General features: G+C 71.2%; 37 protein-coding genes, 3 tRNA genes and 1 pseudogene (1 of these 41 cut by a window edge). 19 read left to right on the top strand and 22 right to left on the bottom strand.

Annotation, left to right across the window (positions count from 1 at the left end; genetic code table 11):
- From WMF12_RS19160 to WMF12_RS19150, 3 genes are all read right to left on the bottom strand, one after another.
- Positions 1-707: the 5' portion of a hypothetical protein gene (locus WMF12_RS19160; RefSeq protein ID WP_231864919.1), read on the bottom strand. It extends 97 nt beyond the left edge of the window; only the first 707 of its 804 coding nucleotides appear in the window; the start codon lies at positions 705-707; its stop codon lies off the left edge, out of view.
- Positions 708-909: 202 nt separating this feature from the next.
- Positions 910-2,037 (bottom strand): carboxylate-amine ligase, encoded by a 1,128-nt coding sequence (locus WMF12_RS19155; RefSeq protein ID WP_437873004.1) that lies wholly within the window; start codon positions 2,035-2,037, stop codon positions 910-912.
- The gene (locus tag WMF12_RS19150; RefSeq protein WP_437873003.1) at positions 2,034-3,017 is read right to left on the bottom strand and encodes an ATP-grasp domain-containing protein; all 984 of its coding nucleotides are present in this window, start codon (positions 3,015-3,017) and stop codon (positions 2,034-2,036) included. Before WMF12_RS19150 ends, WMF12_RS19155 begins: the two co-directional genes overlap by 4 nt.
- 384 nt (positions 3,018-3,401) lie before the next feature.
- Here WMF12_RS19150 and WMF12_RS19145 point away from each other — a divergent pair.
- From WMF12_RS19145 to WMF12_RS19135, 3 genes are all read left to right on the top strand, one after another.
- Positions 3,402-3,473: transfer RNA gene (locus WMF12_RS19145), tRNA-Val, on the top strand.
- A 45-nt stretch (positions 3,474-3,518) separates the two neighbouring features.
- Positions 3,519-3,595: transfer RNA gene (locus tag WMF12_RS19140), tRNA-Asp, on the top strand.
- Between the two features lie 166 nt (positions 3,596-3,761).
- Positions 3,762-3,838 (top strand) — tRNA-Asp (locus WMF12_RS19135).
- Between the two features lie 98 nt (positions 3,839-3,936).
- Here the strand turns inward: WMF12_RS19135 and WMF12_RS19130 are convergent.
- From WMF12_RS19130 to WMF12_RS19120, 3 genes are all read right to left on the bottom strand, one after another.
- A complete protein-coding gene (locus WMF12_RS19130; RefSeq protein WP_437873002.1) occupies positions 3,937-5,475 on the bottom strand; it encodes a hypothetical protein in 1,539 nt (512 codons plus the stop codon).
- Between the two features lie 117 nt (positions 5,476-5,592).
- Complete coding sequence (locus WMF12_RS19125; RefSeq protein ID WP_437747084.1) at positions 5,593-6,954, bottom strand: sugar transferase; 1,362 nt, start codon at positions 6,952-6,954, stop codon at positions 5,593-5,595.
- Positions 6,955-7,402: 448 nt separating this feature from the next.
- Entirely contained in the window at positions 7,403-8,854 is a 1,452-nt protein-coding gene (locus tag WMF12_RS19120) for a hypothetical protein (protein WP_437873001.1), read from the bottom strand.
- Positions 8,855-9,180: 326 nt separating this feature from the next.
- Between WMF12_RS19120 and WMF12_RS19115 the strand changes: the two genes are divergently transcribed.
- Positions 9,181-10,473, top strand: coding sequence for a glycosyltransferase family 4 protein (locus WMF12_RS19115; RefSeq protein ID WP_437873000.1), 1,293 nt, complete (start codon positions 9,181-9,183; stop codon positions 10,471-10,473).
- A 102-nt stretch (positions 10,474-10,575) separates the two neighbouring features.
- On the opposite strand, the gene WMF12_RS19110 is transcribed toward WMF12_RS19115, so the two are convergent.
- Positions 10,576-11,184, bottom strand: coding sequence for a hypothetical protein (locus tag WMF12_RS19110; RefSeq protein WP_437872999.1), 609 nt, complete (start codon positions 11,182-11,184; stop codon positions 10,576-10,578).
- 733 nt (positions 11,185-11,917) lie between these two features.
- Between WMF12_RS19110 and WMF12_RS19105 the strand changes: the two genes are divergently transcribed.
- The gene (locus tag WMF12_RS19105; protein ID WP_437872998.1) at positions 11,918-14,266 is read left to right on the top strand and encodes a hypothetical protein; all 2,349 of its coding nucleotides are present in this window, start codon (positions 11,918-11,920) and stop codon (positions 14,264-14,266) included.
- 59 nt (positions 14,267-14,325) lie between these two features.
- On the opposite strand, the gene WMF12_RS19100 is transcribed toward WMF12_RS19105, so the two are convergent.
- Complete coding sequence (locus WMF12_RS19100) at positions 14,326-14,634, bottom strand: YciI family protein (RefSeq protein WP_437747079.1); 309 nt, start codon at positions 14,632-14,634, stop codon at positions 14,326-14,328.
- A 170-nt stretch (positions 14,635-14,804) separates the two neighbouring features.
- Between WMF12_RS19100 and WMF12_RS19095 the strand changes: the two genes are divergently transcribed.
- Positions 14,805-15,722, top strand: a complete 918-nt coding sequence (locus tag WMF12_RS19095; RefSeq protein WP_437747078.1) for a hypothetical protein — start codon at positions 14,805-14,807, stop codon at positions 15,720-15,722.
- A 151-nt stretch (positions 15,723-15,873) separates the two neighbouring features.
- Here WMF12_RS19095 and gloA read toward each other — a convergent pair whose 3' ends face one another.
- Both gloA and greB read right to left on the bottom strand, forming a co-directional pair.
- Positions 15,874-16,269, bottom strand: coding sequence for a lactoylglutathione lyase (gene gloA / locus WMF12_RS19090; protein WP_437718537.1), 396 nt, complete (start codon positions 16,267-16,269; stop codon positions 15,874-15,876).
- Positions 16,270-16,313: 44 nt separating this feature from the next.
- Entirely contained in the window at positions 16,314-16,787 is a 474-nt protein-coding gene (gene greB, locus WMF12_RS19085) for a transcription elongation factor GreB (RefSeq protein WP_437747077.1), read from the bottom strand.
- Positions 16,788-17,046: 259 nt separating this feature from the next.
- On the opposite strand from greB, the gene WMF12_RS19080 reads away from it, so the two are divergent.
- Positions 17,047-18,906, top strand: a complete 1,860-nt coding sequence (locus tag WMF12_RS19080) for an acyl-CoA dehydrogenase (RefSeq protein ID WP_437747076.1) — start codon at positions 17,047-17,049, stop codon at positions 18,904-18,906.
- Positions 18,907-18,955: 49 nt separating this feature from the next.
- Here the strand turns inward: WMF12_RS19080 and WMF12_RS19075 are convergent, their stop codons facing one another.
- Positions 18,956-19,441: a hypothetical protein gene (locus WMF12_RS19075; protein WP_437872997.1), complete on the bottom strand. Its 486-nt coding sequence runs from the start codon at positions 19,439-19,441 to the stop codon at positions 18,956-18,958.
- A 281-nt stretch (positions 19,442-19,722) separates the two neighbouring features.
- Here WMF12_RS19075 and WMF12_RS19070 point away from each other — a divergent pair, with 281 nt between their 5' ends.
- The gene (locus WMF12_RS19070; RefSeq protein ID WP_437872996.1) at positions 19,723-21,264 is read left to right on the top strand and encodes a PGRS family protein; all 1,542 of its coding nucleotides are present in this window, start codon (positions 19,723-19,725) and stop codon (positions 21,262-21,264) included.
- Positions 21,265-21,300: 36 nt separating this feature from the next.
- Here WMF12_RS19070 and WMF12_RS19065 read toward each other — a convergent pair whose 3' ends face one another.
- A complete protein-coding gene (locus WMF12_RS19065) occupies positions 21,301-22,086 on the bottom strand; it encodes a hypothetical protein (protein ID WP_437767675.1) in 786 nt (261 codons plus the stop codon).
- Between the two features lie 182 nt (positions 22,087-22,268).
- Here WMF12_RS19065 and WMF12_RS19060 point away from each other — a divergent pair, with 182 nt between their 5' ends.
- Together WMF12_RS19060 and WMF12_RS19055 are read left to right on the top strand one after the other, a co-directional pair.
- Complete coding sequence (locus WMF12_RS19060) at positions 22,269-23,501, top strand: di-heme oxidoredictase family protein (protein WP_437872995.1); 1,233 nt, start codon at positions 22,269-22,271, stop codon at positions 23,499-23,501.
- Positions 23,502-23,581: 80 nt separating this feature from the next.
- The gene (locus tag WMF12_RS19055) at positions 23,582-24,643 is read left to right on the top strand and encodes an EfeM/EfeO family lipoprotein (RefSeq protein ID WP_437872994.1); all 1,062 of its coding nucleotides are present in this window, start codon (positions 23,582-23,584) and stop codon (positions 24,641-24,643) included.
- 100 nt (positions 24,644-24,743) lie between these two features.
- Here WMF12_RS19055 and WMF12_RS19050 read toward each other — a convergent pair whose 3' ends face one another.
- The 5 genes from WMF12_RS19050 to WMF12_RS19030 form a co-directional block, all read right to left on the bottom strand.
- A complete protein-coding gene (locus WMF12_RS19050; RefSeq protein ID WP_437872993.1) occupies positions 24,744-25,517 on the bottom strand; it encodes a PP2C family protein-serine/threonine phosphatase in 774 nt (257 codons plus the stop codon).
- Between the two features lie 138 nt (positions 25,518-25,655).
- Positions 25,656-27,155, bottom strand: coding sequence for a hypothetical protein (locus WMF12_RS19045; RefSeq protein WP_437872992.1), 1,500 nt, complete (start codon positions 27,153-27,155; stop codon positions 25,656-25,658).
- A gap of 251 nt (positions 27,156-27,406) precedes the next feature.
- Entirely contained in the window at positions 27,407-29,245 is a 1,839-nt protein-coding gene (locus WMF12_RS19040) for an OmpA family protein (RefSeq protein ID WP_437872991.1), read from the bottom strand.
- A gap of 212 nt (positions 29,246-29,457) precedes the next feature.
- Complete coding sequence (locus WMF12_RS19035) at positions 29,458-30,123, bottom strand: hypothetical protein (RefSeq protein ID WP_437872990.1); 666 nt, start codon at positions 30,121-30,123, stop codon at positions 29,458-29,460.
- A 255-nt stretch (positions 30,124-30,378) separates the two neighbouring features.
- A complete protein-coding gene (locus WMF12_RS19030; RefSeq protein ID WP_437872989.1) occupies positions 30,379-33,849 on the bottom strand; it encodes a thrombospondin type 3 repeat-containing protein in 3,471 nt (1,156 codons plus the stop codon).
- A gap of 271 nt (positions 33,850-34,120) precedes the next feature.
- Here WMF12_RS19030 and WMF12_RS19025 point away from each other — a divergent pair, with 271 nt between their 5' ends.
- Positions 34,121-37,828 (top strand): Kelch repeat-containing protein, encoded by a 3,708-nt coding sequence (locus tag WMF12_RS19025; protein ID WP_437872988.1) that lies wholly within the window; start codon positions 34,121-34,123, stop codon positions 37,826-37,828.
- Positions 37,829-38,066: 238 nt separating this feature from the next.
- Here WMF12_RS19025 and WMF12_RS19020 read toward each other — a convergent pair whose 3' ends face one another.
- From WMF12_RS19020 to WMF12_RS19005, 4 genes are all read right to left on the bottom strand, one after another.
- Positions 38,067-39,959, bottom strand: coding sequence for a PEGA domain-containing protein (locus WMF12_RS19020; protein ID WP_437872987.1), 1,893 nt, complete (start codon positions 39,957-39,959; stop codon positions 38,067-38,069).
- Between the two features lie 36 nt (positions 39,960-39,995).
- Positions 39,996-41,795 carry a serine/threonine protein kinase gene (locus WMF12_RS19015; protein WP_437872986.1) on the bottom strand — a complete coding sequence of 600 codons (1,800 nt, stop codon included), beginning with the start codon at positions 41,793-41,795 and terminating at the stop codon, positions 39,996-39,998.
- A 536-nt stretch (positions 41,796-42,331) separates the two neighbouring features.
- Positions 42,332-43,105 (bottom strand): hypothetical protein, encoded by a 774-nt coding sequence (locus tag WMF12_RS19010; RefSeq protein WP_437747062.1) that lies wholly within the window; start codon positions 43,103-43,105, stop codon positions 42,332-42,334.
- A gap of 864 nt (positions 43,106-43,969) precedes the next feature.
- Positions 43,970-45,253, bottom strand: coding sequence for an SUMF1/EgtB/PvdO family nonheme iron enzyme (locus WMF12_RS19005; protein WP_437872985.1), 1,284 nt, complete (start codon positions 45,251-45,253; stop codon positions 43,970-43,972).
- A gap of 115 nt (positions 45,254-45,368) precedes the next feature.
- On the opposite strand from WMF12_RS19005, the gene WMF12_RS19000 reads away from it, so the two are divergent.
- The 8 genes and pseudogenes from WMF12_RS19000 to WMF12_RS18965 all read left to right on the top strand — a co-directional run bounded on the left by WMF12_RS19000 (position 45,369) and on the right by WMF12_RS18965 (position 55,836).
- The gene (locus WMF12_RS19000; RefSeq protein ID WP_437872984.1) at positions 45,369-46,979 is read left to right on the top strand and encodes a metallophosphoesterase family protein; all 1,611 of its coding nucleotides are present in this window, start codon (positions 45,369-45,371) and stop codon (positions 46,977-46,979) included.
- A 1,140-nt stretch (positions 46,980-48,119) separates the two neighbouring features.
- Positions 48,120-48,662, top strand: coding sequence for a hypothetical protein (locus tag WMF12_RS18995; RefSeq protein ID WP_437872983.1), 543 nt, complete (start codon positions 48,120-48,122; stop codon positions 48,660-48,662).
- Positions 48,663-49,367: 705 nt separating this feature from the next.
- The gene (locus WMF12_RS18990; protein WP_437872982.1) at positions 49,368-50,588 is read left to right on the top strand and encodes a vWA domain-containing protein; all 1,221 of its coding nucleotides are present in this window, start codon (positions 49,368-49,370) and stop codon (positions 50,586-50,588) included.
- 90 nt (positions 50,589-50,678) lie between these two features.
- The gene (locus tag WMF12_RS18985) at positions 50,679-51,971 is read left to right on the top strand and encodes a BMP family lipoprotein (protein WP_437872981.1); all 1,293 of its coding nucleotides are present in this window, start codon (positions 50,679-50,681) and stop codon (positions 51,969-51,971) included.
- Between the two features lie 83 nt (positions 51,972-52,054).
- Positions 52,055-52,531: pseudogene (locus WMF12_RS18980) on the top strand (ATP-binding cassette domain-containing protein); the annotation flags it as partial.
- Between the two features lie 174 nt (positions 52,532-52,705).
- Positions 52,706-53,641, top strand: coding sequence for an ATP-binding cassette domain-containing protein (locus tag WMF12_RS18975; protein ID WP_437873871.1), 936 nt, complete (start codon positions 52,706-52,708; stop codon positions 53,639-53,641).
- The gene (locus WMF12_RS18970) at positions 53,638-54,723 is read left to right on the top strand and encodes an ABC transporter permease (protein WP_437872980.1); all 1,086 of its coding nucleotides are present in this window, start codon (positions 53,638-53,640) and stop codon (positions 54,721-54,723) included. The genes WMF12_RS18975 and WMF12_RS18970 overlap by 4 nt, the downstream gene beginning before the upstream one ends.
- Positions 54,724-54,783: 60 nt before the next feature.
- The gene (locus tag WMF12_RS18965) at positions 54,784-55,836 is read left to right on the top strand and encodes an ABC transporter permease (RefSeq protein ID WP_437872979.1); all 1,053 of its coding nucleotides are present in this window, start codon (positions 54,784-54,786) and stop codon (positions 55,834-55,836) included.
- Positions 55,837-55,875: 39 nt separating this feature from the next.
- Here WMF12_RS18965 and WMF12_RS18960 read toward each other — a convergent pair whose 3' ends face one another.
- Positions 55,876-57,144 carry a DNRLRE domain-containing protein gene (locus WMF12_RS18960; RefSeq protein WP_437872978.1) on the bottom strand — a complete coding sequence of 423 codons (1,269 nt, stop codon included), beginning with the start codon at positions 57,142-57,144 and terminating at the stop codon, positions 55,876-55,878.
- Positions 57,145-57,671: the final 527 nt, after the last annotated feature.

The raw sequence follows: 57,671 nt of genomic DNA, 5'->3' as shown, positions 1-57,671 counted from the left end.
TAGTCGTCGTAACCGCAGAGCTGATGGCAGGACGCCTCGTTCCCGAGCGCCCCGGTGAACGTCATGCAGGACCAGCCGCTCGACAGCCAGAGCCCCTCGGGCCGTTTCGTGTCGAAGAGGCACGCGTCGGCGCGCGTCTCCGGGTCGAACACCTCCGCGGTGCAGGCGTCGCCTCCGGACAGCTTGCCCCGCGCGGCGGACATCGTGTTGAGCAGGTAGGTCACGTCGCACGCCTGATCCGAGGCCGAGTCCCGCGCGATCCGGGCGCGCAGCTCGTCCTTCCTCGCCGCGTAGGAGCGGACCGCGCGGATCGCGCCCGTGACCTGGTTGTTCCCGCCGTCGGGCTTCGTCCCTTCGGCGAGCGCCGCCAGCACCTTCTCGACCAGCTGCTCCGTCTCCGGATCGGCGCCCGCGGAGCCGTCCTTCGCGTAGCCGAGCCGGATGGTCGAGGGCGGCGTGCGCGACGTGCACGGCTTCGCGTGCGCCCAGAGCTCCTCGCTCACGATGGGCGGCCGCTTCGTGAGCGGCTGCTTGCAGACGCCCACCGATCCGGGAGGCAGCGAGCCGGAGGCCCGCGGCGTCGGCTGCCCGGGACCTTCGTTGACGTACTCGGTCGACGCGCAACCCGCGGCGCCCGCGGTGACGGACAGCGCGAGCAGCCAGCCCACCGAGAGAGCTGCGACGCAGCGATGCGGAGCGTTTCCCACGGCCGCACGGTAGCAGAGCCGGAGCGCGAGCAGAAATTCTCGCACGGAGGCGCGCCTCGGCCGGCGGCCGCCTCTCGATGCACCCCGCCGCCCCTGCCCCGCCGAGCGCCTCCGCGGGAGCCGCCCGCGGCCGGGAGGAGGGCTCCTCCCGGCGCGCGGCCTCCCCACGGCGGCCTCCGCCGCCGGGCAGCTCGGCGGGGCCTCACAGGCCGAGGCTCGACTGCTCGATCAGGTCGTCGACCACGGCGTGGAAGCTCTTCGTCCGGGCGTAGACCGCGAGCTGGCGATCCGCGCTCGTCCCTTCGTGGAGGATCCTCCGGACCCGCTCGAGCTCGCCCTGCGATCCGAAGATCTCCGCCGACTCCTGCACGAACTCGAGGAGCTCGTCGACGAGGTGGCGGACGGGGACCTGCTCCTGCTTCCCGAAGTCGATGAGCTGCCCGTCGAGGCCGTAGCGCACGGCGCGCCACTTGTTCTCCTCGATGAGCTCCTGCCGGTACTCGCGGAACCCGAGGTTGCGCCGGTAGAGGAGGTAGAGCTTGCCCATGACGGCCTGGACGAGCGCGGCCAGCGCCACGGTGTCGTCGAGGCGCGTGGTCATGTCGCAGATCCTCACCTCGACCGTGTCGAAGAACGGGTGCGGGCGGACGTCCCACCAGATCTTCTTCGCGTTGTCGATGCAGCCCGTTTTCACGAGCAGATCGACGAAGCGCTGGAAGTGGTCGTACGACTCGAAGAGCCCCGGGATCCCGGTGCGCGGGAAGCGCTTGAAGATCTCGCTGCGCGTGCTCTTCAGCCCCGAGGGGCGGCCGAGCCAGAACGGCGAGCTCGTGGAGAGCGCGAGGATGTGCGGCAGGAAGTAGCGGACCTGGTTCGCGAGGGCCATCGCCACCTCGCGGTCCTTGACGCCGACGTGGACGTGCAGCCCGAAGATGAGGTTGGCGCGGGCGACGTCCTGCAGGTCCTCCACGATGCACCGGTAGCGCTCGCCGTCGGTGATGTCCTGCTTCTTCCAGTCGCTGAACGGGTGCGTCCCGGCCGCGACGATCCGCATCCCCCCTCGCCGCGCGAGCGCGTTCAGGCTGCCGCGCAGCTCGGAGAGCTCTCCCCTCGCCTGCCGGATGTCCCGGCAGACGCCGGTGCCCGTCTCCACGACCGACTGATGCATCTCCGGGCGGGCCCGGCCGCGCAGCAGCTCGTGGCCCTGCCCCCCCTCGAGCAGCTGGCTCACGTACGACCGCAGCTCGCGCGTCTCCGCGTCGACGATCTGGAACTCCTCCTCGATGCCCAGCGTGAACTGGCCGTCGAGGAGCCCCTCGACGGCGGTCACGACGAGGCCCCGAGCCGAACCTTGCCCACGGAGGGCCGGACGAGCCTCGACCACGCGTAGCCGTCCCTCGTCCGCCGGTCGCCTCTCGAGCACTCCACGGCGAACGCGACCATCCAGTCGACGGCGATGTTGAAGTACCGCTCCCGCAGGTGCTCGATGTGCATGTCCGGCGCCGGGTTCGTGAAATCGATCGCGTACGGGACGCCGTCGCGGATCGCGAACTCGATCGAGTTCATGTCGTAGCCGAGCGCCTTGTTGATCTTGATCGCGTCCTCGATGACGCGGTCGTGCAGCGCCTTCGGGAGCCACCGCTCGTTCTCATGCTGCACGTAGCAGCCGCGGAGCCCCGTGGGGCCGATCGCCCTGGGGTCGTACTGGATCGGGAGGATGCGATCCTTCCCGACGCAGATGCAGCGGACGTAGTCGTCGAAGTCGATGAACTCCTGCAGGGTCATGACGTTCTGCCCCGAGGCGTTGTAGGCGGCGAGCAGCTCCTCCTGGCTCCGCACCACCGACACGTCCTTCCACCCGCCGCCGTCCGCGGGCTTGAGGATGGCCGGGAAGCGCACATAGTCGATGATCGCCTCCCAGTTGAGCGGATACTCGAGGTTGCGGAGGCTGCGCTCCTTGACGATCGCCGGGATGTAGTCGCGCTGGGGCAGCATGACGGTGCGCGGCGTCGCGATGCCGATCTGCGACGCCAGCGAGTAGCCGAAGAACTTGTCGTCCGCGCTCCACCAGAACGGGTCGTTGATCACGAACGCCCCGCCGAGCGCGGCGGCCTTCAAGTAGAAGCGGTAGTGCTTCACCTCCTGGCTGATCCGGTCGATGAGCACCCGGTACGGGCTCTCGAACCGCTCGGGCGTCCCGCCGAGCTTCGCGATCTCCGCCCGGATGCCCGGCACCTTGTTGCACCTCTCGAGGAAGGCCTGAGGGAACGACTGTTCCCAGCCGACGAGGATGCCGATCTTCTCCGCCATACGTTGCTTGCTCCTCCACTACGCGTACACGCGGCTGGCGCCGCTGACGCACAGCGTAGCGCGGACACATGGGAAATTTACGCTGGAAGTGTGTCGATGAGTCAGGTTGTCACACGGTCCACAGCTCTGTTCGCACGTCCGCCCGGCGCGTTCGTGACAGCGCTTGCAATCGCAGCAAACGAGCGACGCGAGGCGCGGACGCGGATCGCGAGGGTGGCGGCGGGACCGGTGCGGGCGCGTGTGGCGGCGTGCGGCGCGCGGCACGCGGCGAAAGCCACGGAGATCGAAGGGCAGGCGCGGGCTCGATCAGGCAGGGACGGAGGCCGCGAGAAATAAATCTTGACGGACTCCGTTCGGCGAGTACAGTCGCGCACCTCTCCGACGGGGCGGGTAGCTCAGCGGCAGAGCGTCGGCCTTACAAGCCGATGGTCGCAGGTTCGACCCCTGTCCCGCCCACTTCCTGGGTCTAGGGGCCTGGGTGATCTGTAGTGATGTCAGTCTGGGGTGGTAGTTAAGTTGGTTATAACGCCGGCCTGTCACGCCGGAGGCCGCGGGTTCGAGTCCCGTCCACCCCGCCAGCTTTCTTCCCTGTCATCTGAGTCGATGCTCGCCTGAGCCTCCCTCGGTTGGCTTGCATCGCTTGGTGCAGGCCAGGCGAGGAGGTCTGGCTCATGGCGAGCTTGCTCATGGGAAGCAAAGCCGAGCTGGCTCGGCGCTCGCCGAGCGGTCGTATCCCTGACGTCTGGGGTGGTAGTTAAGTTGGTTATAACGCCGGCCTGTCACGCCGGAGGCCGCGGGTTCGAGTCCCGTCCACCCCGCCAACGCTTCTTGAATCGCCGCCGCGCCGCCGTTCGCCGTCGCACTTCTGACAGGCCGGGCGCTTCGGGCGTGGCGCGCGCGGCGCGCACGGCATTGCGCCTCAGTCGTCGCGCTGCGAGAGCGTGAGCAGCGCCTTGACCTTCGCGTACGAGATGTAGGGGTTGTCCTCGGCGCCCCCGAGATCGTCGGCGTCCTCGCCCGCGCCCTGGGCCCGCACCGGGATCCAGAGATAATCCGGGTGGAGCTCCTTGCCGTTGACCCCGTTCACGATCGAGGGGTTCTTGATCCACTCGCCGCCCAGGATGGTGAGGTTCTCGTCGAGCTCGAGCACGTAGTGCAGCTCCGACACGGAGAGCGGCACGGTGCGCTGCTCGGGCGGCGTGAGCAGCGTCTCGCCGGTGACCGAATCGGAGATCATCCAGAAGCGCGCGGCGACGCGGACGAAGCGCGTCGCGCCCGGGTTGAACCTGTAATTGTAGCAGTCGGCGCCCGCATACGCGCCGCCGCACAGGAGCCGCGCGGCCTGCCGGACGTCCACCTCCTCGATGACATCGATCGAGAACTGCTTGACGGGGAAGCTCCACACCTCGACGTCCCAGGTGTGGTCGACGACGAACATGAGCTTCTGTCGCTGGGTCGAGTCGCCGTGGAGCGGCTTTGCTCCGACCCCGAGCAGCCCGGTCATGGCCACGTGCATCGTGGCCGGGTTCAGGTCGCGGCAGGCGGGGTCGATGGGCCTGCCGTAGACGTCGCGCATCGTCCGATCCGCCCGCGTCTCGCAGCGACGTCCCGAGAAGGTCACCGAGTCGCTGAAGTAGAGCTCGCTCATCAGCGCCTCGATGTCCGCCATGCGGAACAGGACGCAGCCGGTCTCCGCCGCGGCGCACTCGGTCACCTTCGCGCCGGAGAGCTTCACCCGGACGTCGCGGCGCGGCCCGGCCCCCTCGGCGGCGACGTAGGCCGACCACCCGTTGCAGTGCCCCCACCAGTACTCCGGGTAGACACCCTGGTAGAGCCCGTGATGCTGTAGCTCCCAGCGCGTGGCCGGGCCGGCCACGACCACCGTCGGCTGGATATACGGAGGATTGCGCAGGTAGGGAGGCCTCCTGAGGTCGTCCATGCTCCACGAGGCGATGGCCCCGAGCGTCTCCATCTGCCCCGAGTGGAACAGGACGTCGTATTTCTCGACGGGAGAGATGTTGTCCGGGTCGGAGATACGGTCGGAATAGTTCTTGTTGGTCGAGTTCCAGCGATCGGCGATGCCGTTCTGCCGCTGAGGCCACCAGTTCGAGGCGAACGCGGTCGACTGCGCCTCGCCTTCCCGGAGCGTCGAGTTGAGCTGGAGCAGGGAGCCCCGGAGCTCGGGGTGCAGGTGCGAGGGCAGGTTGGCGCCGTCGAGCGCCTCGCGGCCGCCGGTTCGCGGGATGAGGAGCTGGTGCGCGCCGCCGAGGATCTGGCCGGTCTCGGGCGAGAAGCCGAGCACATACGGCAGCTCTCCGCCTTCCATGAAGCGGAAGGTCGAGACGTTCAGGCTGCTCGCCGCGACGGCGACGCTCTCTCCCGGCGCCGGGTCGAGCTCCGCGCAGCCCTGGACCAGAAGCACCGAGCTCACGACGCTCGCCCTCATCCACGTCTTCATCGCCGAACCCCCCGGAGACCGACGACCGCCGATCTCTCGCGCGTGCTCTGCAGAGGGCGCGCCACCGAGCCCGGCGGTAAAGAGCGCAGCCATTGCACGGAGCGGCGGCCGGACGATTCACCGTGCGCCGATGCGCCAGAGCACGACCTTCACGGTGTCGATGAGGATGGAGATATCGAACCAGAGCGAGAAGCTCTTCATATAATAGAGATCATACTGGAGCTTCTCCAGCGCGTCCTCGGCGGACGCGCCGTAACGGCAGCGCACCTGTGCGTGCCCCGTCACTCCCGGCTTCACGAAGAGCCGCTGCCGGAAGAAGGGGATTTGCTTCTCCAGAGCGTCGATGAACTCGGGGCGCTCGGGCCGCGGCCCCACCATGCTCATCTCGCCGACGAGCACATTCCAGAGCTGCGGCAGCTCGTCGAGCCGCGTCTTCCGGATGAAGCGCCCGACGCGGGTCACGCGCGGATCGTTCTCGGTCGCCCACGCCGCCCCGTCCTTCTCGGCGTCGGTCCTCATCGAGCGGAACTTGTGGATCCTGAACGGCTTCCCGAGAGCGCCTGTCCGGATCTGCGAATAGAGCGCCGGCCCCCTGGAGTCGAGCTTCACCAGGGCGGCCGTGAGCGCCATCAGCGGCAGCGCGAGGACGAGCCCGACGGTCGCGCACGCGACGTCGAAGATCCGCTTCGCGATCAGCGTCCGCCGCCGCACGCTGAACCCGTGAGAGAAGATGATCTGGCTCGGCCTCAGCTCGCGCACGCAGATCTTGCCGGTCACCCGCTCGTAGAAATCCATGCCCTCCTCGATCTCGACGCCGCGGAGCTTCAGATCGAGCAACTCTTCCAGCGGGAAGGCGGCGCGGCGATCGGAAGTCGCCACGATCACCGCCGCGACACCGCGCTGCTCGACGAGGCGGCGGAGGTCACGGTACCTCCCCGCGATCTCGGCCTCGTCGATCGGCTCCTCGTCTCTGACGAGCCGGCCGGCGAGGCGCAGCCCGAGGACCTGTCCATCCTTCCGGATGAGGGCCGCGCACGAGCGGGCGAGCTCGCCTGAGCCCAGCACGACCGCGCGCTTGGAGAAGCTCTCGCTCCTCATCACCCGATCACACGCCGCGCGCCACGCGGGGAGCACGAGCGCCGCCGCCCCGAGCGACGTCAGGAGCACCCGGTCGCTGATCTGCGCGTCCGGCACGAGCCAGAACGCGAGCCACAGCACAGCCGCCGCCAGGCCGAGCGCCCGGAACGTCGTCAGGACCAGCGCCCGTGCCCTGGGAGGCTCGGGCCCGTACAGGCCGTGATAGTAGAGCGACGTCAGCGCCACCAACGAGATGCTCGCTGTCCGTCCGAAGCGCTCCCCATCGAGCGTATGCTCCCAGCCCACGATCACGCCCGGCGCGCAGCACACCAGGAGCGAGAGCAGGCTGGCCTCGACAAACCACACCATGGCCCGGCGCGGCGACCGGAACAGCTCCAGCATCTTCCCTCCACTCGTCGGCCCCGGGCGGTCGCACATCACGGCGCGTCGCCTCTGACGGGGCACCTACGGTTGTAGTTGAACCTACACTAGAGCAGACCGGGGCAGACTGCCAGATGCCTCCGACGAATCTCATTTCATGACGGCGGACTGAGCCGCCGTGCGCGAGGTCGGGCGCGGCGAAATTGGCGCTTTCGCGGCCGGGTCGCGCCGATGACGTGCGGGCTGTCGTGGGGAGTCGCGGCGCGAGAACGCCGTCGACGGATTGCCTACGTCGAGTCCTTAGCGTCCCGTGGACCGAGGCTGAGCCGCCGCGCGCCACGCGCCACGCGCCACGCCAGGCGTGCGCCGCCCGGTGCACGGTCGTCTCGCCGGCTCTCCTGCGGCTGAGCCGTCGCGCGGGTGGGCGCGCCGCTCCCTGCGGGGGGAGAAATTGGCGTGTCGAGGGGGCTTATCGCGCGTCGCGCGTCGCGCGCGGGCCGGCTTGCGCGGCGCGCGCGGGTGGGGCCTCGCCGGAGGTGTCGCCGCCGTCGTCGGGCTCGCGGCCTGGCTCGGGCGCCTGCCAGCGGCCGGAGGGCATCCCCTGGATCATCGCGCCGCGGCGCTCGTCGTCCCACGCGCCGTCGGGATCGCGGCGGAGCGTCCGGTGTCGATCCGTCGATAGCGTCCCCGAGATGCCGGCGCTGACGATGCTCCTCAGCGAGCCGCCGGCCTCGCCTGCGTTCGGCGCTGGATCGAGCGCGGCGCGCGTGTACTCCAGATCGACGCCGCCGCTCAGCGCGAGCCCGCGCCAGAGGGGATAGGAGATCTCCGCGCCCGCGAGCGCCGTGGTCGTGGACACCGACCCTTCCCTGGAGGGCGCCGCCGCGCCGGGGGTGAGGTGGAGCGGGGGATTGGCGGCGACGGGGGCGCTGCCGGTCGAGAAGCGGGCGACCCCGGTCACGATGAGGTCGCGGGTCGCGCCGCCCCGGGCGGGCCGAAAGCTCGCTTCGAGGGACGCCTCGTGCTCGTGTCCGAATCCGATCCTCGGCCCGAGCGACGTGTAGGCATAGGCATAACCCGCCGTCAGCCGATAGCGCTCCTCCACGTAGGTGAGCCCGATCCGCGCCGCCGGCGAGAGCACCGCGTCGCGCGACGACAGCACGGGCGGCGGGCTCGCGACGGTCACGCCGCCGGCGACGCGCGTCGAGAGGTTCCGCGTGAGCTCGTGAGACTCGGAGAGGAGCGCGGCGCCGGCGTGGACGCGGGCCGCGCCGCGCGTGAGATCGGTGTCGAGCAGCGCGTGATGGTACTGGGTGACCTCGTACCGGAGCTCGGGTGTCAGCGTGTCCAGCGCGCCGAGGTCGAACGAGGTGCTCACCTCGGCGCGCCCCGTGTGCGCGTCGATCCCGACCGCGGCAGGGTCGTCGGCCGAGAGCGCGCCCGCCTGCTCGTAGCCGACGCCGACGCGCACCGAGGAGCGCCGCGACGCCGTGATGGAGAGGGCCGGCGCGGCGGAGAGGGTGTATTGCAGGCGATCGCCGGACAGGAAGGGATCGCGCGCGGCGAGCGCGTCGTCGGCGCGCACGCCGAGGCGGGTCGCGAGGTAGCCGGCCGCGGCCATGGAGAGATCCGCGAGCGGCGAGAGCGCCCAGCCCGCTCCCCCGCCGAGCCGCGCCGAGGCGCTGTCGGAGGGCGTGAGTCGAGCCGGGTCGAGCGAGACCTGAAATACCCGCTCGTAGCTTCCATCGACGCTCAGTCCATAACGAGACACCTCGCCCCGGAGAGACCCCTCGAGCGAGCCCACGACGCCAGCCATCAGCGCTCCCGAGCCCACGTCCCCGACGTTCGACGCCACGCTCTGCTCCAGCGCCGCCCGCGCCGTCACGTCGGAGTCCCACATCGGCAAGACGAACGAGAACACGCGCCCCCTCGCTGTCGAGCGGCAAGCCCCGCGGCACGGAGCGACCCGAATCGGCCGCCCTCCCCTCCCCGGCAGCACGCCCGGCGCCCGGAGCGTCCCACGTTCGATGATGTTTGCAACATTACAAATCTGGCCTCGGCGTGCGCGTGCTACGGCGTGCCGCGCGAGGGGCTGCGCAGCGCCGCCGGGGACGCTCCGGAGAGCGGGCCAGGCCGTGCAAGGCGTGCGCTCGCGGTGTGGACGTGCGCCGACAGGGCAGGACGTACCCCGGAGTCCATCGCTGCCCCGCTGAGGGCGGACCCATCGAATGTAACAAATATTACATCATGAAGTCGGCTGTGAACGTGGGCATGAAGGAGGCGGGCTGGCCGAGGCCGCTGCGCGTCCTCTGGGTGACGCGCATCTTTCCGAACCGGGTTGAGCCGCTGTCGTGCGCGTTCCAGCGGCAGCAGCTCGCGGCGCTGTCGCGCCTGTGCGCGGTGGAGGTGCTCGCGGCGATCCCGTACCACCCGGGCGTATCGCTCCTGGGCGATCGCACACGCCCGGGCCGGCTGGTGGCGGTGCCCGCGCGCGACGAGATCGACGGCGTCCCCGTGGTCCACGCGCGCGCGCCGTACCTCCCCGGGGCGGGCCGGGTGCTGGCGCCCGTGAACGCGCCGCTCTACCTGGCGGGGCTCCTGCCGTACGTCCCGCGGCTGCGGGGGCGGTTCGACGTCGTGCTGGGGGCGTGGCTCTACCCCGACGCCTGCGCCGCGGCGCTGCTCGCCCGGATGCTCGGCCTCCCTTACGCGGTGAAGGCCCACGGCACGGACGTGAACGTCGTGGCGCGCTGGCGCTCGGTGCGGCCGCTCGTCGGCAGCGCGCTCCGGTCCGCCGCATGCGCCATCGGCGTGAGCCGGCCGATGGTCGAGGCGCTCGTGGCCCTCGGCGCGCCGAAGGAACGCGCGGTCCTCGTCCGCAACGGGGTCGACCGCGCGCTCTTCCGTCCTGCCGACCGGCGCGCTGCCCGGCGCGAGCTCGGGCTCCCGGCGCGCGGGCGCATCGTCACCTTCGTCGGGCACGTCAGCCGGGAGAAAGGGATCCACGAGCTGCTGCGCGCGTTCGAGGCGCTCGGCAGGGACGGCCACGACGGAAGCGAGCCTGTCCATCTCGTGATCGTCGGCGACGGTCCGGAGCGGGCTGCGGTCGAGCAGGCCGCCGCGCGGCGTGATCGCGAGCCCGCCGATCTGGGCGAGGGGCGCGGGCGGATCATCGCGGTCGGGGCGAGGCCGCTCTCCGCGGTTGCCCGCCACCTCGCCGCGACGGATCTTCTGGCGCTTCCGAGCTGGGCGGAAGGAACGCCGAACGTGGTGCTCGAGGCGCTCGCGGCTGCGCGGCCTGTGGTGGCCACGCGCGTCGGGGGCATCCCGGATGTGGTGACGCCGGGGCGCACCGGGCTTCTCGTCCCGTCGCGCGATGCCGGGGCGCTCGGCCGGGCGCTCCGCGAGGCGCTCGCGCGAGCCTGGGACGAGGACGCGTTCGCCGAGGCAGCGCCCCCGTCGTGGGAGGAGAGCGCCGAGGCGCTGCAGCGGCTGCTCGCGCGGGCGGCGTTCGGGGACGACGGGCGGGCCGCCGCCTAGTTCCATGTCAGCAATCCCGCCGGGGATTGCTGACATGGAACTGGCGCGGCCGCGAAGCGGACGCTGGGGTTCGGGGCGAAGCCCCGAGGAACCAGCGGCGGCTCACCAGTAGATCGACCAGGTGCACCGCGGCGCCCCGCGGTGCCTGCAGGCCGTATGCTCGACCGAGCTGCGCTTGCTGCCCAGGAGCGCGAGGCCCGCCTCGACCCAGCCCGAGATGCCATGGCCGCACATGTAGAGCGGCAGGCCGCCGCCCGAGAGCGTGGCCCTCCCCGCGGCGTCGCTGGTGGCCGTCACGCTGAAGTCGCCGTACTTGAAGTAGGTCTTGTACATGAGGCCGAAGCGCTTGAAGAGCACCGACGGCGAGCCCACCACCGCCATCGTCTTGTAGGTCGTCGTCAGGTCCTTCCGGGCGATCTCCGCGCCGAAGAAGCGCATCTTCTCCATCCTGCCGCCGAAGAGCCCGTGCAGGAGCGCGCAGTCGATCTCGAGGAGCGGCGCCATGTCGTGCCAGGCCAGAGGCATCGGCGGATCGTCGAGGTAGCGGGCCGCCTGCGGCGAGAGCTGACGGCTCAGATCCGCCACGGCCCGCTCGCCATAGCTCTGCCGCAGGGCCTCGGCGCGGGAGCCGATCAGGGTGCCCTTCACGAGATTCCCCTCGCGCAGGACCCGAGGATCGCCAAGGAACTGGGAGGAGTCTGGCGTCGGCATGCTGCAGAGCGCTCCTATCTTCGCCGAGTATAGCGACAGATCCGCGCGGAGGTGCGGCGGATTCGCGTCATGTGTCCTCGAGCCTCGAGGCGCGTGTCCTCCGACGTTCCGACGTTCCGAGGTGTCCGAGTCTTCCGGGGCCGCGGAGGGGCGCGGAGGCGAGGGCTCACTCCGCTCGGCATTTCGATTGCGCTCGCTATTTCTACGTCGCCGCCGTCCTGTCCCGCGAAGCGCGAGCGCCAGCTCGGCCGCGATGGCGTCGCCTTACCAGGTGAATGGTACGCAGTATTACCACCCACGCGACGTGCATGGCGCCGTCCTCCGACGGTCGAGCACAGGGATGAAGCGCGCGTCTCCGCCCGAGGGTTGATGAGGTCGCCACGCGCGAGCCGCTCGGCGGCGCCGTCGATGTTGGCCATGTGACACGGACGCACACTGCTCATTCCTCATGACGCGCGACGCGCACGCAAATACTCGGCACGACGCGTGCTGTTCAGCGTGGGTCAACGCTGGCCGGCGCGGCTGTTCGCGCCCAGCGATACCGAGAACCAGCATGCGACCGATTCACCACATCCTCACCGCCGCGGTGCTCTCCCTGGGCCTTATCGGGGCGCCGGGGCGCGCCGCCGCGCAGCCTGTCACCGGTCACCCGCGACTCTGGCTCACGAACGAACACCTCCCAAGGCTGCGCGGGTGGGCCGCGGACAGCCGAAACCGCATGTACAGGGAAGCCATGTTGCCCGCGCTCCGGGGTGCGATCGCAGCTTACGAAGGCCGGTTCTACCCGAATGGGCGGCCGAACCCGACGTGGCCGGACGGCGGCACCAACGCCTACGAGCAGTATCCGACCGAGGCGTATGCCGAGTTTTTCGCATTCATGTCGCTCATCGATGCCGACGTCGCGGCCCGCCCCACCCACGCCGTCAGGGCGCGCAATCTCTTGATGGTCGCCATCGAGGAGGCGAGCAAGGGGAGAGCCGACGGCCAGCCCTTCCGCCGCCCGGGGTTCGCGACCGGCGATCGCTCGCGCTGGTGGGGTGAAGGGTTCCCGCTGACGGTCGATTGGATCTACAACGCGACCGACAGCGGCGGCCGCCCGGTGCTCTCCGCCGGCGACAAGGCCAAGATACGGCAGGTCTTTCTCAGGTGGATTGACGACAACCTCCACGCCTCGACGGCGGGCAACGAGCACCCCCACCCCGTCGGCGTCATGAACGATCCGGCGCTGCTCCGCGATCCGCTCCAGCTCAGGTGGGCTGCGAACAACTACTATCTCGGCCATCTGCGCCAGGTCACGCTGATGTCGCTCTCGATGGACGACGCGGACGACCCTCCGCTCGATCCGAGCGCGCCGGCGGGGACGCTCGGCAACACGCTGCGCAGCTATCGCGCGGACGCGACGGGCGCGTGGCTCTACCAGGCCTTTGCCATCTTCGAGGCCTCCGAGACCGCGGCCAAGCAGCTCGGGGTCCCGTCCGACGGGCTCGGCGTGGCCAGCGGCGGCCTGCCCGTGGAGGGCTTTCTCTACGGCGGCGGCGTCGCGACCCTCCACCACGCGCTGCTCGGGCTCTATACGGCCGGCTACGGCACCCAGGCCCAGTCAGGACCTCAGATCGGGCTGCTGCGCAGCGGATACTGGGACCGCTTCACGGACGGGTTCCTGCACTCGATCGCGCCGGGCCCGGTCACGTACCCGTCGAGGCGCGACCTCGGGCCGGTCTACGAGATGGCGAACTACGGCGATACGCTGCAGGTCTGGGTCGAGCCGCGCTTCGCGGAGCTGTTCGGCTCGCTGGGCGTCTACGACCAGCTCACGGGCAACACCGCGCGCTTGCAGAGGTCGCGCTGGATCGTGGCCAACACGATCGCGGGCGGCGCGCCCGAGCTCTACGCGCGCACGTCCAAGATCTGGGGCTCACCCGCCCCGAGCCGGGCGATCCTGAGCTTCATGCTCTTCGACCCGGCCGCGCCGCTCCCGGCGGATCCTCGCCCGGCGATGCCCACAACCTTCTTCGAGCGGGCGCAGGGACGCGGCTCCCTCCGCGCGCGCTCGGACTGGACGGCGGGCGCGACGTGGTTCACCTGGCGGTGCGGCTGGGTCACCATCAACCACCAGATCGGCGATTGCAATCAGATCGAGCTCTACCGGAAGGGAGAGTGGCTGACGAAGGAGCACACGAGTTACTCGAACAACCTGATCGGGGCCACGACCGACTACCACAACACCCTCTCCCTGCAGAACGACAAGCCGTCGAATATCCGCTGGTACGAGAAGGAGATCGTCGCGCGAGGCGGCCAGTGGCGCGAGGGGCGCGCCGCCGGCGATCCGATCACGCGCATGACCCGCGGCGCCGGCTACGTGTTCGCCGAGGGGATAGCGACGGATCTGTACAACACCCGCGAGAACGTCTGGGTGCCCGCGGACGCCGCCCGCGACATGGTCCATGCGAGCCGGTCGGTCGTCTGGCTGCAGCCGGATCACGTGGTCGTCTACGACCGCGCGACGTCCCGCACCGCCGGTCGGTTCAAGCGGTTCAACCTGATGACCACCTCGGCGCCGCGGATCTCCGGCCGGACGGCCAGCGCCGTGACCCCGCGGGGGCAGACGCTGTTCATCCAGAGCCTCTTGCCGCGGAGCGCCCGCGTGGCGGCCGTGCCGATCGAGAACGTCGACAAGCCGGCGGCGATGGAGCCGACGACCCACCGCCTCGTCGTGGAGGATCAGACCGCTCCGACGGACGTCCGCTTCCTGCACGTGCTGCAAGGCGCGGACGCGGGCGCGGCGATGGATGCGGCGACGCGGATCGACAGCGCGCAGGGCGCCGGCTTCGACGGCGCGCTCGTGGCGGGCACGGTCGTCCTCTTCCGCTCGGATCTGCGCTCGGAACCGCGACCGAGCTCGGGGCCGCTGTCCTATCAGGTGCCTCGCGCGACGCGCAGGCACGTGATCACCGGTCTCCTGCCGAAGGGCGGCTACGACGTGGCCGTCGTCTCCCGGGAGCCGGAGCTCGCGATGCGCATCACGCCGGGCGGGCGCTACACGACGGACGACTCGGGCGTGCTCTCGTTCGACACGCCGTAGCGCGCGGCGCGGTCGGCGGCGCGGACGGCGCCGGTGCGATGAACGGCGCGGCGCTCCCGTCAGGGCTTCGGGGCGAACACCCTGTCGAGCTCCTCCTTTCCGAACACCGGCGCCCAGGGCAGGAGCTCGTACTGCGCCAGCCCCTTCGCCGTGAAGGGATCGCCGTCCCGGATCCGATCCAGCGTCGCCGCGGCCGCCTCGTCGGGCACCCGGAGCAGGAGCGCCCCGCCGTAGCGGGGATCGAGCGGCCCTGACACGAGCAGCAGTCCCTGCTCGATGAGCCCCTTCAGGTAGGCGCGGTGGGCGTCGACGGCCGGGAGCACCTCGTCGAGCGGTCGCCTGTAACGAATGATCGCAATCGCGTACATGATGTCGTGAGTCCTCGCGCCGCAATCTACCAGAGCACAGCGCGCCCGGCCGGAGAGTCTGTTCGCGCCAGGGCGCCCTCCGGCCGAGCCTCCGGCGGCAATCGCGCGGTCCCCCTTTCCCTTCGCGCTTCTGTCTGGCAGTGTGCGCGCCCTCCGCTGGAGACACCTGTATGGCGAGACCCCCGAAAGCAGCACCTGCTCCCGTTCTCCCGTCCTCGCCGGCCGCCGCGCTCGCTGCGTACGGCCGCGTTGAGCCGAAGCTCCTCGAGCTCGGCCCCGACGATCTCGTGACCGTCTACGTCGAGGTCCCCAGGGCCGTGAGCTCCGTGCTCTCCGCCCTGCCCCACCTGCGCGAGCTCCGCGACGAGATCGTCCGGGATCTCCCGAACCATCCGATCGCGATGCTGGACGAGCTCGAGGACTTCGCCCTCGCGGCCTGGTACGCCGATCTTCTCTACAGCACGCCCGCGAGCGAGCTCGACGCGAAGAAGCTCACCGAAGAGGCCGGCACGCTGCGCGAGGCGCTCCTCGTCGCCGCCGAGGCGCTCGGTCACAGGAACCTCCTCGACAAGCAGCGCGTCGCCGACATCCGCAAGGGCAAGGGGCACGCGGATCTCGCGAGCGATCTCATCGCCCTGGCCGAGCTCTTCCGCGGCTCCTGGGACAAGGTCCGCGCGAAGACGGCGGTCGAGGACGAGGAGCTCGAGCGCGCCGCGGATCTCGGCGTGCGCCTCCTCGCCGCGCTCGCCGCGAAGCCCGGCAAGGGCTCGTCCGCGGCGCCGAAGATCACCGACGCCGGCGATCGCCGCGCCCGCGCGATCTCGCTGGTCGCGAAGGCGTACGAGGAGTGCCGCCGCGCCGTCGCGTACCTGCGCTGGCACGAGGGCGGCGACGGCGACCTCGCCCCGTCGCTGCTGCAGAAGCCGCGCGGCCGGCGCCCGAACGCCGAGAAGGCCGCCGCGGCCGCGAGCAGCGCCTCGTCCGAGGCGCCGGCCAAGGCGCCCGACGAGGAGGCGTCCGCGGCAGAGGGCGGCGAGCTCTCGTCCCCCGAGCCGGCGAACGACGCCGCGCCGGTCGTGGGCGCCTGATCAGCCGCGCCTCGCGGGCTTGAAGCGAGCGCGTAGGCGAGCGCGTAGCAGAGACGAGGCGCGGGCAGCGCGGAGGCTCCTCTGGGCCTCCGGCCGCTCCGCGCCCTCACCTGCCTCGACGCGCCTCGCCGGCCTCGAGTCGGGGCTCCGGCTACCGGCTCCGGCTCGACTCCTCAATGAGCTCGACCTTGTAGCCGTCCGGATCCTCGACGAACGCGATCACGGTCTTGCCGTGCTTCATCGGGCCCGGCTCGCGCGTGATCTTCCCGCCCGCCGCCCGGATGCGGTCGCAGGCCCCGCGGATGTCGTCGACCCCGAGCGCGATGTGCCCGTACGCCGTGCCGAGCTCGTATTTGTCCACGCCCCAGTTGTGCGTGAGCTCGAGCTCGGCGTGCTCGGGGTTCTTCCCGTAGCCGAGGAAGCAGAGCGTGAACTTGCCCTCCGGGTAGTCCTGCCGCGACAGGAGCTGCATCCCGAGCACGTCCCTGTAGAAGCCGATCGAGCGCTCGAGATCGCCGACCCGGAGCATCGTGTGCAAGATCCTCATGCCGATTCCCGTCTCCTTCTCTGGCCCTGGCGCCTGCGCGGCGCTCAGCCGTAACGCACCGAGATGAGCTCCATCTCCGCCTCGCCCGCCGGGCGGCGCACCGTGATCACATCCCCCGCCCGCTTGCCGAGGAGCGACCGGCCGACCGGAGAGCGCCAGCTGATGCGTCCTGCCGCGCTGTCGATCTCGTCCTCGCCCACGATCTGGTACGTGTGGCGCGCGCCGTCCTCGCCCTCGATCTCGACCGTCGCGCCGAAGAAGACCTTGTCGCCGCGCTGCTCGGACGGATCGACCACGACGGCCTTCTCCAGCCGCTTGGTCAGGTAGTGCATCCGCCGGTCGATCTCGCGCAGCTTCTTCTTGCCGTAGATGTACTCGGCGTTCTCGGAGCGGTCGCCCTGCGCCGCCGCGTCGGCGACCTCCTGGACGACGCGAGGCCGCTCCACGGAGCGGAGCCGCGCGAGCTCTTCGGACAGCCTCCTGGCCCCGCTGGGCGTGATGTAAGCCGGGTCGGACATGGTCGATCGCGAGCGAGCCTACGCCGCGCCGCTCGCCAGTTCAACGCCGTGGATCCCGGCGCGGGAGCCCCGCCGAGGACCCGCCTCGGATGCCCCGATCTTCACGGATCTCCACGAGATTCTTCACATGTTGCGGACGGTTGTTGACGCGCCGCGGCGACATGCTAGGCGAATGCAGAACTATGCCGCAGCTGCGCGGAAGACCGGGAAGGGAACCGGCTGCCAGCGCCTCCCTGCCGCGGCAACGAGGAGGTCTCCCATGTCGAACGCTCAAACCCACCAGAACCGCTACAAGGCCGACCTCCGCGAGATCCGCTTCCTCCTCTTCGAGCAATTCCGCCTGGACGAGCTGCTCGGCAGCGCGCCCTACGACGCGTGGGGGCGCGACGAGGTCGGGATGGTCGTCGACGAGGCGTACAAGTTCGCGTGCGATGTCTTCGGCCCGCTCAACGCGGTCGGCGATCGGGTCGGCTGTCGCATCGAGGAGGGGCAGGTCAAGACCCCGCCGGGGTTCAAGGACGCCTGGGACAAGCTGTATGAGGCCGGGTGGAAGTCGGTCTCGGTCTCGCCCACCTACGACGGTCAGGGCGGTCCCTTCACGCTCTACACGGTGGTGGAGGAGTTCCTTTGCGGCGCGAACGCGGCGCTCAACATGTACCCCGGGCTGACGTACGGCGCGGCCGAGGTGATCGAGCACTTCGGGACGCCGAGGCAGCGCGACCTCTTCTTGAAGCGGATGTACGGCGGGCAGTGGAGCGGGACGATGTGCCTGACCGAGCCCCAGGCCGGGTCGGACGTCGGCTCGTCGCGGACGAGCGCGGTGAAGCAGAAGGACGGCAAGTACCTCATCCGCGGCACGAAGATCTTCATCTCCGGCGGCGATCAGGACCTCACCGAGAACGTGGTGCACCTCGTGCTCGCCCGCGTCGAGGGCGCGCCCCCCGGCACGAAGGGGCTCAGCCTCTTCGTCGTGCCCAAGGTCCGGGTGAACGACGACGGCTCGCTCGGCGCGCCGAACGACGTCGTCGTCGGCAACATCGAGCACAAGATGGGCATCAACGGGTCGTCGACGTGCGTGCTCAACTTCGGCGAGAGCGACGCCTGCCTCGGGGAGCTCGTCGGCACCGTCGAGCACCAGGGCATGCCGCAGATGTTCCGGATGATGAACGGCGCGCGCATCTCCGTGGGCCTGCAGGGCGTGTCGGTCGCGTCCTCGGCGTACCTGAACGCGCTCGAGTACGCGAAGGATCGCAAGCAGGGCTCGTCGATCCTCCAGTGGAAGGACGCGACGGCGCCGCGCGTGCCGGTCATCGATCACCCGGACGTGCGGCGGATGCTGCTCGACATGAAGAGCCGCGTGGAGGGCATCCGCGCGCTCATCATCAAGCTCGCGCGCCACCAGGACGCGGTCGCCGTCTACCAGGGCAAGGACGACCGCGCGGCCGCCTACAACCAGGGCCAGGTCGACCTGCTCGTGCCGCTCGTGAAGGCCTACTCGTCCGACCAGGCGTTCCGCGTCTGCGAGACGGCGATCCAGACCTTCGGCGGCGCCGGGTACACGAAGGATTACCCGGTCGAGCAGTACTGCCGCGACGCGAAGGTCTTCTCGATCTACGAGGGCACGAACCACATCCAGGCGATGGACCTCGTCGGGCGGAAGCTCGGCCAGGGCGGCGGGGTCAACCTGCAGGCCTTCCTGAACGACGTGGCCGAGTTCGTGAAGGCCAACGAGAAGCACCCCGTCCTCGCCGCGAGCATCAAGGAGCTCCGCGAGGCGCACGAGGCCGTCGCCGGCACCGCGATGCGGCTGCTCTCGTGGTTCCAGATGGGCAAGATGCCGATGGTGCCGCTCGCGGCGAACCGCTTCCTCGAGATGATGAGCGAGCTCGCGATCGGCTGGCTCCTGCTCGACGGCGCGGTCATCGCGCTCAAGGCGATGGAGGGCCTCCCGGCCGGCGACGCCGGCGCGAAGGACCGCGCCTTCTACGAGGGCAAGAAGCACGCTGCCCTCTACTTCGCGGCCAACGTGCTGCCGCACGCGAAGTTCTCGGCCGAGATCCTCGGGCGCGAGGACTCGTCCGCGCTCGACATCCCGGCCGACGCGTTCGCGACCGTCTGACCTCCCTCCCCGCGCCGGCCCCGCCTCCGGGCGGGGGCGCGGCGCGGGCTCACGCGGGGACCGTGAGCCGCTCCGCCAGGTCCCGGACGGGCACGGGCATCGTCGGGTCGCGCGAGACGGCCATGATCTCGGCGCGGAGCGCGCGGACCTCCGTCAACCGGAGCCACGAGAGCGCGAGCCGCGTCATGCTCGGCAAGCCTCTCGCGAGCACCGCGCGGACGACGTCGGCCGCGGGGAACGAGAAGGCCACCTCCTCGGGGGGCAGGCCCGCGGCCTTCGCCGCCGCCTCGATGCTCGCGTCGAAGTCGTCCCGCTTCGTTTCCAGCACCTCGAAGAAGGCCCGCCCGCGCTCCGGCGCGATGGCCTGAGCCGCCCCGCCGCCTTCGGGCGCGAAGACCCAGGCGCCCGAGCCGTCCAGTCCCACCCGGGCGCCGGACTCCAGCGTGACGAGCGGCAGGAAGCGACCGCCTTCGATCGGCTCGCCGCCGCCGGCCTCGATCAGCTCGCGCACGAGATCCCCCAGCTTCGCGCTCATGGGCCGATGTTCGCACGGAATACCCGGCGATGGGCAACTGGGGGCAACGGGAGGCAACTGAGCCGACACGCCGCGCGCCTGCCGGCGCGCGGCGGCCGCGCGCTCACGCACGCCGCGGCCCTCGTCTCCTCCCCGTCCGGGTGACCCCTCCCCCACCCGGGCGACGCCCGCGCCCGCCAACGAGCGCGCGCGTGACGGGGCAGGCGTGGCGATCGCGCCGGGCGGCACGCGCAGGTCGCTTTGCTTGGAAAACGCGCAGGGCTGACCGGAATAGGAATAGTATGAGGATTCGATTCAAGGTTGATGCACGGGTAGTGGGGTTCATTCCGGTCGCGATGGCGTTGAGCGGCTGCTTCGAGCAGCCGGATGATATCATCGGGATAGGGAACCTCGAAGACGAGCTGTCCGACGAGGCCTGCACTCCGAGCAAGCACGAGACGGTCCCCTCGAAGTGCGGGGTGTGGGTCTCGAGCTCCCTGGGGGACGACGCCAACGCGGGGATCCAGAGGGCGCCCCTGAGGACGATCTCGGAGGCGCTCCAGCTCTCCCCGGACAACGGAAGGCGCATCTATCTCTGCGCCCAGACGTTCGATGAGGCGGTGATCGTGCCGGGGGGACACAGGCTCTTCGGCGGGCTCGACTGCGACGACCGCTGGCGCTGGATAGGCGACAAGAAGAAGACCACGCTCACCGCTCCCGAAGGCGAGACGCCGCTCTCGTTCGACAACGGCGAAGGCGCGGCGGTGATCGAGGATCTCCACGTGATCGCGCGCTCGATCCCGGTGACCCACACCGAGCTGGCAGGCCGATCGGCGATCGCCGCGAACAGCTCCGGGGTCCCTGTCGATTTCACGCGGTGCATCCTCGAGGCGGGCGACGGGGCGCCGGGGGCCAGCGGCGGGGCGTTCGTGGACGGCGCTGCCGAGAAAGGGATGACCGGCAACTTCGGCAACGCCGCGTGCTCGGCCACGACGGTCACCGGCGGGCTCCCCGTGAACAACACCTGCGGTACGCCCGACGATCGATCCGACGACTCGCGCGGCGGCACGGGAGGGACGGGTGGCCTGGAGTCCGGGGGGGATGGAAGCAGCGGGGTTCCGAGCGACGTGATGAACGGCGGCAAGGGCGAGACCAGCACCCTGCGCTGCACCGCGGGGCAGGAGGGCGCGGACGGGGTGGACGGGAGTCCGGGCGCCGGTGCGACGGGCTTCGGCGATCTGTTCCTGGATGGGTATACCGGCCCGCTCGCTGGCGACGGGACGCCGGGCAGGCGGGGCCAGGGCGGCGGAGGAGGCGGCGGCGCGAAGGGCGGCACCGGCGCGCAGATGTGCCCTTTCGAGGCCTCTGCGGCCGGCGCTGGCGGAGGCGCCGGGGGCGCGGGCGGGTGCGGGGGGCTCGGCGGCCGCGGCGGAGGCGCCGGCGGGGTGAGCATCGCCCTCTTCGTGGGGAGCGCGTCCATCGACTTGAACGACGTGGTCCTGAAGACCGGCCGCGGCGGCAATGGCGGCGCTGGGGGCGAGGGCCAGCCGGGCGGCGAGGGCGGCGACCACGGGGCAGCCGGGACCCGAGGCGAGGCCACGGGGCTGAACGCCGCCTGCCCTGGCGGTCGCGGTGGCCGGGGCGGCCAGGGCGGCCAGGGCGGCGGCGGGCTCGGCGGCCACTCGATCGCCATCGCGTACGCGGGCATCGAGCCTTCGCTCATGAACACGACCATCGAGCTGGGTGAGGCCGGGATCGGAGGGCGCGGGGCCAGCCGAACCCATGACGGAGCCGACGGCGTGGCGGCAGAGATCTACGATATCGAGCAGCGTTTCCGGCAGTAGCGCGGCGTGAGGTCCGCGCCGCGACAGCGCCCGGCTCTACGCCGGCGCCGCCGGCGCGGGCCAACTCCGATCCTCCTGCATGCAGCGGAGCTGCGTCACGCGCCGTCCCTCGGCGGTGGTCACCACGATCTCCCGAACGGGCGTGTCGCGCCGCGCACGTCGGCTCAGCTTCTCGACCACCAGGAAGCCCTCCCGCGCGCCCGCGAGGTGGAGGAACTCGTCGAACAGCGCGATGTGCGCGTGCGCGCCCTCGTCGGCCGTCGCGATGCGCCGCTGGGTGGTGACGCCGATCGCCAGCGCGCCGCCCCGGGCCCGCACGACCATCGCAGGATCGAGCCCACGCTGGCTCTCGTCAGGCACCGTCCAGATGTCCGCGACCCCCGCCTCGGTGAGGCGTCGCTTCATGTAGTAGAAGGAAGACTCGAGCGTGTTGTTCCGGTACGGGATCGCCTTCGACTCGATCGGATCGACGTGATTCCGCCAGAACGCGATCAGCGCGCGCGCCCAGCGCCCGCCGTCGAGCCGGCGATCCTGGAACGGCCAGTCCTCCGCCATCGCCTGCGCGCACACGCCGCGCAGCGCCTGCTCGTCGATCCCGCGCGTCGCCAGGCAGGGCGCGCAGTGCATGTAGGCCGTTCCCCTGTCGAGGAGCGCGCCGCACATCGAGCAGATGTCGTTGCCGTAGCCGGGGCCCATGTACCGGAGCCAGCCGGCGCTGAGCTCCTCGTGAGCCGCGCGGCGCTCCTCGTTCCGCTCGATCTCCCGCAGTCCGTCCCGGAGGGCCTTCGAGGCCGCGCGCCGCTCGTCATCTCGCTGCTTCATCCGCTGTCCTCCAGCGTGAGCCCGTCCGCGCCGGCTCGGGCAGTGTAACGCCCGAGCCTCCGCCACGCTTCGCAAGGAGGTGGGATCCGCCCATGCGCGATCCTGCACACCAGCCCGGCGAGCGCGCCGCCGTGGGTTATTGACGCTGACTTTCATTTACGGCTACGGTTCCGGTCGACGACATGTCACGATTTGCCCTGTTTCTTGCGCTCCCGCTGGTCTTCAATGTGGGTTGCGGCTCGGAGTCCGCTCCCGACGATCCTCTGGCTGGCATCACGCTGATCGGCGATGACCTCACCGACATCCCGCTGCACGACGCTTCTGCGGAGCAGGTAGCTCGGTTCAAGGACGGCGACGCGCTCTTCGATTTCGTCTTTCGCGAGCGCGATGGCCTCGGGCCGCTCTACATCCGCGCGGCGTGCGCCGGCTGTCACGACGGCGCCGCGCGCGGCCCGGGCGCGGTCCAGAAGATGGCGCTCGTCGAGGACGACGGCGTGACGCCGGCGGCGGATCAGGGGGGGCTCCCCTACGGACACACGTTGCGGCCCTACGCCGTCGGGGGGGCGACGACGCTCTCGCAGCCCGAGACCGAGGCGACGATCAAGGTCTCGAAGCGCCTCGGCCCGCCGGTGTTCGGGCGCGGCTACATGGAGGCGGTCGACGACGCCGAGATCGAGCGGGTCGCGGCCGAGCAGGCCGCGCGCGGCGACGCCATCCGCGGGCGCATCAACCGCGTGGTGTTCCACTCGAAGAAGAGCGGGGACGAGTCGTTCAACGCCTTCGTCGAGGGCGACGAGAACCTCATCGGCCGCTTCGGGTTCAAGGCGCGGGTCGCCACGCTCGACGACTTCACGGCCGACGCCTACCAGGGCGACATGGGCATCACCTCGCCGCTCCGGCCGGACGAGCTGCCGAACCCCGACGGGCTCACGGACGACGCCAAGCCGGGCGAGGACGTGGTCCTCGACACGGTGAACGCCGTCGCCGACTACATGCGCTTGCTCGAGATCCCGAGGCGCGCGCCCGCCGACGCGCGCGGCCAGGCGCTCTTCGCCGAGGCCGACTGCGCCGCCTGCCATGTCCCCTCGCTGAGGACGCGCGCCGACTACCCGATCGCGCAGCTCGCGGACATCGACGCTCCGGTCTACACGGATTTCCTCCTGCACGACCTCGGCCCTGATCTCGCCGACGGGCTGGCCGACGAGTCGGCCAGCTCCGTCGCCTGGCGGACGGCGCCGCTCATCGGCGTGCGCCACAGCACCTCGTACCTCCACGACGGCCGCGCCAGGACCATCGAGCAGGCCATCTTGCTCCACGACGGCCCCGGCTCGGAGGCCGCCGCTTCGGTCGCCGCGTTCCGCGCGCTCTCCTACGAGGATCGGGGGGCCCTGATTGACTTCGTGCGCTCGCTCTGATCGACGTCCACCGAGACGCACACGCACCAATCCACATCGCGCGCTCGTCCAACGCGAGCGGTGACAAGGAGCTCAACATCATGCACATCCCCGCCCGCTTGCGGTCCGGTCTGGCCATCGCCGCCGCCGCCCTCTCGCTTCCTGCGTGTGGAAGCGACAACGAGACGCTGCTCACCGACGCGGAGTACGAGCAGCAGGCCGTGTCCGACGTGAAGACCTTCATCCAGGGCAACATCGACCAGTTCGCCGCCGCCACGGCCGCGCTCCAGGCGGCCGCGCCCGCGCCGGACGCCGACGGGTGGAGCGCGGCGAGCGACAAGGAGGCCGTCGATGCCATGAAGGCCGAGTGGAAGAAGGCACGGCAAGCCTACGAGAGCATCGAAGGAGCCATCGCGGTCGTCTTTCCGGATCTCGACTACTCGACGGATGCCCGCTACGACGCGTTCATCGAGGTCGAGGCCGACGACAACCTCTTCGACGGTGAGGGGGTGACCGGCGTGCACGCCATCGAGCGCATCCTCTGGGCCGACGCGATCCCGGAGCCCGTCCTCGCCTTCGAGTCTGAGCTCGATAACTACAGCGAGGCTGCCTTCCCTGCCACCGAGGCCGAGGCCGCTTCGTTCAAGGACGCGCTCTGCGCGCGCCTCGCGGCCGACGCGGCGAAGATGCAATCGGATTTCGGCTCGCTCGCGCTCGACGCGCCGTCCGCCTACCGCGGGGTCATCGCCTCCATCGCGGAGCAGGTGGAGAAGACCAGCAAGGCGGCGACCGGAGAGGAGGAGTCGCGCTACGCCCAGTACACGCTCGCCGACATGCGCGCGAACGTCGCGGCCGGCGTGGCGACCTACGAGGCCTTCCAGCCGTGGATCCTGACCAAGGGCGCCGAAGGCGCGGAGGTCGACAAGGCGGTGCGCGACGGCTTCGAGCGGCTGTCGAGCGCGTACGACGCGATCGAAGGCGACGCGCTGCCGCCGCTTCCGGAGGGGTGGAGCGAGGCGGAGCCGACCGACGAGCAGCTCGCAACGCCGTTCGGGAAGCTGTTCTCGCTCGTGGAGCACGAGAGCGACGACGCGACCCCGGGCACGCTCGCCAGCGACATGACAAGGTCCGCCGATCTGCTCCGGATCAAGACGCTCCCGTAGAGCGGGGCGCATCTTCGTGCGCTACTGGCTCATCCGCGTCGTTCGGCAGCCCGTATCCCACGAAGCAGCACCCCGCTCCGGCGCGGCGCGCTCGGCCGCGTCAGCCGCCGGCGTTCCACCGCACGAGCACGCACGTGACGTTGTCGGGGCCGCCGTGCTGGTTGGCGCGGTCGATGAGGGACCGCGCCGTCGCGGCGAGGTCGCTCTCCTGCGCGAGCAGCTCGGCGATCTCCAGCTCAGGGACCGGGCCCGAGAGCCCGTCCGAGCAGATCAGCAGGAGATCTCCGGCCTCGGGCCGCTCGACGCGCGTGGCCACGTCGACCGTCTTGCCCATCCCGAGCGCGCGCGTCACGACGTTGCGGGCGAGCAGCGGATCCACATCGTCAGGCAGCTGCTCGCCGCTGTTCAGGTGCTCGTTCCAGAGCGAGTGATCCTCGGTGAGCCGCTCGAGCCGGCGCCTTCGGTAACGGTAGACGCGGCTGTCGCCGACGTGCGCGATGCACGCCGAGCTCCCGTCGACGTAGACGCCCGCGAACGTCGTCCCCATGCCGTAGCAGAGCGGGTCGCGCTGCCCGACCTCGAAGATGCGCTCGTTGGCGCGCCAGATGGACGAGACCAGGCGCAGCTCGAGGGGCGTCACCTCCTCGTCGTACCCCGTCGGCTGGGTGATCTCGCCCTCGCCGTCCTTGCAGAACGAGCGCACGATGTCGACCGCCATCCGTGACGCGACCTCCCCACCGGCGGCGCCGCCGATGCCGTCCGCGACGACGAAGAGGCCGAGATCCAGATCGACCGCGAAGCTGTCCTCGTTGTGCTCGCGCTGGTGGCCAACGTGGCTGTCACCGGCGGCTTCGATGTGGAGCGGGGGGTTCACAGAGCTTCCTCGTCAGCGGGACGCGTGTCGTGCCGGGAGCATCCAGCGGCGGGACGCCTCGCGCAAGTCAGGAAGGAGCTCAATTCGAGTGAAGAGCGCCGGCCTGCTCGGGCACGTGCGTGACGTGCGTGACGCGCGTCACGTGCGCAGCGCGGCGGTCGCTGGCGACTGGAGAGGCGGATGGGCGCCGTGCGGCTCGCTGCGCTGCCCGGCAGGGGGCGGGACGCTGGCCGTGAGGGCCTCGAAGCGGCCGTTCTTCCAGGTCACGAGGCCTCCCGAGAGGCGCGCGGCGCTGCCCGCCCCCGGCTCGGACCTCAGCCAGACCAGGGGGCGCGCGGCGAAGACCGGCTTGGTGCAGGCCACGTCCTCGAAGGCGGCGGACCACGAGCCGGTATTGCCGAAGAACAGCCCGCCCTCCCAGGTGCCCTCGGGCGTGTGCGTGTGGCCGAAGACGACCGCTCTGGCGCGATGGGCGCGGGCGACGTGGCGCGCGGCGCGACTGACGCGCTGCCACGTCGCGTCGAGCGGGAGCTTCGGCACGAGGCGCTCGTAGACGATGAGCGCCGCCGGCGCGACGAGCGCCCCCGGCGCGAGCCAGAGCGGAGCGAGCACCAGCCACACGAGCGCCACCGCGACCGCGAGCAGCGCCAGCGCGGCCCGGTCGAGCCACAGCTCGCGCGCGACGAGCCCCAGCCGATCCTCCGCCGGGGGTGCGAACAGGCGGGCGTGACGGGCCACGGCGCGGAGCGGGGCGCCCGTCTCCTGCGCCGCGGCGGCGAGGCACTCGCGCAGGCGAGCGCGCCTCTCCGGCTCGCGCCGGCGCACGAGCTCGACGAGCGTGCGGAGCGCGCCGAGCGCCCACGCGCCCGCGAGCGAGCGGCTGGAGAACATGTAGTAACGCGCCCAGTGCGCGAGGTACCCGAACGCGGACAGCATGAACGAGGCGTCCACGTGCGGGTTGAAGTAGCCCATCCGCGACACGAGCAGCCGGCACACGAGCGAGCCCATGGTGGGCTGGATCTCGCCGGGTTTACGCCCGAACGGGACCATCGGGTAGCGGTAGCTGCAATACGCGTCGTACTGGTTGCCGTGCTCCACGATGATGCCGTCGGGCGTCTTGTGGAACCACGCGCGAAACACGACGCGCGCGCCGAGCGCCGCGCGCGCGGCGCTGGAGAGCGGCGCGTCGGCCAGCGCGGCGAGCGCCGCATCGACGACGCGGGCCCGGACCAGGTCGCGCACCTCGGGCAACGTGAGCTGGACGTCGTGGTTGCCGGAGATGAACACGACGGTGTGCCCGTCCGCGACGACGCGACCGAGCGCCTCGATGAACACCGGGTGGTCCGCGAGGATCGCCTTCATCGCAGGGACCGCGTGCTCGGCGCTGCGGGGGAGATCGTGAAAGACGCTCTGCTGGTCGATCACGCGCGGCGCATCGAAGTCGAACACATCGCCGTTGAGCACGAGCGTGAGCTCATCACGCTCGGCGCCGCGCGCCGCGCCCTGCCTCATCTCGTCCCGGAGCGCGTCCAGCATCGCCGCGACCTCGCTGTCGGGGGAGTAAGGAGCCTGACGGTAGCGCATCCACAGGCCGTCACCCGGCTCGAGCTCGCAAAGATGGATATCTGAGATCGCCACCGTATGGAGCATTCGATAAGGTGACACACTCGCCCGTCCACGGCCGTCAGGGAACGGTCACGGCCAGGGGTCGGGCGGTGGCGGAGGCGCATGCGGGCGCGGCGCAGCATGACGTGCCGCGGCGCTGCGATCGCCCTGGACTGCGAGGTATCGGCGTCTGCGCGTCCGGGCGGCTGTCGGGATTTGTGGTGTCTTGGGCGTTATGTCGCTCGTGGTCGAGCGTGTTGCGCCACGACGCCGGCGCTTGCTCGCTAGGGCTTTCCCTTGCGCTTGACGATCACGAACTGCACGCGGCGGTTCTTCTGGCGCCCTGTCTTGACGCGGTTGTCCCCGACCGGCTGCTCGAAGCCGTAGCCCTTGGCGACGAGCTTCTCCCTCGGAACCCCGGCGGCCACGAGCCACGAGAGGACCGCGTCCGCGCGCTGCTGCGACAGGCGGAGGTTGTATTCCTCGGTCCCGTTGTCGTCGGTGTGGCCTTGCACCTCGACGAGCTCGATGTCCGGGTTCTGCTGGATGGCGTCGCGCACCTCGTACAGGATCTCGTCGGAGATGGGATCGACCGTCTCGGCGCGCGACTTGCCGTAGACGACGAACTGCACCGGCTTGGACGTCTTGATCTCGTCGGCGTTGACACGAACGAACCTGGGGCAGCCGTTCTGTCGTGGATCAGGATCGGAGGGCCCCCGCTCGTTCGGGCAGGCGTCCGCGGTGCCGCGCACGCCGTCTCCATCCGGATCGTCCGGGCAGCCGTTCTGCTTCGGGTCACGGTTCGCCGGCCCCTTGACCTTGGGGCAGGCGTCCGAAGCGTCGGCGATGCCGTCGCCGTCCGCGTCGCCAGGGCAGCCGACCTTCTTCGGGTCGTCGCTCGCCCCGCCGCGCACGCTGGGGCAGGCGTCGATGCCGTCGTGGAAGCCGTCGTCGTCCGAGTCCTCGGGGCAGCCGTTCTCCGTGGCGTCGGCGCTGCGGGCGCCCGGGGTGCTCGGGCACGCGTCGTCGATGTCGAGCACCGCGTCCCCGTCGCGATCCGCCGGAGGACATCCGTCCTTCGCGCGATCGGGTGAAGGATCGCCCTTCACGTCGGGGCACGCGTCGATGTCGTCGTTGATGCCGTCGTCGTCCTTGTCGCCCGCGACGGCGGCGGCCTGGGCGCGATCCGGGGCCGGCTTCGGGAGCGGCGTCCAGCCGACCATGCCGACCGCGCGGACCGGCGGTGTGCCGATGGCGCTCGTGAGGCCCGGGCCGACCGCGGCGCCGAACGTGAGGCCGTCGAGGACGCGCAGCTTGGCGCCGAAGAGCAGCTCGGCGTTGACGCTCGCCTCGTCGCGCTGCACCGGCGTGCTCGAGAGCAGGAGCTCCTCGCCGAGCGGCGCCCCGCCGTACGCCTCGGCGCCGAGCTGGAGGAGATCGCCGGCGATCAGGAGCCCGGCTGCGCCGCCGAACGTGAACAGCTGCGGCCGGTTGGGGCCGCCCCCGAGCTCGACGCCGCCGCTCGCGCTCCACAGGAACCCGAGCGACGAGCCCGCCGAGCCGACGCGCCCGCCGAGGCTCGCGTGGACGGCGCCGCGAGCCTCGGCGTCGCCGGTGTACTGCGCCGGCGAGCCGGTGGGCGCGAACAGGTAGCCGCCGATCCCGAGCTGGAGCGGGCCTGCGTCTTCCCCGAGCAGGCGGACGCGCGCGCCGAAGCGCAGGTCGCCGAGCTCGGGCGCCGTCAGCTCGGTGAACTCGACGCCGGGGATGCCCGGGTCGTCGCCCCCTTGCGCGACGGCGAGGGGTGCGTCGATCGAGAGCAGGAGGCGATCCCAGAGCGCGAGCGAGGCGTCGAGGCGGAGGAACGTCTGCGAGGAGACGAGGTCGACGGGGGTCTCACCGCTGGTGTGGATGGGGCGGTGGGCGTAATCGAGCATCACGTAGGCGCGCGGCGCGAGGTGGCCGGGAGCGGCCGGAGAAGGCACGCCGAAGAAGGCGTCTCCAGCGGGCGCCGGCTCGAACCGATCCAGGGAGAAGCCGCCGGTGGATTGACCTCGCGAGGCGCCGGCGAGCGTCATGAGGACGGCCGTGGACGCGACCGCTGCGACGGAGGAATGCCTCATCGGCCGGGCACGATAGCGGGGGCGCGTGGCGGGGGGCAACATCCGCATTTTTTCCCTGGCCGCGGCGATCCTGGGCGAGGTCCAGGAGACGGTCTGCGACCCGCTCGCGCCGCGTTCGACGTGGCCACGATTCTGGCCACAGGACGACGGCGCGCGGAGGGCGCGCCGCGCCAGGGACGATCAACGGCTATGGAATGGCCGAGCGCGGCGCGTCACGGACAGTCGCCGAAGGCGCTGTTGGGAACGACGCTGCGCGTGATATCCGCCGTGACGGTGGGGATGTCCTGTGTCCAGACGTGATCCGTGGGAGCCGCGTCGCAAGTCCCATTCTGTGAAAGGTCCACGTACCAGTGCATCTTGTACGCTTTGTCGCCGGGTATCTGCCCCGTCACGCTGAACGTGCCGTCGGCCTCGATCGCGTCCGACGCGCTCAGGGCCGGCGCGGCGTCGCCGGCAGCGACGACGGCCACGTAGACCATGTCACCAGCGGTGTAGGCGGGAACGTAACCGGTGCCGCGGAGGGTGAAATTGAAGCTCTCGCCCGACGTGCCGCCTGCTCCCGCGCCGCCGGAGCCGCCCGCTCCCGCGCCGCCCGTTCCCGTCCCGCCGGCGCCGCCCGTTCCCGCACCGCCGGAGCCGCCTGTTCCCGCACCGCCGGAGCCGCCTGTTCCCGCGCCGCCGGAGCCGCCCGCGCCCTCGCCGCCAGCGCCGCCCGTCCCAACGCTGCTCGTGCTGCCCTCACCCGTGGTGGTGGTCGTCGTCGAGCTCGAGGTCGTCGCGTCCCCCGTGGCGTCGTCACCTCCGCATCCCGCGCCCGTACCGGCGATGACGAGCGCGCCCATCGCCATCCACACCGCGATCCACCGAGATGCCTGCATGAGGGTCCTCCTTGAAGCTCCGTTATGGCGGGGCGCATCTCCGTGCGCCGCGGGCTCATCCGCGTCGTTCGGCTCGCTGAGGCGTACTTTCGTACGCCTCACTCGCCTGCCTGGCGGCTGAGGCCCGTATCACACGAATCTGCGCCTCGCTATCCAAGATTGACGATATCGGACGGCTGCGTCGACGAGGAGCCACCGCGCTCGCCGGGCGTAGCTCTCAGGTGGTCGCCAGAGCCCAGTTTCCGCGGCGTGGATTCATGCCGCCCGTCGCGGTTGCAGCCGGCCTCGCCGCCGGAGCACGGCGGCGAGGATCAGCAGCATCCCCCACGCCTCCCGGGACATCGGTGCACGTCCCATGCGGCAGTCGCAGCCGCCTTGGAAATCTGGCGACGTCGCGCCGCCGCTGGTCGCAGTCGTCGTCGCGGCCTCACCGCCAGCGCCGCCCATGCCGCCAGCGCCGCCCGCTCCGCCGGCCCCTCCGCCGCCGCCGCTGCCGGTCGGATCCGGCGGCTCGCAGGCGTCACCCTGGCCGTCCTCGTCGGTGTCGGTCTGTTCGGGGTTCGCCACGCTCGGGCAGTTGTCGGTGTCGGTCACCACCCCGTCGCCGTCGGGATCGCAGGCATCGCCGAGATCATCCCCGTTCGCGTCTTCCTGCCCGGCGTTCGCCAAGCTCGGGCAGTTGTCGCAGACGTCGCCGTGGCGGTCGTCGTCGGCGTCTGCCTGATCGGCATTCACGATCTGCGGGCAATTGTCGTCCGCGTCAGGGATCGAGTCGCCGTCGGCGTCATCATCGCAGGGATCGCCGAGGCCGTCGCCGTCGATGTCGGCCTGCGGCTCGCCCGGCGCAGGCGGCGGGTTCGCCGCGAAATCGCAGTTGTCGTCCTCGTTGATCACCCCGTCAGCGTCCGGATCGCCGTCAGGATCGCACGCGTCGCCGTCGCCGTCGCCGTCGGCGTCTTGCTGGCCGGCGTTCGCCAGGCTCGGGCAGTTGTCGTCGACGTCGAGCGTGCCGTCGTTGTCCGAGTCGCCGTCGCACACGTCACCCTTGCCGTCGCCATCGGTGTCGACCTGTGGCTCGCCCGGCGCGGGCGGCGGGTTCGCCATGAGGCGGCAGTTGTCGTCGCCGTCGAGCACCTCATCTTCGTCCGCGTCGGTGTCCCGGTAATCCGGGGTCCCATCGCCGTCTGTGTCGGTCGCCGGCGTGTTCAGCAGAGCATCCCCGGCCTCTTCGGAATCGAGCACCTCGTCGCCGTCGCTGTCGGGGTCCACGGCGTCGATGAACGCGTCATCGTCGGTGTTGTTGGTCGGATCGGCAGGATTGTCGCGGTTCAACACCTCCTCGAAGTCGCCGATGGTGTCCCCGTCGGAGTCGACGCTCGTCGGGTCGGTCCGGAGCGCCGCCTCCTCTGCATCCGTGAGGAGGTCGTTGTCGTCGTCGTCGTCGCAGACGTCCCCGTCGCTATCGCCGTCGGTATCGAGCTGGTTGGTGTTGATGTCGTATCCGCAGTTGTCATCTGCGTCGAGGACGCGGTCGTTGTCGTCGTCATCGTCGCACTCGTCACCGAGCGCGTCGTCGGGCCCGTTCTTCGGGTTGTTCTCCTGCCCCGGGTTCGGCGTGGTGCGGCAGTTGTCGCCGCCGTCCGGCACCCCGTCCGCGTCGTCGTCGTTGTCGCACGCGTCGCCCTGCGCGTCACCGCCCGCGAGGCTCAGGTCGGTGTTGATCTGGGTGCTGTTCGGCGCGAACTGGCAGTTGTCGGCGGCGTCGAGCACGCCGTCGGCGTCGTCGTCGTTGTCGCACGCGTCGCCCAGCGCATCGCCGCTCGCAAGGTTCAGATCCGTGTTGGCCTGGGCGCTGTTCGGCGTCGTGATGCAGTTGTCGTTCACGTCGGGCACGCCGTCGGCGTCGTCGTCGTCGTCGCAGGCGTCGCCGAACCCGTCGCCGTCGGTCAGGTCCTCGTCCGTGTTCGTCTGATCCACGTTGCGCTGGAGCGGACAGTTGTCGGTGGCGTCGGGCACGCCGTCGGCGTCGTCGTCGTTGTCGCACGCGTCGCCCAGCGTGTCGCCGCCGGGCAGGTTCCGGTCCGTGTTGCGCTGGCTCGTGTTCGGCTCGGTCGGGCAGTTGTCGGTGGTGTCGAGCACGCCGTCGGCGTCGTCGTCGTCATCGCACGCGTCGCCCCGCGTGTCGCCGGTGGCAGCGTCGGTGTTCGTCTGGTTCGCGTTCGCCGTGGTCGGGCAGTTGTCGCATGCGTCGCCTATCTGGTCCCCATCGCTGTCGTCCTGCTCGCTCGTCCCGCTGGGCCTGTTCGGCGTCGCAGGGCAATTGTCGCAGACGTTGCCGACTCCATCGTGGTCATCGTCGAGCTGGCCGGCGTTGGCGATGCTGGCGCAGTTGTCGCAGGCGTTGCCGAAGCCGTCGCCGTCGCTGTCGACCTGGGTCGTGTTGGCGACCTCGGGGCAGTTGTCGCAAGCATTGCCGACGTTGTCATTGTCGCCGTCGGCCTGGTTCGCGGTGATGAGGCGCGGGCAGTTGTCGCAATCGTCGCCGAAGCCGTCGCCGTCGGTGTCGACCTGGGTCAGGGTCGCGACGTACGGGCAGAGGTCGCACGCGTTTCCGAAGGCGTCGCCGTCCTCGTTCTGCTGGTCGTTCGCGCGCTCCATGCAGTTGTCGCACGCATCGCCGACCCCATCGAGGTCGCTGTCCGACTGGCTCGGGTTCGACGTGGCAGGGCAGTTGTCGCACGCGTTGCCGAACGCGTCGCTGTCCCCGTTCGCCTGGTTCGCGTTCGCGCGGCTCAGGCAGTTGTCGCACGCGTCGCCGACCCCATCGCCATCCGTGTCCTCCTGGAGGCCGTTGGGCGTGCCAGGGCAGTTGTCGCACGTGTCGCCGACCCCGTCGTCATCGCCGTCCGCCTGGTTCTCGTTCGCGCGGTTCTGGCAGTTGTCGCAGGCGTTGCCGATCGTATCGCCGTCGGTGTCCGCCTGGTTGTTGTTGGCCATGTCAGGACAGTTGTCGCAGACGTCGCCGAAGAGGTCGCCGTCAGGGTTGTGCTGATCGGTGTTCGGGGCGTTTGCGCAGTTGTCGCAGTCGTCTCCGACGCCATCGTTGTCCCTGTCCCGCTGATCGTTGTTGTGTGCGGTGGGGCAGTTGTCGCAGGCGTCGCCGTAGTTGTCGCTATCGGCATTGGCCTGGCTGGCGTTCGAGACGTTGAGACAGTTGTCGTTGAAGTCGGTGTCGCCATCCGCGTCGTTGTCGGTCTCGCAGATGTTCCCCCGCCCGTCGCTATCGCTGTCGAGCTGGTCCTCGTTGCTGGACGTGTCGCAGTTGTCGCAGACATCCGGCACGCCATCGCGGTCGTCGTCGAAGTCCGGATCCGCTGCCATGGGCGTGGGAATCGTCGGACACCTGTCGGCAGTGTCCGCTATCCCATCGCCATCGTCGTCGAGATCGGCGTCATCCGGGGTGCCGTCGTTGTCATCGTCATTGTCGCAAGCGTCGCCCTGAGCGTCGCCATCGCCATTGTACTGGCTCGGGTTGCTGACCCCAGGGCAGTTGTCGACGCCGTTCGCGACCTCGTCGTTGTCCGTGTCCCACGGCGTCGCGCTCGCCGGCCGGGGCACGAGCGCCACGAGCGTGAGCAGGCCCGCGATCAGCGGCAAGAGCCCGCGTCGCGCGGCGCCGGCGTGCGCGAGGTGGCGGGACATCCAGGGCAAGGCGGGGAAAGTCATCGCGGCTCCTCCAGACAGATCGCGCCGTACGCGACAGCGCCCCCGTAAGCCTACCCAGTTTCGCCCTCCTCCTGGGGAGGTTTTCCTCGGCCGCGCGCTCGATCGAGCGGCGATCGCCCGCCGCCGCGTCCCCGTGTCGGAGGCCACGTCGGAGGAGCCCCCGCCGCTCTCGACGCGCCGCCTCACTGTTCGGCGGCGGGCCGCCTTCTGTTAGGATGGCCCAGATCCGCCCTCTCACGTCGCGCGCGCCGCGCCGACCACGGAACGACCCTTGCGAAACCACCGCGTGCTGCGACTCGGCTTCAGGCTGCGAACGGCTGCGCTGCTCTCTGCGTGCGCCATTCTCCCCCAGGTCCTTGGCTGCTCCGACGAGGGCGCCTCGCGCCGCTCGCCTCCGTCCGGCCCCGGGTCGCCTCAGGCGGTGCCGCCCGGAGCGCGCGCCCGCATCGCCGCGATCCGCGCGCGCTTCGCCGACGCCATCGCCTTTAGCCCCGTCAAGATCGTCGCGGCGACTCCGGCCGGCGCCCTGCGCGTGGCAGCCCCGGAGGCCGCCGCGGCGTCCGTCGAGCTCCCGGCGCGCGCCGCCGGTCCGGTGCGCCTCGCCGACGGCGCGTCTCGCGTCTCGATCGCCTTCTCCCTCGTCGACGCCGCCGACGTGCCTGCGGCGGTCGACAGCGGCCTCGTCCTCTACGCAGGCGCGCTGCGCGCCGAAGGCGGCGGCGCCCGCGACGTCCTGCACCGCGTCCTCCCGAACGGCACCGAGGACTTCGTCGTCTTCGAGCAGGAGCCGGCGCGCAAGGAGCTCCGCTACCGGGTCGACGTCACCGCCGTCTCGGGCCTCCGCCTCGTGGAGCGCACGCTCGAGTTCCTCGACGCCGGTGGCTCGCCCCGCCTGCGCGTCGCGCCCCCCTACCTCGTCGACGCGACCGGCGCGCGCGTTCCGGCCTCGCTCTCCGTCGAGGGCTGCTCCGTCGACACGAGCCCTCGCGCCCCGTGGGGCCGGCCGGTCACCCCGCCGGGCGCGCCGGCGTGCACGGTGATCGTCGGATGGCAGCCCGCCGGCGTTCGGTACCCGGCGCTCGTCGACCCGCAGTGGATCGCCACGACAAACCAGATGATCACGCCGCGCGCCCGTCACACAGCCACCGTGATCGACCCGGCGAACCCTGCGAGCCCCGTGCTCTTCGCGGGCGGGTTCGACGCGTCCGGGGGCGCTCTCGTGACGGCGGAGCTGTACTTCCCGCTCGACCGCACGTTCGCGAGCACCGACGCGATGGACGTCGCGCGCGGCGCCCACACCGCCACGGCGGTCACGAAGCTCGCCCCGGCGGCGCCGTCGGATCCTGCGCCTCCGCCGCCGGCGGTCGTCGTCGTGGGCGGCAGCAGCCAGCGCACCAGCGGCACGCCGGTCGCTGCCGTCGAGGTCTACAACCCGGCCACCGGCCAGTTCGTCAGGGACGCGGGGGCCTCTCTGGGCCGGTTCAATCACTCGGCCACCCTCCTCGATCCAGGCGAGGTCCTGGTCGCAGGCGGCCTCGCGGATCCGCTCAACCAGCCCACGAGCACCGCTTCCCTCTACACCTTCAGCGCCTTCGGACCGAACGGCGGCGCGCCCGTCACGAGCACGCTCGCCTCCGTGGGCAGCATGGCGACCTCGCGCCACGCCCACACGGCGGTCCGCCTGAAGACGGGGAATGTGCTCGTCGCAGGCGGCTTCGTCCTCTCGGGCGCGGCGCTCACCTCGGCCGAGATCTTCCACGAGGACGAGGGCGTCTTCCGGCCGATCGCCGTCCTCTCGCCCTCAGCGACCCCGATGACGGCGCAGATGAGCGCCCTCCGTGGCTTCCACACGGCGACGCTCATCGACCGTGCGGAGGCGCTGGGCGGTCAGGCGGCGACGACGCTCGATTCAGGCGAGGTGATCCTCGTCGGAGGCACCACCCGGGTCTCCGGTGGCGCCTACGTCCGCACCATCGACATCTACCACGACGGCGTGGCCGATCCGACGAAGCGGGGCTTCGAGCTCCAGCCGACGCCGATCTCCATGGCGAACGCGCGCGCCAACCACACGGCGAGCCTGCTGCCCACCGGCGACGTCCTCATCGCCGGCGGGTTCGACGGCACGACCTCGCTCTCGAGCGCCGCCATCTACGATCCGCTGACCAGGAAGTTCAGCGCCCTCAGCCTGCCGGCCGGTTCGCTTGCACAGGAGGCTCGTCGGGAGCACGCCGCCGTCGTCGTCAACGCCGGCACCGACCGCGTCGCAGGCCGGGCGGTGCTCGTCGCGGGCGGCATCGGGGCCACGAGCGCGCAGCCGCTCGCCAGCGCGCAGCTGCTCATCAAGGCGAACGGCGAGGCGTGTGCGCACGATCAGGAGTGTGCATCAGGGCATTGCTCCGATACGGAGAACGTCTGCTGCAACGAGGCGTGCGACCAGGAGTGCTTCTCGTGCACGGCGTCGGGCAAGGGGACGGGCAGCGATGGCGCCTGTGGTCCTGCGAAGCTCGACACGGAGCTCCCCGTCGTTTGCGTCAACCAGATCGAAGTGCACAACCGCTGCGATGGCCACGGGCGCGCGCTGGCTCATGAATCCACGAAGGACTGCAAGCCCGGCCGCTGCGGCAGCAACAACAGGTGCATCCTCTATTGCCTGGACGACTGCGGTTGCGACGAGAGCGGCTGGTGCGACGTCGGCGTCGGCGATCCGGACGCCTGCGGTGAGGCCGGCGGCGCCGGCGGTGCATCGTCCGGAACGGGTGGTGGTGGTGCGGGCGGCGCGTCCACCGGCGCGGGTGCAGGCGGCGCAGGCGGCGCGTCCGCTGGAGCAGGTGGCGCGGGCGCAGGCGGCGCAGCCGCTGGGTCGGGTGGCGCGGGCGGTGCGTCCGCTGGATCGGGTGGCGCGGGCGCAGGCGGCGCAGCCGCTGGATCGGGTGGCGCTGGTGCCGGCGGTGTAGGCGGCGCGTCCGCTGGATCGGGTGGCGCGGGTGCCGGCGGCGCGTCCGCTGGATCGGGTGGCGCGGGTGCCGGCGGCGCGTCCGCTGGATCGGGTGGCGCGGGTGCCGGCGGCGCAGCCGCTGGAGGCAGCGGAGGTGCAGGTGGCGCAGGCGGAGCATCTGCCGGATCGGGTGGTGCACCGCCCGGGTCGGGTCTGTGTCTCGATCGACTCGCCAACGGCGCCGAGTGCACGCGTGATCGCCAGTGCGTCTCGGGCCATTGCGTCGACGGTTTCTGCTGCGATTTCCGGTGCGATGGCCAGTGTCAGGCATGCGACGTGGTGAACAACGTCGGCAGGTGCACGAACGTCGGGACGCCTGTCGACCACGAGTCGCCGCACCCCAACGAGGGCGGCACCTTCCTGCGTGAGGCCTGCCCCGGTGAGGGCGCGTGTGCCGGTTACTGCGGCGGCGCCACCGACGCCAAGTGCATGTTCCCCGTGGAAGGGGCGGTCGCGAAGACCTTCACGTGCTCCTGCCCGGACGAGGGCTGCATCGTGGGTCCCGCGACGCTCACGCGCTTCTTCTGCGCAGGAGACGGCCGCGAGAACGAGCCGGTGGTCGAGCGCTGCGGCGGGTTCAAGTGCGCGGACGAGACCGCCTGCAAGACCTCCTGCGCCTCCGACGACGACTGCATCCAGGACTTCGTCTGCCTCGACGGCGTCTGCGCCGACCTCGAGGAGATCGGACCGCGCTGCGACGGCGAGCACACGCTCCGATCCCCGGGCGTCGACACGGACTGCACCCCGTACAGCTGCCCGCTGGGCGGCAGCGCCTGCGCCTCACCGTGCAGCTCGGTGGCCGACTGCGTCGATGGCATGGTGTGCAACCTCGCGAACCAGTGCGTCCCGCAGATCGATCCGTCGGAGGTCCCGTCCTGCTCCTGCGGCGTCGTCGGCGCCCCCGCCGAGCGCAATACCGCAGGCCTCTCCGTCCTCGTCGGCGTCGCCGCGGCGCTGGCCGGGCTTCGCCGCCGGCGGCGCTAGAGCGGCGGTCACCCGCTTCGGATACGGGCCCACCTCGGCGTTTTCGGTGCTCAGCGCACCGGAGTGCGCTTGCGCGCCGAAAACGCCGATCTGGGCCCGTCTCCTGTGCGGGAGACCGCCGCTCTGCTGCGGCTCTGGATGGCGCAGAGGGGGGCGGAAACCGCTGTAGACGATCAAGACGCATGCAACGGCGCGCGGCGCGTCGCGGCCGCGCACCGACGCGTCAGCGCGGGTCTCGTCAGAACTGGTAACGCAGGCTCGCCCCAGGCGAGAACATCAAGACGAAATCCCCCATGAGCGACTCTGGCTCGTAGGTGCCGATCCCGTCCGTCGAGGCCGACAGCTCGATCGTCCTGTCCCACTTCGGCTTGCTGAGGCCGATCAGCAGCAGCAGCTTCAGGCTGCCGGACACCTCCCACCGCTCTCCGAGCCGCAGGCCGAGCCGCACCTCAGGATCCGCGTAGAAGTAGGTCGCCGAGGCGAAGTCGACCACCGGGAACGTGTTGAACCACTCCCCGCCGGTCGTCCTGAACCTGCCGGTCCGCTCATCGCGGACCTCGCCGACGAGCACCCCCGCGCCCAGCCGGAGCAGCGCCGGGAAGCGCTCGCCGAAGTGGTATCCGAACGTCGCGCCGGCAAGGAAGCCGCCCAGGCGGAGCGTGTCGCTCGCCGTGCCGTCGAGCGGATCCCGGTAGCCGACCGGCCTGAGCGTCGCCGAGCGCTCGTCGAGCTGCTGCGCCGCGAACAGGCCGCCGAGCTCGATCCCGACGCCGATCCCCGAGCCGAGCTCGTAACCTCCGTGGATCATGCCGAGCCCGCCAAGGCCGAGCGAGCTGGAGCAACCCGAGTCGCAGCCGTCCGTGATCTCGCCGCCCAGCGTCGGCGCCAGCAAGAACGACGCGCTCACGTCGAGCGTGATCTTCGGCGGTTTGCGCCAGATATCCGCGTCCTCGTCGCGCTCGAGCCCCATGTCGAGGCTCTGGCGCTGGCCCTTCTGCAGCGTCACCGTGCGCGTCCCGGTGACGAACCCGTCGGCCTTCACCTCGACCCGGTGCGTGCCGGCCTTGAGCCGGCCGAGCCAGACGCCGTTGCCCACGTTGACCGAGTTGATCCACACGCTCGCGCCGGGCGGCGTGGGGTCGACCCGCAGCGACGCGTCGAGATCCTCGGCGAGCAGCGACAGCGTCGTGAGCTCCTGCGGCTTCACGGGCGCCGCCGTCGGCTGCGTCCCGAGCTTCCCCGCGCCGCGCAGCGCCACCATGTGATCGCCGACCGACAGCGCGCCGATCCACGGGGTCTGCCCCACGACGACGTTGTCGACGAGCACGTCGACCGTCTTGCCGGCGCGCTCCACCACGCGCAGCCGGCCGGAGCGGGTCAGCCTGCGGAGCTTCGCGTTCACCGTGGCGGTCTGCCCCCCGGCGACGTCGACGCGCGTCTCCACCGGCTCGTAGCCTTCCTTGAAGACGCGGATGACGTGCGCGCCCGCCGCCACGCGGATCGGCTTGACGGGCGGGTACTGCCCGCGCTCCTCGCCGCTCACCACGATGGACGCCCCGGGCTCCGCGTTCGTGATGTCGAGCGTCCCCACGAGCGCCCGCAGCTCGGCGATCTCCCGCTGCGCGGCCGCGCGCTCGGCGGCCGACATCGTGAAATCGCGGAGGAAGGTCTCGAACATCTCGAGCGCCTCGTCGTAGCGCTGGAGCTTGCGCAGCGCGATCGCGGCGTTGTTCGTGGCCACGCGCGTCGGGAAGAGCTTGCGCGAGAGGAGGAACTCCGCGAGCGCAGGGCCCCACGCCTCCTCGCGCAGCAGCGTGAGCCCCTTCTCGAAGTGGAGCCGCGCCACCTGCCGGTCCGTCTCGGAGACGGGCGCCTCCTCGGCCGGCACCGCAGCCCCGGTGGCCGGCGCTGCGCCTTCCCTGGCCGGCGCGCCGGCTTCCGCGGCGGGCGCGGCGCCCTCCTTGACCGGGGCGGCGGCGTCCGTGGCCGGCGGCGCCGGCTGCGCGAGCGCCGGTCCGGCGGCGACCGCGACCGCGACCGCGGCCGAGAGCGCGCGCAGCCGCGGCGCTGCGCGGGGACGCCGCGCGAGGGAGAGAGGAAGAGAGCCGCCGCGCCGCGTACGCAGATCCATTCGATCGAGCACCGTACTCAGCCTGTCGTTCCGCTGCTACTTTCCGAACTCGTCGGTGTTGTCGATGATCCCCTTGGGGGTCGTGGGCGCGGGCGGAGGCGCCGGCGGCGCGGTCGAGGCGCTCTTCGCCGACGTCGCAGGACCGCCCTTCCCCGACGTCGGCGTGAGCTCGACCTTCGGCGGCAACGCGCCGGTGTCGGTCACCACGACGTCGGCCATCGCCTCGCCTCCCCCCTTCTTGAAGACGCGCACCCTGTGCACGCTCCCGGGCGGCCCGGTGATATCGAGGATCCCGTTGCGTGTCGTCACGCGCTTGCCCTCGACCTCGACCGAGGCGTCGGCGGGCAGGATGACGACCTGAACGCGCTTCGGCTGCGGCTCGACCGCCGCGACCACCTCCGGCGTCGCGGCCGGCGGCGGCGTCGGGGCCGGGCCGGTCGACGTCGGCGTGGCCGCCGCAGGCGGGAGCGTCTCGACGGTCGCCTTCGCCTCCGGCTGCACGACCGGCTCCGGCGACGGCCGGCTGATGAAGTACACGCCGGCCGCGATGACCGCGGCGGCGAGCGCGGCGCCGGCCACCACCGGCACCCGCGGAACGCCGGGCTGCGTGCCGCGGTGCGACTGCGTGAGCGCCCCCGTCGTCGCAGCGCCAGCGTGGTGGGTGGCCGGAATGATCGCCGCCGCCGGCCCGCTCTGGAGCGGGGGCGGCGCGAACGACGAGTAGCCTCCGCGGTGCTCCTGCGGGACCGCGGGATACCCGCCGCTCTGGTTCGCCTGCGCGGTCGCGGCGTACGCGCCGCTCTGGTTCGCCGGCGAGATCGCGGGGTACCCGCCGCTCTGGTTCGCCGGCGAGGCCGCGGCGTACGCGCCGCCCTGGTTCGCGGGCGGCGCGTTCATCGCGAGCCGCGGCGCGGACTGCCGGTGCACGGCCTCCGGCAGCGGCACGAGCATGCCCTCGTGGATGCCCCAGCCGTACGGAAGGAGCGGCCGGATGGCGCCGAACATCTCCTGCGCGCTCTGGTAGCGCTGCCCGGGGGCTTGCAGGAGGCATCGGTGCACGATCGCCGCGATCTCGGGCGCCACCCACGGGGCGAAATCCTGCACCTGCGGCGGAGGATCCGAGCAGATCGCGATGATCAGCTCACCGAGCGCGGTGATGTGATGGTACGGCGTCCGCCCGGTCAGCAGCTGGTAGAGCACGGCGCCGAGCGACCAGATGTCGGTGCGGTGGTCGATCTCCTTCTGGCCGCGCGCCTGCTCGGGCGACATGTAGAGCGGCGAGCCGATCAGGTTCCCGGTGCGCGTCAGATCGGCGCTCTCGGTCTCGTTCGCCCGGTCCATCTTCACCTTGGCGATCCCGAAATCGAGCAGCTTGACGAGGATCTCGCCGGCGTCGCGGCGCGCGAGGAACAGGTTGTGCGGCTTGATGTCGCGGTGGACGACGCTCGCCTCGTGCGCCTTCTGGAGCCCGATGCACGACTGCGCGACGATGCGCAGCGCGAGGTCGGGCGCGAGCGGTCCGACGCGCTTGATGAGCTCGTGGACGTCCTCGCCCGCGAGGAACTCCATCGCGAGGAACGGCAGGTTCGAGCCGCGATCGACGCCGGCGTCGAGCACCTGGGTGATGTGCTGTGTGTCGATCGCGCCTGCCGCGCGCGCCTCGCGCTGGAAGCGGCTCACGACCTTCGGGTCGCGGGTGAGATCCGCCGAGCTGATCACCTTCACGGCGCAACGCCGGCCGGTCCCCGTGTGCTCGGCCTCGTAGACCGAGCCCATGGCGCCCTCGCCGAGGAGCTTGCGAATCTGATATTTGCCGTCGATGATCGTGCCGATCACAGCGTTAGCGCCACTCTAAGGGATCGCTCACGGCGTAGCAACGCCCGTGAAGGCGGCACATGCCGCCGGCGCGGACTCGCTGGACTCGGGTGTAATTTCGCGGGCCGCGTCGCGCTCCCGCGGCGCAACGCGTCTCACCTCACCATCATCGCCGGCCATCCACCATCCCGCGCGAGCCGCGGGGGCACGGCCGCGTGGCGCCGTCCCCCCTGCGTCCGCGACCCGCGCTGGCGGCGACGACCTCACCTCACATGGGTCGCCCCCGCCGGCGCGGGCCCAGCCTCTGCCGTTGCAGCCGTTCGAGCGCTGCCGTCACGTCCCCGCCGTCCGCTGGCCGCCGGGGTGGTGAGCCCGAGGCGGCGCTGGCGGAGCTCGCGCGGGAGGGCGGCGACGATGGGCCGACCCGAGATCGGCCATCGAGCGCGAGCGACTCACGCTCTCCCGTGGCGGCCTGCGCGCGGCGCCGGGCTTGTTTCCTCCGAGCCCCGCGCCCTCTCAGCGGCCGGCGCTAGCGGCCGAGGCCCGAGGCCCCGTAGTTACCAGCCGAGCCCGCTGTTGTTGCCGCCGCAGCTCCCCCCGCCACCGCAGCAGCCCCCCGAGAACCCGCCACCGCCACCGCAGGGGCTGCCCGCAAACCCGCTACCGCCACCGCAGGGGCTGCCCGCAAACCCGCCACCGAAGGAGCCCGGCGCGAACCCGCCACCGCAGGGGCCGGCCGAGAACCCGCCGTTGAACGGGCCGCCGATGCCCGGATTGCAGGGGTTGTGGGGCGGCCGGTTGCAGCAGCAGGGGGGAGCGAAGTTGTTGCAGGGGTTGCACGGGAAGCAGTCGGGAACGAACGTGGTGCAACTCGACGAGATGATCGCGGCGGGCACGCCGAAGCCGCCGAAGCCGCCGAAGCCGCCGAAGCCGCCGAACGGCATCCCGCCCACACCCGGCACGCCACCGACGCCCGGCACGCCCGCGGGTCCCTGGCCGACAGGCCCCTGGCCGACAGGCCCCTGCCCCATCTGGCCGATCGGCGCCTGCAGGCCGGGGCTCGCCGGTCCCTGCACGCCGACCGGCGCCTGGCCGAGGTCCATGGGGCCCTGCGCGCCGATGGGCCCGCCCTTGCCACCGTACGGCTCCTGATACCCGCCCCTCGCAGACGCGCCGGCCTCGAGCGCCTCGGCGGTCGAATCGACCAGCTCGACCTCGTCGACGCCGGCCTCGTCGAGATCCGCGTCGTCCGCTGCATCGATGGCGCACCCCGTGCCCAGCGCCGCCATCACCATCGCGAGCCCCAGCACCTTGCCATGAATCGAGAGCATGTGTTGTCCTCCTCAATATCCCGTGATGGCCGGAAGGTCCGAGCCACCTTGGGCTCATCGAAGAGCAGGGTGTGTGCCTCAGCCCTCGTGTGCAGACACTGCCGCTGCGAGCTCGTGTCACCGGCCTTGGCGCGTCCGCAAAAAGGCATTCTCTGGATCGACGCCGGCCTTGGTTTTCCGGGTTCTCAACGCGGAGACCGGCGGGACGGCCCCCGATCGGAGGGCGTATCGCGCGCGGGCCGCGCGCCCCATGCTGGAGATGACGAACTCAACGCCTCGGCGCCGGGCGCCGCGCGCAGCGCGCAGCGCCTCTCTCGCGGGCTTTCGAGCAGGTCACCTGCGCTCCCGCCCGCACCGCGGCCGTCGTGAACGAGAGCCGTCGAGCCCCGCTCGAGGCCCGCTGGCGACGGCGCGCGGCGCCTCCCCGCCGCTCGTCTGACCGGGCCGCAACCCGCTCGCGACGTCGGACCCTCTGCGCCTGACGTGCTCAGGCTGCGCCGTTTGTGCCCCAACGGAGGCACGACACGAATCGATCACCTCGGGCCGTAATCGTCTGCCTCCGCCACCGCAACTTTGCGGCGGGCGCTCGAAACGAGCCGCGTCGGCGATATCCTGCGCCCATGGACCACCCGCTGCGCGCACGTGGGCTCATGTGGTCAAACCTATGTGCGTGGATCCAGCCGCTCGTTGTACGCACGTCGCGTGCGCACCCGGCGGCCCGACCGCGGCCGGCGAACTGGAGGACTTTTCTCCGGAGGGCGCGTGCGCGGATCGAGCGAGACGGAAGGGCCCCGCGCGCGCCGCGGGCCGCGCCCCGCTCGCCACGATGGGTTCCAGGCCTGATCGCCGCTCTTCTTGATGTCCTTATCGCTGCGCGCCCCTGGCGCCCTGGTGGTCGACGCCCTCGTCTCGCTCGGCGCCGTCCGGCGGCGTGATGTCCTTGCAGCAGCGGAATCCAAGGTGGTAGTTCGCGTGGCTGCCCCTGCTCATGAGGCGCGTCGCGTGCCAGTCGGGGGCGCGAAAGCGGCAGTCGTCGGCGTGGACCTCCATCGACGAGAACGCGAACCAGCTCCCCTTCATCTCGGTGAAGCCCCGATCGCCGTGCCGCGCGAGCTCCTCGGGCAGGATGGGCAGGCTCATGTGCTCGGCCACGTTGCCGTGCAGATCGAAGACACCGAGGCTGCTCCGGCATGCGGGGAACGCGCCGGCCGGATACGTGTTGGAGCCGCAGCGGTCCCACCCGCCGCCTGGACAGCCCGGCGTGCGGGAGCTCCCCGTCCCGCAGAGCGCGTGGTTCTTCGCGGGGCCGTAGCTCCACACCTTCTCGCGCAGGAGGTTGTGGTGCCAGCTCGCCTCGTTCCGGGGGCGCGCCCACTCGTACTCGACGTCCGGATCCCGGAGGGCGCCGGCGCACGCCCCCTCCCACTCGTGCGCGTCGCAGATCCGTTTCCCGACCGCCCTGCACAGGAGCGCCGCCTCGCGGGCCCGGACGTGCACCACGGGGTACTCGCAGGGCACGTTCGGGAACTCGAGCTGATCGACGCACGCGGGGGCGTCCGCCGCGGTCTGACCGCGCGTGGGATCGAAGAGCGGCACCATCCCCGGCGCGCCGCAGGCCGGCTCGCGCGCCGGCTCGACGCCCGAGAGCGCTCGAATGCGACGGCACTCGGATCGCGACATCGGGTGCCGCGTCAGCGAGGGGTTGCCCTGGCCGAGCACTGTCGACGCCGCGAAGATCGCCTCGACCTGCCGCATCGCCTCGTCGGGGAGCGCGAGCTCGCGCCGCATCCGCGCGAACAGCCGGAGGCGCTGCTCTTCCAGCGTGCCGGGCTCGGCGTCCTCGTCATCCGCCGTGAGCGTCACGCGCTCTGGTGGCGCCGTCGGCGCGCGCTCCGGCAGCGCGCTCGCCACGAGCGGCGCCGCGCTGCGCGCCGCCGTCGCGGGCGCCCCGGTCCACACGGCCACGGCCGCGCTGGTCCACACGGCCGCCCCCGCGCCGGCAGCGCCCGCGGCGACGAGGGCCGCGGCCCTGCCACGCCGGCGCGCAGGCGCCGCGCGCGCGCCGGTCGAGAGCGCCGGCGGCGGGCCGCTCGACGCGGGTGATCGCAGGGCGCAGGCCGGCTCTATCGGCGTCTCGGTGCAGGACATCAGCGCGCGAGCTCGCGCTTACTGCTACGAGCATCCATCGATTCCGGCAACTTTCGGGGCGCGCGCGGCCCGAGCGGCTCCTTGACGGTACTGCCCGGGGCACGTCAAATGAGGCATGGCGCGAAGGGCGGCCCTCCGAGTCCTCTACCTGGCGCTCTTGCCGGTGCTCGTCCTGCTCGCGCTGGTCATCACCCCGGCCCTCGTCGTCTCCAGCGTTGCGAGCCAAGGCCGCGTGTGGCGGCCGGAGACATGGAAGAAGATCTCCTACGGGAGCCGCTACTTCCGCTCGTCGTTCCGGGGGAGGCTCGGCGAGGTCGTCGACGTCATCGACGTCGTCCGCGATCGCCTGATCCTGCTGCTCGTCCTCCTCGCCGCGGCCTGCGGCGCCGGCGGGCTCGCCGTGCACGCCCTCGAGATCGGCGTCCCCGCCTGGCTCTCCGCGTGGCTGGACGGGTCGTTCCTCTCCTTCCTCGCGTCCTGGTTCCCCGCGGGCGGCAGGCTCTCCTTCGGCGGCGGGGCCGCGCTCGTCCTGGCCGTGTGCACGGCGCTCGCCGCGCTCGCGCTCGGGCTCTCGCTCTATGCCTGGCTCGCGTCCGCCCTGGGCGAGGCGACCCGCGTGATCCTGCGGTATGGCGGCGCGGCGACGCTCTTCCCCGATCCTGGCGACGCGATCCCCGGCGGGCGGCTCGTCCTCTGCCAGATCTCCGATCTCCACATCACGGCGGGCGGCCGCGAGCCCTACGAGATCGAGGAGGGCTCCGCCGCGTGGCCGGAAGGGGCCCCTCGCCCCGACACCGCCGAGCTGACAGGCCGCCTCCAGCGGCTCGTGGCGGAGATCGCCGCCATGAAGCCGCCGCTCGTCGCGCTGACGGGCGACATGACCGATCTCGGGGAAGAGGCGCAGTGGGACGAGCTCGAGGCGGCGCTCTCCGGCATCCCGGCCTCCTCGCAGGTGCTCATGGTGCCCGGCAACCACGATGTCGCCATCAACCTCGGCACGTCGCCTGACCCGTACCTCACGAAGCGGGCGGAGCGCGAGCAGCGCTTCATCGAGGTGCTCACCCGCGTGGAGCGCGGCCCCTTCCAGCCTCCCCTTCACGTCCCGGCCCGCAAGCGCGCGCGACGGCGGCTGCGCGCGATCGCCGGCCTGTATCCGAGGCGGCTCGATCTCGGGGGCGGTATCCGGATCTTCGGACTCAACTCCAACCGTTACAGGTCGCGGTTCGTGGGGTCGAACGCGATCGGGCAGATCGGCGGCGCTCAGCTGCGTCGCCTCGCCCGCGCGCTCCGGCGGGGGTCCGGCCCGGTCGTCGTGCTGCTCCACCACCACGTGGCGCGCCTCGCGGGGCCAATCTCTCTCAACGACACGTTCATGATCGCCATGGATGGCCCGCGCCTCCTCGAGATGCTCGCGGCGTATCAGCAGAAGAACCCGAAGAAGAACAGCGCGCTCGTGCTCCACGGGCACAAGCACCTCGCGTTCTTCGGCCACTACCGCTCGAAGAGCGGCGGCCGCGTCAGCGTGTACGCGCACCCCTCGTCGACGCTCGGCCACGAGACCGACGGTTACCTCGACGGCGTCGCCAGGTTCGCGGCGATCCGCCTGACGGACGACGGTATCTGGCGCGTCGAGACGCACCCGCTCCGCCCCGCGCGCTCTGCCGCGCCTGCGCCGCCCGCCGCAACCGAGGCGGAGCCGGCCGCCACCGAGGCGGCGGTGTCCTGAGGCGTGCCCTTCTGCACGGACGGGTGACCCGCCCGATCGCTTCGCGAGCAGACGGCGACGCCGGCGGGGAGCATCCGCGGGCCTCCTCGACGATGCGGAGCATGGAGCGGAGCACGTCCTCGTCGAAGCCCCTCTGACACGAACGACGCGGCTGCCCGTGCTCTCGATGACGTGATCGGCGTCGCGACAGCGGGCGACGGCGCCTCCGTCGAGCGCTGAACGCGCGCCAACGCGATCGTCTTTGCCGTACCCGTCAGCTCCGCGCGGAAGCGGCCAGCGTCGCGCGAGAGCGTCGGAGTGTAATGGGCGAAGGTGAAGCCACTTTGTCGCTGCGCGCTTCCCTGCTCTCCATCTGCTCCATGACACCTGGCGAACCTGCAAGTTCGAAGGGCCGTGCGCGGCACTTCGGCACGTCCAGAACCGCATCGTCCCAGGGCGGGCAAGCGCCCCGGACTACCGAGTTTGATTTTCACTGGTTCAACATATCTGGCATTTCAGGAGTCTCGCCATCCGCTCGCGAGAGGGCGCTCAGGGTTCGTGACGGTCGCACGCCCCTGGTCGTTGTGTGTCTGGAATGCCCGAGCGTACGTTGTAAACGACCCCTGCTGTTCCTTTGTTGTGAATATTCGATTACTCAACGCACCTAAGGAGCCGAGGCGTTGTCGCAGCGTTCGATGCAAACGTCGCGCGGTGCCCAACCTGGACGCGCCCGTCGACAATCCAAGACATGATCCATGTTGGGAGGACAGCGAAATCCGACGACGCGAGCATGCTGGGCGCCCCCGCCCGCGCTCAACCATCGCAGCAGACTCGAGGCGCTGCGACATCCGTCGTCGCAGCGCCGCTGCGGCGCATGACCTCATGAACGTCGCGACCATTCATTCGACTGTCCGAGTCGGCATCCGCCAAAATCCTGTCCACAGCCCAAGGTCGGCGATTGCCACGAAGAGCGTTATTGTTTCTTGACCATCCCACAGGTGGCGACAATAGTGACTCACGATACAGCGCTGCGTTGGTGGCAAGGCTGGAGCGTCCGCAACGCGTCCGATATCACGCTGTACAACTACCATCCAGAAGTCCTCTCGCTATCGAGAAGGAACCATCTGTTTGGCTTGTTCAAAAGCAGAAAGGGTACGCACCATGACGAGCATGAACACTGTCTTTGGAAGAGTTGGCTCGATGTTTCGAACCGCGGTTGTTCCTGTCGCTACCATGTTGAGCCTGGCATTTGCCACCCCGGCGAACGCCCAAAAGCCTGGGGCACACATCGTTGGAGATCTCACCATTGCCAAGTCGCTCGCGACTGGTCTCACCGTGGAGGGAACGGGAGCCGGTTTCGGCAACTTCGTGACCGATGCCTTCCTCACGGCCGATAGGGTTGTAGCCACATGGCAATGCAGGAATCCCGGCGGCAACATTGCGCCCGGCCAGGGAACCGAGTTGACGGATGTGGTAGGGGAGCCTCAGACAATCGAGCCTCGCGCAGGTCGCATCGAGTTCAACGTAACGCTGCCTGTTCCACCTCGGCCGGACCCGGATATCGCCTGCCCGAACGGGAACTGGACCATCGATCCTACACCGCTGTCGCTCACCTACTTCGGTGTGGTGCTGCATTTTCAGCAGGTAATCGACAATGTCGTCACGGAGGTCCTCATGGTCCCGCTGGGCGACCAGGACCCGTGAGGCCGAAGCGCGGGGACATCGCTCGCTGAACGCCCCCGCTCCCGCAGTGGAGCAATACGGACAGCCTCCTCGGAGGCTCTCCCTCTCCGCCTGCCCGCCAGCAGAGACCAAAGGGGCCGGCTCCGCGAGCTGAGGCGGCGACCGGCCTGATCTCGGCCACCGGCTGGTTCGACTCGATGACGACCAGGATCTCCCCCGCCACGACGCGGCGCAGGTACCGCGCAGGTCCTGTCGGCTCTCGCGGCGACCCGACCCAGGTTGGGGTAGCGGGTCCGGCTGCTTCCATGTCGAGATCGCCCCGACGTGTCCCCTGACCCAGGCCACCGACGCCCCACCTCGCCCTCGATCCTCACCACCTCGGCAAGCTCGCCCTCCGGGTGAGTTGAGCCGGCAGGGCCGCACGCCGGAATGCGTGGCGCGCGGCGCTCTGGGCCCCCTCGCGCCGGCGCCGCCGGCCACAGCCGAGGCCGCGGTGCGACAGGAATCCACATCGCACGATATGCAGGATGGCAGCGTCCGCCCGGCTGCGGCGCATCATTTCGGCGCCATGCGTCGTCCGGCACCCACCTCCGTCAGCTATGCTTCCCGGGTGACGGGGCATCGGGAGCGAGCTTCACGGCCGTGTCTGCTTCGGTGCCCACGCAGCATCGACGGCTTCGGCGCCGGCGACACGCGCCGGGCCGCGCTTCATGGAGGGTTCGACTTATGAGATTGCCCACGATGGCCATTGTGTTGCTGACAGTGGGTGCGATCGGCGTTGGATGTGGGGGCAATGGCGCCAGCGACGGCGACGGGAGCTCGCAGAGCGGCGGCCCGGGGAGCGGGGGCTCTGGCCAAGGGAGCTCCCAGAGCACGAGCGGCGATTTCGGATCGGGCGGTCCGGGCGCAAGCGGCTCCTCGGGGCAAGGCGGCTCCTCGAGCAACGGCAGCTCCTCGGGCCAAGGTGGGGCGTGCGCCACCCAGTCGGCCAGCGCCGACCTCCAGCCCGTGTACCTCGCCTTCGCGTTCGACGTGTCCGGCAGCATGGGCATGGGCGACGAGCCCTGGTACGACAAGGAGCTCAAGTGGGATCCCGTCGTGGCGGCGACGAAGCAGTTCTTCAGTGATCCCCTGTCCGAGGGCATCAACGCGTCGCTCAGGTTCTTTCCGAGCGACGACGAGGACCGCGATGAGAAGTGCTCGGCCGAGACCTACGAGACACCCGAGGTCCCGATGACGCCGCTGCCCTCTCCGCGCTTCGAGGAGGCGATCACCGCCGTCACCCCGGCCACCAGCGCCGACTGGCGCGGCGGCACGCCGACGCTGTTCGTCATGCAGGGGACGATCTCGTACGTCGAAGACCAGCGGCAGGCCACGCCCGGCAGGTACGCCATCGTCCTCGTCACGGACGGCTATCCTGCGGGCTGCGGCACGGACGCCAACAGGATCGAGGGCGTGTCGGACGCCGCGGCCGGCGCGCTCGAGGACGGCGTCCCGACGTACGTCATCGGCGTCGACAACCCGCCGATCGAGGGCGCGCCGCACGACCTCGACAACCTGCACCAGATCGCCGACGCGGGCGGGACGGAGCAAGCCTACCTGATCGACACGGGCAATCCCGGGGCGACCTCGGCTGCCTTCAAGGCGGCGATCGACGCGATCCGCGGCGCCTCGGTCTCCTGCACGGTCGAGATCCCGCCCGCTCCCGACGGGCGGAGCTTCGACGCGCAGCGGGTCCGCGTGACGTACCAGAGCGGCGGAGGTAACCCGACGGCGCTCTCCTACGACCAGGAGTGCGCGAGCGAGAACGCCTGGCGTTACGACAGCGCCGCGAACCCGACCCAGATCGTGCTCTGCGACAGCACGTGCGCCACGATCCAGGCGGACCCCGAAGCGGCCCTGGGGGTCGACTTCACCTGCGAAGACGTGATCGTGATACCGCAGTGAAACGCGGACGACGCCCAGCACACCTGCGCTCGGCGTCGTCTGTCTCGGCGGTTCTTGACACCCTGCGACATTCCCGCCCACGATGCCTCGGTGACACCTCACCCGCCGAAGTCGCCCGCGGCCCTCGCTGTCCCGCGCCCCGCTGCCCGCCCGCCCGCCGTTCTCACCATCGCGCTGTCGCTGCTGGCCGGCGCGTGCCAGGGCTCGTCGACGAGCACGAGCCCGCCCTCGGAGAAGACCGCCGGTCCCAGCGTCGCGGCGCCGGCGAGCGCGGCGCCGGCCGCCGCCTACAAGGTCGGCATGGTGCTTGTCGGCCCCTACAACGACAAAGGGTGGAACCAGGCCCATCACGACGGCATCCGGTCGGTGCTCGCCAAGATGCCGGACGTCGGCTTCGAGTATGTCGACAAGGTGAACCCGTCCGACCGCCCGAACGTGAAGGGTTCCCAGGTCGCGGACGATCTCATCTCCCGGGGCGCGCGGTTCGTCGTCTACAACTCCGACGATTACAAGGACGACGCCCTCGAGACCGCGCGCAAGCACCCGGAGGTCACGGTCATCCACATCTCCGGCGATTACGCCTGGAAGGAGGGCAAGAACCACAAGCCCCAGCCGAACCTGGGCAACCTCATGGGGCGTATCGAGACGGCCCAGCACATCGCCGGGTGCGCCGCGGCGCTCGGCACCGAGACGGGCAAGATCGGATATGTCGGCCCGCTCGTGAACGACGAGACCCGCCGGCTGGTCACCGCGGCGTACCTCGGCGCGCGGTACTGCTGGGAGAAGTACCAGAAGAAGAAGCCGGAGGACCTCACGTTCAAGGTCACGTGGATCGGCTTCTGGTTCAACATCCCGGGCGTCACCCTCGACCCCACCAAGGTGTCCGACGACTTCATCGGCGGCGGCTTCGACGTGCTGATGACCGGGCTGGACACGCCCGAGGCCGCGCTGCAGGCCAAGAAGGCGAGCGGCGCGGGCAAGAAGGTCAAGTACGTCCATTACGACCACAGGGCCGGCTGCGACCTGGCGCCGGAGATCTGCCTCGGCGTCGCGTACTACAACTGGGCGCCGCTCTACCGCGACGCGATCGAGAAGGCGCGCGCGGGCAAGTACGCGAGCGATTTCGTCTGGCAAGGGCCGGACTTCCGCGACCTGAACGGCGAGTCGTCGGTCGTCGGCTTCGGGCCTGGCGCCGCGCTGGGAGAGGCGCAGGCGCCGCTCGGCGCGTTCGTCATCGAGCTGGCCAACGGGCTCGACCTCTTCAAGGGGCCGCTCAAGTTCCAGGACGGCACCGAGTTCCTGAAGGACGGCGAGGCCGCGACGCCCCAGCAGATCTGGTATCTGCCGCAGCTGGTCCGGGGGATCACCGGGCCGAGCAAGTAGCCGTCTCCGGGCGGTGATCCATGCGGATCGAGATCGAGCGCGTCGCGAAGCGGTTCGGCCCGGTCAAGGCCAACGACGGCGTGTCGCTGACGATCCAGGCTGGCGCCGTCCACGGGCTGCTCGGCGAGAACGGCGCCGGCAAGAGCACGCTCCTCCGCATCCTGGGCGGGCTCCTCCGCCCGGACGGGGGTCGATTGCTCTTCGACGGCCGCCCGGTGGCGCTCGCGAGCCCTGCGGACGCGCTCGCCGCCGGCGTCGGCGTGCTCCACCAGGAGCCGCTCGATTTCCCGCCGCTCACCGTCCTGGAGAGCTACCTGGTCGCCCGGCCCCGCGCGGCCGGCGTTGAAGGCGGCGCGCGCTCGCCGCTGGCGACGCGCGGCCGCGCCGGCGGCGTCTTCCTCCCCCGGCGCGCGGCGCGCGAGGAGCTGCTCGCGCTCGCGGCGCGCTTCGGCTTCTCCGTCGACCCGGACGAGCACGTCGCCCGGCTCACCCTCGGGGAGCGCCAGCAGATCGAGCTCTTGCGGCTCCTCTCGCTGGGCGTCCGAGCGCTGCTCCTGGACGAGCCCACGACGGGGATCTCCGGGGCGCAGCAGGAGGCCCTGTTCTCCGCGCTGCGGCGGCTCAAAGCGGACGGCAAGGCGATCGTCCTCGTGTCGCACAAGCTCTCCGACGTCGAGGCGCTCTGCGATCGCGTGACGGTGCTGCGGCACGGCAAGGTGGCGGGAGAGGCGGAGATGCCGACCGGTGCCGATCGTCTCGTCGCGCTGATGTTCGGCGAGGCGCTTGCGCCTCAGGAGCGGTCCCCCGAGGAGGGCGGCGGCGCGGCGCTCGCGCCCCTGGAGCGCCTGCCCGAGCCGAGCGGCGGCGCGGAGCCGAGCGGCGGCGAGGCGCTCGCCCTCGAGGGCGTGGCGTTCGGCGACCACCGGCTCGACGTGCGCATCGCTCACCTGGCCGTCCGCCGCGGCGAGGTGATCGGGCTCGCGGGCCTCGAGGGGAGCGGCCAGCGCCTCCTGCTGCGCGCCTGCGCGGGGCTGCTCCGGGCGCGGCGGGGACGCGTCGTCGTGGGCGGGGCCGACCTGACCGGCCGCCCCTACCCGGCCTTCCTGCGCGCCGGCGTGGGCTACCTGCCCGCCGATCGCCGTCGCGAGGGCCTCATCGCGGGTCTCTCCATCGAGGAGCACGTCGCGCTGCGCGCGCCGCGGCCCGGCCTCTTCCTGCGCCCGCGGGAGATCCGGCGCGCCGCCGAGCGGGCGATCGAGGCGCTCCGGATCCGGGGCCGGCCCGACACGCCCGTCGAGCGGCTCTCCGGCGGCAACCAGCAGCGCACCCAGCTCGCGCTCCTCCCCGCGGGCCTCGCGCTGCTCCTCCTGGAGCAGCCGACCCGGGGGCTCGACATCGCGTCGGCGCGCTGGGTCTGGGAGCAGCTCCTCGCGCGGTGCCGTGCCGGCGCGGCGCTCCTGTTCGCGTCGTCCGACCTCGACGAGCTGATGCGCTACAGCGATCGCATCCTCGTGTTCAGCGGCGGGCGCGTCTCGCCGCCCGTCGGCGTCGCCGACCTCACGCTGGACCGGCTCGGGCGGATGATCGGAGGCGAGCTCGACGGCGCCGCCCTGCCCTCGGCGCCTGGTGCACCTGCGCCGCCCCCGGCGCCTGCGGGGTCCGAGCGATGAGCTCCGAGCCGAGCGCCCCTGCCGAGCCCGCGGCGCGCCGCGCGCCGCGCCGCGGGGCCTTATCCCTCCTCCTTCGCCTCGTACCGCTCGCCCTGGCGTTCGCGCTCGTGGCGGGCCTCTGCGCGCTCCTCGGCGCCTCGCCGGCGGCGGTGGCCGCGGGCCTGTGGCAGGGCGCGTTCGGCTCCACGGATCGCGCCGCGCGGGTGCTCGTCACGCTGGCGCCGCTGCTCCTCTGTGGGAGCGGCCTGCTCTTCACGTTTCGCGCTGGCCTGTACCACCTCGGCGTCGAAGGGCAGCTCGTCCTGGGCGCCGTCTGCGCCACGGGCGCGGCGCGCGCCCTGTGGCCGCACCTCCCGGCGGGTGCCGTGGTCGCGCTCTGCGTCGGCGCGGGCGCGATCGGCGGGGTGCTCTGGGGCGCCCTCACGGGCGCGCTGCACACGCGGGTCCGGGTGAGCGAGATCTTCGCGGGCCTCGGCATGAACTTCGTGGCCCAGGGGCTGGTCCTGTACCTCGTCTTCGGCCCGTGGAAGCGCCCTGGCGTCGCGTCCATGGCCGGCACCGAGCCGCTCGACGGCGCGCTCTGGCTCTCCACGCTGGGCGGCACCGATCTCAGCCCCGTCGCGCTCCTGCTCGGGGTCCTCTCGCTCCTCGGGACCGCCGTCGTGCTCGGGCGGACCCACCTCGGGCTCCGGCTGCGGGCGGTGGGCCTGAGCCCGCCGGCCGCGGAGGTGCTCGGCGTGCTCGCGGCGCGGCAGGTGCTCCTCGCGTTCGCGGTCTCCGGCGCGCTCGCCGGCGTCGCCGGCGCGCTGCAGGTGCTCGGCACGTTCCACCGGCTCATCCCGAGCATCTCGAGCAACCTCGGCTTCCTCTCGCTGCTCGTGGTGATGCTCGCCGGGCGGCGCGCCGCGCTCGTCGCGCCGATCGCCCTGTTCTTCAGCGCGCTCAACGTCGGGAGCCTGGAGCTCCCGATGACCCTCGGGCTGGAGTCCTCGCTGTCGGGCGTGCTCCAGGGCGCGCTCGTCCTGTTCGCGCTCCTGTCCCCCCGGGCGGCGCGCGGCGGCGGGCGGCCGGAGGTGGCCTGATGGCACGAGGCCCGAAGGGACGAGGCCGATGGAGGCAGGCCTGATGGAAGGACGCCTCCGATGGAAGGAGCAGCCCTCATGAGCGACGGCGGCGCCGAGCTCCTCTCGCTGCTCGCGACCGCGCTCGCGGCGTCGACGCCGCTCGTCTACGCGGCGGTCGGCGAGACGCTGACCGAGCGGGCCGGGGTCATCAACCTCTCGGCCGAGGGCGCGATGATGCTCTCGGCGATGGTCGGCTTCGCGGCCGCCCTGTCGACCGGGAGCGTCCTCGCCGGCTTCGCCGCCGCGGCCGCGACCGGGGCGCTCGTCGCGCTCGTCGTGGCGATCGGCGGGATCTACCTCGGCCGCTCCCAGATCGCGGTCGGCTTCGTCCTGGCGATGCTCTGCGCGGATCTCTCGTCGGTGCTCGGCGGCCCGTACGTGCGCGTCCCCGGGCCGACGGTGCCGGCGGCGTCGATCCCGGTGCTGCGGGACGTGCCGCTCGTGGGGCCGCTGCTGTTCCAGAGCGATCCCCTGGTGTATGGCAGCTACGTCCTCGTCGCCTGCGCGTGGCTCTTCCTTTATCGCACGCGCGCGGGGCTCCTCCTCCGCGCGGTGGGCGAGCAGCCGGCGGCGGCGCACGCGCGCGGCGCGCATGTGACGCAGGTGCGCACGGCGGCGACGCTCGTGGGCGGGGCGCTCGTGGGCATCGCCGGCGCGGCGTACTCGCTCGATTTCAAGGCGGGATGGAGCCACCGCCACACGGCGGGTTACGGCTGGATCGCGCTGGCGATCGTGATCTTCGGCGGCTTCCATCCGGTGCGAGCGGCGCTCGGCGCGTACCTCTTCGGCGTGCTCTCGTCGGCGGCGAGCCTCGGCCAGAGCGCTCTGCCATCGGTTCCGACGCAGGTCTTCAGCGTGGCGCCGTTCGCGCTGATGATCGCGGTCCTCGGGCTCACCTCGAGCGGGCTCCTGGAGCGCGCCTCCGCGCTGCTGCCGAGCGCCGCGCGCCGCCCGCTCCTGCGCGCGTTCGACGCGACGCCTCCCGCGGCGCTCGGGCAGCCCTACCCGGCGGACGACGGTGGAGGAGCGGCCGCGCGGCGTGGATCAGAGCGCCGAGGAGCGGTTGTGTGATGTGGGTGATGGGGCGGAGGGGCGGCCGCGCGGAATGGATCAGCGGGCGAGATAACAGACCTCGAGCCAGGGGCGGTCGCTCTGGAGGGGGTGATCGCTCGAGCGGTACGACGTGCGCCCGTCCGGCCCTTCCTCGACGAGGAAGCCGTAGTTCGGGGTCGTGCCGTCGACCCACGCCTGGACGAGCCCGGTCAGATCGGCGCTCATGGCATAGGGGCCGACATAGGTGAGCTCCGCCGCGGTGGCCTTGTCGTAGCTCGCGGCGAAGCTCTGCCAGGTCACTTTGTCTTCGCTCCACGGCACGGTGATCCGGTGAGCACGGACGGTCTCGTCGCTCGATCCGAAGGCGACGACGCCGAACTCTGCCGACGTGACGGTGGCCCCGGCGGGGATGCCGTCGAGCCCGAACCGGTAGAGCGCCTGCTTGCGCGCGCCGTTGGAGTCGCCCGAGTAGTTGTAAGGGATGTGGCCGTCGCTGTAGCGGGGGAAGGCTTCCCAGATATCGGCGTCCTCGACCGCGCCGAAGGCGCCTCGCTGCAGGGTGACGCACACGTCTTTGCATGCGTCCCCGAGGCCGTCAGCATCGCTGTCGAGCTGGTCTGGATTCGCGGCAGCGGGGCAGTTGTCGCAGGCGTCGCCGATCCCGTCGAGGTCGCTGTCGGTCTGGTCCCAGTTGGCGACGCTGGCGCAGTTGTCGGTCGCATCGCAGAACGTATCGCCGTCGGTATCGCCGAGCGGACACGGATCGCAGGCGTCGCCGATCCCGTCTCCGTCCGCGTCGGCCTGGTCCGGGTTGCCGTGGTTGGCGCAGTTGTCGCAACCCGCGCCCAGGCCCGGCGCGATGTGGTCGCCGTCGTCGCTCGAGAGCGACGACAGCCCGATCTCGTAGCCGTCGCAGACGTCGCGATCCGCGCAGGGGATCGGGCCGGAGACCGCATCGTACAGGCAGAGGAGCGACGCGCCTTCGGTCGCCTCGACGTACACGCGGGCGAAGCCGACGGCCGTCGACCCGCCGTCGACGACATCGACCTGGAGATCATTGCACGCCGCGGGATTGTAGAGGGCGAGGACGTCGGGCTCGGTGAACGTCCTCTGGAGCGTCTCCGAATTGCAATCGCAGCCGTTGGTGCTCGCGACCGTGTCGAGGTGGACCCCATTCAGGTACAGCGAGAACGCGCCGGCGCCGCAATCGGCGTGGTTGATGGTGTACGTGATCGCGGTCGGTGCCCCGAACGCCGTCCCGGGGATCCCTGCGAGCACGAGGAGCGAGAGGCAAGCGCTAGCAGCGCTCGTATGGAAGTATCGCATGATTCTTCTTATATTCTTAGTTTAGACAACATACAACAGCCCTGAGAGGTTTTTGGTTCGCTGGTGTGCGCGTGCATGTGTCGCGTATCGCGTGTCGCGTGTCGCGCAGTGAACAGCGGGGTACACGGTGCGCAGTGAACAGCGGGATACTCGCCATGGGGTGAACGGCGGGATACGCGCCGTGGGGTGAACAGCGAGGTACACGACGCGCAGTGAACAGCGGGATACACGGTGCGCAGTGAACAGCGGGATACTCGCCGTGAACAGCGGGATACGCGCCGTGGGGTGAACGGCGGGGTACGCGACGCGGGTTACGCATCCGGCGGTCAACTCGTCGGGGGCGGGCGGCCGGGCAGCGCCTCGACACCATCGCCGTCCGCATTCGTGGTGACGCCGGTCGTGGTGGTGCCGGTGTCGATGGGACGTTGCGGGCGTTCAGGCGGCTTGCCGCATTGACGATTTCTTACGGCGCTCCGCCGCGAGCGGCGGGCGCGCGGGTACGGCCGGGACGCTGGCGCGCAACCGGC

This window comes from Sorangium sp. So ce363 (assembly GCF_051520435.1).
Classification (GTDB): domain Bacteria; phylum Myxococcota_A; class Polyangia; order Polyangiales; family Polyangiaceae; genus Sorangium; species Sorangium cellulosum_B.
This window is presented reverse-complemented; position numbering and strand designations above follow the sequence as displayed.

Bases quoted from the DNA above. Each gene is read 5' to 3' on its own strand.
- WMF12_RS19150 (WP_437873003.1), bottom strand. From the start codon at position 3,017: ATGGCGGAGAAGATCGGCATCCTCGTCGGCTGGGAACAGTCGTTCCCT.
- WMF12_RS19130 (WP_437873002.1), bottom strand. From the start codon at position 5,475: ATGAAGACGTGGATGAGGGCGAGCGTCGTGAGCTCGGTGCTTCTGGTC.
- WMF12_RS19125 (WP_437747084.1), bottom strand. From the start codon at position 6,954: ATGCTGGAGCTGTTCCGGTCGCCGCGCCGGGCCATGGTGTGGTTTGTC.
- WMF12_RS19115 (WP_437873000.1), top strand. From the start codon at position 9,181: ATGAAGTCGGCTGTGAACGTGGGCATGAAGGAGGCGGGCTGGCCGAGG.
- WMF12_RS19110 (WP_437872999.1), bottom strand. From the start codon at position 11,184: ATGCCGACGCCAGACTCCTCCCAGTTCCTTGGCGATCCTCGGGTCCTG.
- WMF12_RS19105 (WP_437872998.1), top strand. From the start codon at position 11,918: ATGTTGCCCGCGCTCCGGGGTGCGATCGCAGCTTACGAAGGCCGGTTC.
- WMF12_RS19100 (WP_437747079.1), bottom strand. From the start codon at position 14,634: ATGTACGCGATTGCGATCATTCGTTACAGGCGACCGCTCGACGAGGTG.
- WMF12_RS19095 (WP_437747078.1), top strand. From the start codon at position 14,805: ATGGCGAGACCCCCGAAAGCAGCACCTGCTCCCGTTCTCCCGTCCTCG.
- gloA (WP_437718537.1), bottom strand. From the start codon at position 16,269: ATGAGGATCTTGCACACGATGCTCCGGGTCGGCGATCTCGAGCGCTCG.
- greB (WP_437747077.1), bottom strand. From the start codon at position 16,787: ATGTCCGACCCGGCTTACATCACGCCCAGCGGGGCCAGGAGGCTGTCC.
- WMF12_RS19080 (WP_437747076.1), top strand. From the start codon at position 17,047: ATGTCGAACGCTCAAACCCACCAGAACCGCTACAAGGCCGACCTCCGC.
- WMF12_RS19075 (WP_437872997.1), bottom strand. From the start codon at position 19,441: ATGAGCGCGAAGCTGGGGGATCTCGTGCGCGAGCTGATCGAGGCCGGC.
- WMF12_RS19070 (WP_437872996.1), top strand. From the start codon at position 19,723: ATGAGGATTCGATTCAAGGTTGATGCACGGGTAGTGGGGTTCATTCCG.
- WMF12_RS19065 (WP_437767675.1), bottom strand. From the start codon at position 22,086: ATGAAGCAGCGAGATGACGAGCGGCGCGCGGCCTCGAAGGCCCTCCGG.
- WMF12_RS19060 (WP_437872995.1), top strand. From the start codon at position 22,269: ATGTCACGATTTGCCCTGTTTCTTGCGCTCCCGCTGGTCTTCAATGTG.
- WMF12_RS19055 (WP_437872994.1), top strand. From the start codon at position 23,582: ATGCACATCCCCGCCCGCTTGCGGTCCGGTCTGGCCATCGCCGCCGCC.
- WMF12_RS19040 (WP_437872991.1), bottom strand. From the start codon at position 29,245: ATGAGGCATTCCTCCGTCGCAGCGGTCGCGTCCACGGCCGTCCTCATG.
- WMF12_RS19035 (WP_437872990.1), bottom strand. From the start codon at position 30,123: ATGCAGGCATCTCGGTGGATCGCGGTGTGGATGGCGATGGGCGCGCTC.
- WMF12_RS19030 (WP_437872989.1), bottom strand. From the start codon at position 33,849: ATGACTTTCCCCGCCTTGCCCTGGATGTCCCGCCACCTCGCGCACGCC.
- WMF12_RS19020 (WP_437872987.1), bottom strand. From the start codon at position 39,959: ATGGATCTGCGTACGCGGCGCGGCGGCTCTCTTCCTCTCTCCCTCGCG.
- WMF12_RS19010 (WP_437747062.1), bottom strand. From the start codon at position 43,105: ATGCTCTCGATTCATGGCAAGGTGCTGGGGCTCGCGATGGTGATGGCG.
- WMF12_RS19005 (WP_437872985.1), bottom strand. From the start codon at position 45,253: ATGTCCTGCACCGAGACGCCGATAGAGCCGGCCTGCGCCCTGCGATCA.
- WMF12_RS19000 (WP_437872984.1), top strand. From the start codon at position 45,369: ATGGCGCGAAGGGCGGCCCTCCGAGTCCTCTACCTGGCGCTCTTGCCG.
- WMF12_RS18995 (WP_437872983.1), top strand. From the start codon at position 48,120: ATGACGAGCATGAACACTGTCTTTGGAAGAGTTGGCTCGATGTTTCGA.
- WMF12_RS18990 (WP_437872982.1), top strand. From the start codon at position 49,368: ATGAGATTGCCCACGATGGCCATTGTGTTGCTGACAGTGGGTGCGATC.
- WMF12_RS18975 (WP_437873871.1), top strand. From the start codon at position 52,706: ATGCCGACCGGTGCCGATCGTCTCGTCGCGCTGATGTTCGGCGAGGCG.
- WMF12_RS18970 (WP_437872980.1), top strand. From the start codon at position 53,638: ATGAGCTCCGAGCCGAGCGCCCCTGCCGAGCCCGCGGCGCGCCGCGCG.
- WMF12_RS18965 (WP_437872979.1), top strand. From the start codon at position 54,784: ATGGAAGGAGCAGCCCTCATGAGCGACGGCGGCGCCGAGCTCCTCTCG.
- WMF12_RS18960 (WP_437872978.1), bottom strand. From the start codon at position 57,144: ATGCGATACTTCCATACGAGCGCTGCTAGCGCTTGCCTCTCGCTCCTC.